Raw genomic sequence first — 46,319 nt, forward strand, 5'->3', positions numbered from 1 at the left:
GGCCCTCGCGACGCTGCGCGCCGAGGTCGTCCCGGAGCTGATCGGCGGCGACGCCCGATGAGCGACCCACCCGCCGTTTCGGCGCTGACCGCGGCGCTGACCGCGGCATTCGCCCGGCACGAGCAGGACGTGCCGGTCGCCGCGGCCCTGCGACCGGCGATCGCCGCCGGTGTCCGCAAGCGCCGGACCCGCCGCCGCTGGATGCTCTCCGGCGTGACCGCGCTCGTCCTGGCCCTGGCCGGCTCGCTGCCGCTGGCACTGCCGGACCGGCCCATGCCGCCGGTGCACACCGAGTCGCTGCTGGGGGTGGGCAGCCCCGACGTCGGCAACTTCCTGCTGCTCGGCACCGACCGGCGGCCGGAGTCGCCGGGTGAGACCGTGCGCGCCGACGCGATCCTGCTGCTGCACGTCGACGCCGACACCCGCACCGTCTTCCAGCTGTCGATCCCCCGTGACCTGCTCCTCGAGGTGCCCAACTTCGGCACCCAGCAGGTCGGGACGGCGTTCGTCTTCGGCGGGTACGAGCTGACCTCCCGCCTCGTGGGCAACCTCCTCGGCGTCCAGATCGACGGTGGCGCGGTCATCGACTTCACCGCCATGCAGCGGATCACGGAGGCCGTCGGCGGCGTCGAGCTGTGCGTCGAGCAGCAGACCATCTCCATCCACCTCGGCTACGACCCGTCCACCGGCCACGTGGTGCCGCTGCGGTCCGGGATGCAGCCCGTCATCTACGAGCCCGGCTGCCGGCACTTCGCCGGCTGGCAGGCCCTGGACTACGTCCGGCAGCGCCAGTCGCTCGCGCAGGGTGGCGACGACCGGGACGCGCACGTGCGGCAGTTGCTCGCCGCCCTCGCCCGGCAGCTCGGCGACCCGGTGAAGCTCGCCAAGGCGATGCCCGTCGCCGGCAGCGCCCTCGACCTGCACCTCGGTGACGTGTCGCTGCCGATGCTGGCCGGCATGCTGGCCGGGTTCGACACGGCCGCGGTGCCCGGCCTGAAACTGCCGATGGGGCAGGACCGCACGGTCCTCCCCGATGGTGACGGCCTGCTGACCGCGCTGCGGAACGGCACCGTGCCCGCCTGGGCCCTGGCGCATCCGCAGTACGTCGGCTGAGGCTCAGCGGTATTCGTCGTCCATCGCGACCTCGCGGTCCTGCTCGACGGCGTCGTACTCGTTCGCGTCCCACGGGTGCGCGCGGTTGATCACCGGCCCGCGGTCCTGTGGATCGGCCGGGAGCGCCTGCTCGGCAGCATCGGCGGGGGACGCTTCCGGATCGCGCACGTCGGGGTCGAGCCGGTCGTCGAATGTCAGCAGATCCTCATCAGGCTGGGTCATGCGTCCTCCGCTTCGCTCCGGTTCTCCAACCGTACGACCGAATCAGCAATAACGCGGCCGAGCCGGGCAATTCACCCCCGCTCCACCCTCCCGCCGTTCATAGGCTCTGAGTGCTGCGGGATACTCCGTGGCAGGACAGCGCGGTCCTCGACGAGCCGCGCAAGCTCGGCTCCCAACACCGCACGATCCAAACAGCCAAGGAGCGCCGTCATGCCCATCGCCTCTCCCGATGTCTACGCCGAGATGCTCGATCGCGCCAAGGCCGGCGCGTTCGCCTACCCGGCGATCAACGTGTCGTCGTCGCAGACGCTGAACGCGGCGCTGCGCGGCTTCGCCGATGCGGAGAGCGACGGCATCATCCAGGTCTCCACCGGCGGCGCCGAGTATCTCTCCGGCCCCACCGTCAAGGACATGGTCACCGGCTCGGTCGCCTTCGCCGCGTTCGCCCGCGAGGTCGCGAAGAAGTACTCGGTCAACGTCGCCCTGCACACCGACCACTGCCCGAAGAACAACCTCGAGAAGTTCGTCCGGCCGCTGCTCGCCATCTCCGCGGAGCGCGTCGCCAAGGGCGAGGAGCCGCTGTTCCAGTCCCACATGTGGGACGGATCGGCCGTGCCGCTGGGTGAGAACCTGCAGATCGCCGAGGAGCTGCTGGCCCTCACCGCCGCGGCCAAGGTCGTGCTGGAGATCGAGGTCGGCGTCGTCGGCGGCGAAGAGGACGGCGTCGTCGGCGCGATCGACGAGAAGCTCTACACCACCGTGGAGGACGGCCTGGCCATGGTCGAGGCGCTCGGCCTCGGCGAGAAGGGCCGCTACATGGCCGCTCTCACCTTCGGCAACGTCCACGGTGTCTACAAGCCGGGCAACGTGAAGCTCCGCCCCGAGATCCTCAAGATGATCCAGGACGCGGTCGGCGCCAAGTACGGCAAGGACAAGCCGCTGTCGCTCGTCTTCCACGGCGGCTCCGGCTCGCTGCTCGAGGAGATCCGCGAGGCCCTCGACTACGGCGTCGTCAAGATGAACATCGACACCGACACGCAGTACGCGTTCACCCGCCCCGTCGCGGCGCACATGTTCACCAACTACGACGGTGTGCTGAAGGTCGACGGCGAGGTCGGCAACAAGAAGGCCTACGACCCGCGCGCCTGGGGCAAGGCCGGCGAGGCCGGCCTGGCGGCCCGCGTCGTCGAGGCCTGCGAGCACCTGCGCTCGACCGGCACCACGCTGTCCAAGTAGCACTTCGTCGAAAGGCCCGGCCCGGGTTTGGGCCGGGCCTTTCGCATGGGCTCAGGCGGTCAGGAGCTCCGCGGCCTCGGCGACGTCGTCCGTGATGTGCAGCAGCTCCCGCAGGTCACCGACCGGCGACGCGGCCAGCAGCGGCTCCAGCAGGCCGCGGATCGGCAGGCGCTCGGTCCAGTGCTGGACGCCGAGGAACACGAACGGGCCGCTCCCGCCGTCGGTGGCGTAGAACGTCTTCGTGGCGGCCTGGAAGACCTCCTGGACCGTGCCGGCCATGCCCGGGGCGAAGACGATGCCGCCGCGGGACAGCCGCAGGATCGTGTCCTCCCGGATGGCGTTGGAGAAGTACTTCGCGATCTTCGCGGCGAACAGGTTGGCCGGCTCGTGCCCGTACAGCCACGTCGGGATCGCCAGGCCACCGCGCCGCGCCCAGGTCACCGGGTCGACCGAGACCTGATCCGCGGGCTCGACGGAGTCGGGCGTGGGCGGCACCGGCTGGGCGAACGCGACCCGCACGTCCAGCGCCGCCCTCGTGAACGGATCGTGGTCGTGGAAGTCGGGCGCCACCGACAGCCGGTCGATCGCGTCAGTGAGGACGTCCAGCGGCCGGTCGGCGAGGAACGCGCCCAGGTTGGCCGCCTCCATCACGCCCGGGCCGCCGCCGGTCACGACCAGCCGGTCGGCGCGGGCCAGCCGCCACGCCAGCTCGGCGGCGGCGCGGAAGTCCGCCGCGCCGCGATGCACGGCGTGGCCGCCCATGATCCCGATCGCGGCGGCCGGGCCGCGGGCGCCGATCCAGCCGGCCGTGACGTTGGCCAGGGCGTTGTCGATTCCGGAGTCGTGCATCCGCTGCGCGATCGCCTCCCGGATCTCCGGCGTGGCCCCGCCGGTGGACCGGAAGTGCTCGTAGACCAGCGTGTCGAACATGCCGGCGAACCCGTCGGAGTCGAACCCGGCGGAGAGGTCGTCCGGCACGTACAGCTGCGACGGGTGCGTCGGATACGGCACGCCGGCGAACTCTGGGACCACCACCGCCCGGCGCAGCAGCAGGTCGACGACCGCGTCCAGGGCCGCGAAGTGACACCCGATGAACAGGGTGTCCTGCACGTCAACGGCGGACAGGTCAATGGTGGACAGGTCGAGACCCTGCACGATCTTGGTCGCCAGCGAGCCGGTGCGCAGGTGGAACAGCAGCTCCTCCGGCGACTCGATCTCGTCCGGCGAGTGATCGTGCAGCGCTACCACGTCTGGCGGGGGCGGTGTGGGCACGAGGTCATCTTGCCAGTCCCCACAAAGGGCGATGGCCCGACCGTGAAGATCGGACCATCGCGTAACCGGGTCCTGGGGAGGCTCCGGACTTCCCTTTCTAGTACCTGCCCGAACCGGGCACACCCCCCGGTCGCGGGACGTACCCTCCACCGTTCAGCCAACCTGGTTGAATGGCTGCATGCAGAACCTGCTGCCACAGCCAACACCGACGCTGCTTCCCGCCGAGCCTGAGGCCGCCGCGAAGCTCGCCGCCGCCGCCGGTTCCGACAAGGACGTCAAGGAGGTCGCCGCGGCCCACCCGACGTTCAGCGCCGCCTGGGCCGAGCTCGCCGAGCTCGCCCTCGCCGACGGCGAGCCGGTGACCGCCTATGCCTACGCCCGCACCGGCTACCACCGCGGCCTCGACCAGCTGCGCCGCAGCGGCTGGCGCGGCGCCGGGCCCGTCCCGTGGTCGCACGAGCCCAACCGGGGCTTCCTGCGCGCGCTCAACGCGCTCGGCCTGGCCGCCGAGGTGATCGGGGAGCAGGAAGAGGCGGAGCGCTGCGCCCAGTTCCTCAACGACAGCGACCCGGCCGCGACCGCCGCGCTGCGGTAGCTACAACCCTTCCGAGATGGCCGCGGCGACCTTCAACCAGGCGTCGCGGCTCGCGGACGTCAACCCCGCGTAGCGGATCGGCTCTCCTGAGTCGATGAAGCGTTCGTACGGCGCCAGCAGCACCGTCCTCGTGCGCGCCGCGAAGTGCCGCGTGATGGCCGGCACGTCGAGATGGCGCCGGCTCGGCGGCATCGACACGACGGTCACCGCCTGCCGGACCAGCCGCTGCCGGCCGTGCTGCTCCAGGTGGTCCAGCATCCTCGACGCGGTCTCGGCCGAGTCGTTGCGGGCCGACATCGTCACCACCAGCTGGTCCGTGGCGTCGATCGCGGCCTGCCAGTTCTCCGCGCGCACGTTGTTGCCGGTGTCCACCACGATCAGCTTGTAGAACCGGCTGACCACGTCCCGGATCTCGCCGAACGAGTGCGCCGTGAGCATCTCGCCGGCCGTGGCCGACTCGTCGCTGGCGAGCACGTCGAACATGCCTTCGCCCTGCGCCCGCACGTACTGCGACAGGTCGCCGACCCGGCCCTGCGCACCCTGGAAATGCTCCAGGTCGCGCAGCAGGTCACGCACCGTGCGGGTGTGGAAGTCCTGCTGCGCCCGCATGCCGAGGGTGCCCTGGGTCTCGTTGTTGTCCCAGGCCAGCACGTATCCGCCGCGCTTCTGCCCGAACGTCATCGCCAGTAGCAGCACCGCGACGGTCTTGCCGGCGCCACCCTTCGGGTTGACCACGGTCACCTGGCGCAGCCCGCCGAAGTTGCGCCGCACGAGGTCGACGTCGTGCCGGAACTCCAGCTCACGCCGCCCCGGCCCGAGCGACAGCATGCCGAGCGTCCCTTTGGACACCACTCCACGCACGCCGCGGGCGGCAACCGGGTCGACGGGCCGGGTCTGCCGGCGCCGGGAGAACTCCTCCGCGGTCGGCGTGCTCCCGTCCGACCAGTTCGTCGCCGGCGGCGCCTCGGTCGGCGGCCGGTGCCGGACCGGTGGCCCGGCGTCGGCGGGCGGCATCGCGGTTGCGGGCGGCGCGGCGTGTACGGCCGGCGCCTCCGACGACATCTGCACCGGCCCGACGTGCGGCCCCGCCGGTGGTGCCGGATATGCGGGCGGCGCGGCGTGCGCAGGCCCCGGCGGGTATGCGGGCGGCGCCACCGGCGATGCCGGGTGCGCGGGCGGCGGTGCCGGGTGTTGGGGCCGGGCGCCGGCGTAGGTGGGCGGCACCGGGTAAGCGGGCGGCGCGCCCGGTGCCGTGGGGTGTGCGGGCGACGTCGGATACGTGGGTGGCGCGGGGTGCGCAGGTGGCGCGGCGTGTGTGGGCGGTGCCGGGTAGGTGGGCGGCGCGGCGTGCGCGGGAGGCACAGGTGGCGCGGGGTGCCCAGGTGGCGCGGCGTGTGCGGGCGGCGCCGGGTATGCGGGTGGCGCTGCGTGTCCGGGTGGTGCTGGCAGCGTGGGCGGCACCGGTTGCGGCGGGTGCATGACCGGCGGACGCGGCACGGGCACACCGTTCGTCGGCAGGGCGCTCGCGCCGGGCATGGAGACCGCGTCACGACTCGCCCCGGGAATCGGGCTCGCGCCGGGCATGGAGACCGCGTCACGACCCGCCCCGGGAATCGGGCTCGCGCCGGGCATGGAGACCGCGTCACGACCCGCACCGGAGCCAGGGATCGGGCCGGCACCCGAGACCGGAACCGGACCTGCCCCGGAGGCCGGACCCGCGCCCGAGACCGGACCTGCACCGGAAACCGGGCCGGCGCCCGAGACGGGGATCGGGCCCGCGCCGGAGACCGGGATCGGACCGGTGCCGGAGACGGGAATGGCACCGCCGGCGACCGGGATGGCGGTGGAGCCGGAGAGCGGCACCGCCGCAGGACCGGACGACAGCGACCGGACCGGAGCACCGGACACCGGCACGTGCGGGACCGGCTGGCCGTGCTGGACCGCCCCGCCGAACTCGTCGTCCTGCGCCGGCGGCGGCACGAGCCACGGCCCGGGCGGCCCGACGTCACCGTCGCCGTGCTGCCCGGACGGCAGCCCGGGCCTGGCGAGACCCACCCGCCCCGGCGGCTGCGACCACGGCGAGCCGACCTGCTCGACCGCCGGCGAGCCGTCCGGCAGACCGCCTCCCGTCGATCGGGCGGCACTGTCCGGCTCGGCGGCGTCGTGCGTGTCGTCGTCGTGCAGTACGTCGTCGGCACCGTCATCGCCGGGCTGCACCGGGCCCGCGGTGACGGGTCGATCGGTGCGCCGGCCCGAGATGATCTCGTCGGGCGGCCAGAGTGCGTCGTTCACAGCTGTTCCCCTCCCGCGCTCTCCCACCGTATGCGAGTCGGCACCGTATGCGAAGGCGCCGACATCAGGGCACGTAGACGGCCCAGGCGGAGCGCTCCATCCACCAGGAGCGTTTCCTGGTGAGGGTGCCTTCGGCGCCGTCGTCGACGAATGGGACGTCGGTGCGGGGGGTGATCGCGACCGCGCGGCCGTGGGCGCGGCGGACCTCGATCTCGACGCGGGGGCGGCGGAAGAGCGACCGGGAGGCCCGGGGCACCGCGACCGCCACGTCGAGGATGCCGTCGCTCATGTCCGGGGACAGGATGAGCGGGAGGCCGTCGACCGTCGCATACCGCGAGGCGTTGGCGACCACCGACATGAGCACCGGCTCGGTGCCGTCGGCGAGGACGGTGTCGTCGACCTCGACCCGGGCCAGGTAGGTGCTGGCCGAGCCGCTCGCGTCGACCCCGCCGACCAGGACGCCGTCGAGGGTGACCGAGCCGGCGTCGTTGCGGAGCAGGTCGAGGCGGCGGACGTTGCCGCCCAGGACGGCCGCGGCGACGTCGGCCGGGGTGCGGGGCAGGCCGAGCCGGGTGACGAGGTCGGTCGAGTCGGGGCCCAGCGGCAGCACGCCGATCGGCGGCAGGTCCGGCAGGGTCCGGTCGTCCGGGATCGCCTCCGCGGAGAGCGCCCGCTTGCTGGGCGCCGGCGCATACATCCTGACCAGGCGGCGCATGACCGCCCGGAGCTGCCCGTCGGCGGCGGTGGCCACGACCAGCCGTACGTCCGGCAGGGCCTTGAGCGCGGCGTCGATCTCCGCGTCCGTGTGTGCGACAACCGTCTCGACCTGGACGCTTGCGGTGCGCAGCGCGTCGCGACAGGCCAGAATAGGGGTACGCGTGCCGCACGCGCCGTTTTCGCAGGCACAGGACGTGCCTTCGCCGAGCGCGAGCACCACCACGTCGACCACCGTTGTCAACCTGCCTTTCACGCGGTTGTTAGCCTGGCACCCCGGGCGACCCGCTGGGGCGCCCGACCCTTTGGAGAGGGCAACAGACGATGCCAGCGATCGTGCTCATCGGCGCTCAGTGGGGCGACGAGGGCAAGGGCAAGGTTACCGACATGATTGGCGGCGACGTCGACTACGTCGTGCGCTATTCCGGCGGCAACAACGCGGGTCACACCGTGGTGACGCCGGACGGACAGAAATTCGCCCTGCACCTGATGCCGTCGGGGGCCTTGTGGCCCAACGCCGCGATCGTCATCGGCAACGGGGTCGTGATCGACCCGAAGATTTTGCTCATCGAGATCGACGGTCTGGCCGAGCGCGGCGTCGACGTGTCCCGCCTGATGATATCGGGTGACGCACACCTCATCATGCCGCACCACCGGGCCCTGGACCGGGTCGTCGAGCGCTACCTCGGCTCGTCGCGGATCGGCACCACCGGTCGCGGCATCGGCCCCGCCTATGGCGACAAGGTCGCCCGCATGGGCATCCGGGTCCAGGACCTGCTCGACCCGGGCATCCTGCGCAAGAAGCTCGAGATCGTGCTGCGCGAGCGCAACCAGGTCCTCTTCAAGGTGTACAACCGCAAGGAGATCGACGTCGACGCGACGGTCGAGGAGTACCTCACCTACGCGGAGCGGCTGCGGCCCTACATCACCGACACCCGGCAGGTGCTGTGGAAGGGCCTGGAGGAGGGCCGCACGGTCCTGCTCGAGGGCGCCCAGGCGACGATGCTCGACATGGACCACGGCACGTATCCGTTCGTGACGTCGTCCAACCCGACCGCGGGCGGCGCCTGCGTCGGCGCGGGCGTGCCGCCGACCGCGATCACGCAGGTGATCGGCGTGACCAAGGCCTACACCACGCGCGTCGGCTCCGGGCCGTTCCCGACCGAGCTGTTCGACGACTTCGGCGTGCACCTGCGCAAGGTCGGCCGGGAATACGGCACAACGACCGGGCGCGAGCGGCGCACCGGCTGGTATGACGCGGTCGTCGCCAAGTACGCGACCCGGCTCAACGGCATCACCGACCTGGTCGTGACCAAGCTCGACGTGCTGTCCGGGCTGGAGACGGTGCCGATCTGCGTGGCGTATGACGTGGACGGCAAGCGCACCGATGAGATGCCGATGACGCAGACCGAGTTCCACCACGCGACCCCGATCTACGAGGAGCTCCCCGGCTGGTGGGAGGACATCTCCAAGGCGCGCGTGTTCTCCGACCTGCCGGCCAACGCGCAGCGTTACGTCGAGCGGATCGAGGAGCTCGCGGGCACTCGCGTGTCGATCGTCGGGGTGGGCCCAGGCCGGGACGAGAACGTGGTGCGGCACAGCCTGATTTAATCTGTCGCGTGCGCGTACTCCTGCTCGGCTCCGGTGGTCGTGAACACGCGATCGCCGCGGCCCTGGCCGCCGACCCCGCCGTGACCGACCTGATCTGTGCCCCGGGCAACCCGGGCACGGCCGCGATCGCGGCGAACGCCGAGGTCGACGTGCTCGACCCGGGCGCGGTGGCGGCGCTCGCCGTGGAGCGCGCCGTCGACCTCGTCGTGGTCGGCCCGGAGGCGCCGCTGGTGGCGGGGGTCGCCGACGCGGTCCGCGCGAAAGGCATCGCCTGCTTCGGCCCGTCGAAGGCGGCGGCGCAGCTGGAGGGCTCGAAGGCGTTCGCGAAGGACGTGATGCGGGCGGCCGGCGTGCCCACCGCCCGCTCGTTCGTCTGCACCTCCGCGGCGGAGGTGGCGGCCGCGCTCGACGCGTTCGGCGCGCCCTACGTGGTGAAGGACGACGGCCTCGCCGCCGGTAAGGGCGTCGTCGTGACCGACAGCCGCGACGAAGCCCTCGCGCACGGTGCCGCCTGCGAGCGGGTCGTCGTCGAGGAGTACCTCGCCGGTCCGGAGGTCTCCCTGTTCGTCGTCACCGACGGCACGGCCGCCGTGCCGCTGCAGCCGGCCCAGGACTTCAAGCGCATCGGCGACGGCGACGCCGGCCCCAACACCGGCGGCATGGGCGCGTATTCGCCGCTCGCCTGGGCGCCGGACGGGCTGGTCGAGGAGGTCATGGCGAGCGTGGTCCAGCCGACCCTCGCCGAGATGCGCCACCGCGGCACCCCGTTCGCCGGAGTGCTGTATGTCGGCCTCGCGCTGACCGCAGAGGGCCCGAAGGTCATCGAGTACAACTGCCGCTTCGGCGACCCGGAGACCCAGGTCGTGCTCGCCCGGCTCGAGACGCCGCTCGCCGGTGTCCTGCACGCCGCGGCCGTCGGCCGGCTCGCCGAGGACCCGCCGCTGGCGTGGCGGCCGGGCTCGGCGGTGTGCGTGGTCATGGCCAGCGCCGGCTATCCGGAGTCGGCCCGCAAGGGCGACGTCATCACCGGCGCCGACGGCGTCCCCGGCGTCATCCACGCCGGCACCGCCCGCCGCGCGGACGGGGCCCTGGTCACCAGCGGCGGCCGGGTGCTGACCTGCACCGCCATCGGCGACACCCTGGCCGAGGCCCGCGCCGCCGCGTACCGCATCGTCGACGGCATCACGTTCGACGGCGCGCAGCACCGCACCGACATCGCCCTCGCCGCGGAAAAGGGCACCGTCACCATCCCGTAGGCAACCCCAGGTGGCCCGGCCTCCGTTCTCCCGGTGAACCCGAACGGGGAGGGAGCACGGATGTCGACCGAGCAGGCCTACCGCGACTACGTCGCGGGCAACCTGGACCGCCTGCGTCGCACCGCCTACCTGCTGTGCGGCGACTGGCACCTGGCCGACGACCTGACGTCGACGGTGCTGGTCAAGCTGCTACGGCACTGGAAGCGCGCGGCGGTGATGGAGCATCGCGATGCGTACGTGCGACGCATGCTCATGTCCGCCTGGCTGGACGAGCGGCGGCGGCCGTGGCGGCGCGAGTCGTCCACCGACCGGCTGCCGGACCGGACCGCCGCCGCTGCCGACGCCGACCGGCGGCTCGACGTGCTCTCCCTCCTCGCCGGGCTGCCCCCGCGCCGCCGGGCCGTGCTGGTCCTGCGGTACTTCTGCGACCTGTCCGTCGAGGAGACCGCGCAGGCGCTCGGCTGCAGCGAGGGCACCGTGAAGAGCCAGTCCGCGCGGGCGTTGGAGACGCTGCGGGCCGGCATCGAGGAGGGAGACCCGCTGTGGATCTGACCCAGGCCATGCTCGCCGCCACCGAGAGCCCACCGCCCACGAGCATCGACGTCGACCGGCTGATCACCGGCGAGCGCCGCCGCACCCGCAGCCTGTATGCGGTCACCGGGGCCGCGGTCGCCGCGGCGCTGGCGGTCGGGGTGGTCGCGCTGCCGCAGTACCTGTCGCAGAAGCCGTCCGGTCAGAGCCCCGGCCTGGCCCCGCCATCGACGGTGGCCACGGCGACCAGGTCACCGGCCGTGTGCATCACGCCGGCGCCGACGGTCACCGTGCCGCCCGGCGGCGGCAAGACACCCGGCAGCGGCAAGACACCCGGCGGGCCGCACCCGCTGGTGCCGGTCACCGAGTCCTGCGGCGCGGCGATCGCCCGGCTCAGCGACGAGATCACCGCGGTGCTGCAGCGCCTCGCACCCGGCGTCACGGTCACCAACGCCCGGGACGGCAGCCCACTGCCCGCGCGGGTGGAGAAGGAGGGAGCTCTGCTGCTCGGATACACCGCCGGGTTCAACCTCCCGGGCGGGGTGATGTCGGTGCGCATCGAGGCCGCCGAGCAGACCTCGGCGCAGTTCCGCGCCTTCGCGGAACAGCAGTGCACAATGCCGGAGGCGAAGTGCCGGCCCGCGACCGTCGACGGCGCCGAGCTGTTGATCCGCAACGACGTCGCGGGTGGCTACGGCATCGACGTCTGGGCGGTGCGGCCCGACGGCACGATGCTGCTGACGCTGACCCGCGCGAAGATCGCCGGTCAGCCGACCCCGCTCACCGAGCAGCAACTCATCGAGCTGGTCATGACCCCGGCGCTCACGGTGTACCCGTAAGCCTCAGTCGGTGAACAGCTGGCGGCGCACGACCTTGCCGGTGGCGTTGCGGGGCAGCGCGGCGACGAAGTACACGTCCCGCGGCACCGAGAACCGGGCCAGCCGGTGCCGGACGTACTCCCGCACCGCGTCCGGGTCGACGTACTCGCCGTCGTGCAGGGCGATCCACGCCGCCAGCCGCTGCCCCCACTCCTCGTCCGGTACCCCGGCCACCGCCACCTCACGGACCTGCGGCAGCTCGGCGATCACGTCCTCGACCGAGGCCGGGTACACGTTCTCGCCGCCGGAGATGACCATGTCGTCCTCGCGGCCGTCGACGAACAGCAGGCCGTCGGCGTTCAGGTGGCCGAGGTCGCCGGTGCCCAGCAGGTCGCCGTGCGACTCGCGGCCGGTGCCGTTGGTGTACCCCTCGAACAGCATGTCGTTGCCGACGAAGATCCGCCCGATGACGCCGGTCGGCAGCTCGGTGCCGCTGTCGGACAGGATCGCGACCCGGGTGCCGTGCGGCGGGCGGCCCGCGGTCCCAGGCGAGGCCCGCAACTCCTCCGGCGTGGCGATCGACGCCCAGGAGGCCTCGGTGGAGCCGTACAGGTTGTACAGGACCGGCCCGTACACCTCCATGAACCGCGACGCGAGCGGACCGGTCAGCGCCGAGCCCGACGTCGCCGCCACCCGCAGCGTCGGTATGGGCGCGGGCGCCTCCAGCAGGCGCTGCAGCATCACCGGCACCGCGAACAGCGACGTGCAGCCGGTGGCCCGCATCGCGTCCACAGTGGACTGCGGGGTGAAGCGGTGGGCGACGACGATCGTGCCCCGCAACGCCAGGCACAGCTGCAGCGCGGCCAGCCCCCACGTGTGGAACAGCGGCGCGGCCACGAACATCCGCTCGCCGGCATAGAGCGGGATGCGCGACACGACCGAGGCGAGCGGGCCGAGCCCCGCCGGGTTGCGCCGGCGGGCACCCTTGGGCGCGCCGGTCGTGCCGGACGTCAGCACGACCACCGACCCGGCGTCGGCCGGCGGCTCGAGGTCCGCCGACGGCGCCCGGTGGATCAGCCCGGCGGTCTTCGACAGGGCCATCCGGGGCAGGTGCGGCGGCACCGCGGCGAGCATGCCGAGCAGGTCGTCGTCGTGCATGAGCAGCGTCAGGGACTGGTCGTGCGCCACCGCCTCGAGCTGCGTGTTGCCCAGGCCGGTGTTGACGAGGACGGCCTGGGCGCCGAGGGCGATCAGGGCGAGCATCGCCTCGACCATGCCGGCGGAGTTGTTGCACAGCAGGCCGACCCGGTCGCCGGCGCGGACTCCGTGCTCGGCCCGCAGGGCGTTGGCGAGCCGGCGGACCCGCAGGTCGAGCTCGGCGTAGGTGATCCGGCGGTCCTCGTCGACGACCGCGATCCGGTCGGGGTCGCGGGCCGCGGTGGAGCGCATCTCGCCGTAGAGGCCGAAGCCCCAGCGCCGCAGCGCGTTGAGCTGGCGGGCGATCCGGGCGGGGCTGCCGGGGTGCAGCAGTTTGCGGCTGGCCATCGTACGCAGGATGAACGGCGTGTCCATGTCTCCCCCTTGAAACGGCGGCGGCCCCTGGCAGAGGGCCGCCGCCGTAAGTCAGCGGATGTAGGTGCCGGATATGGCGCGGGCGACGACCAGGCGCTGGATCTCGCTGGTGCCCTCGAAGATCGTGTAGATCTTGGCGTCGCGATACCAGCGCTCGACGGGATGCTCCCGCAGGAAGCCGGCCCCGCCGAGGATCTGCACGGCCTTCTCGGTCACCGCGACGGCGACCTCGCCGGCCTTGAGCTTGCTCATCGAGCCTTCGCCGGCTTCGAACGGGCGGTTGTTGCGTCCCATCCAGGCGGCCCGCCACACCAGCAGCCGCGCGGCGTCGATCTCCATACGCATGTCCGCGAGTGCGAACGCGATCGCTTGGTTCTCGATGATAGCCCGGCCGAACTGCACCCTGTGCTTTGCGTAGTCCAGCGCGTACTCGTACGCGGCGCGGGCCACGCCGAGCGCCTGCGCCCCGACCGCCGGCCGGGACAGCTCGAACGTGCGCATCGCGGCCTGCCCCTGCGCCTTGCGGCCCTCGCGGGCGCGGGCGAGCCGGGCGTCGAGGGCGTCCTTGCCGCCGAGCAGGCACCGGCCCGGCACCCGCACGTCGTCGAGGAACACGTCGGCGGTGTGGGAGGCGCGCAGGCCGAGCTTCTTGAGCTTCTTGCTGCCGTTCAGCCCGGGTGTACCGGGTGGCACGACGAACGCCGCCTGCCCACGGGATCCCAGCTCGGGCTCGATGCTCGCGGTCACCACGTGCACATTGGCGATGCCGCCGTTCGTGGCGTACGCCTTCTGGCCGCTGATGACCCACTCGTCCGTTGCCTCGTCGTAGCGGGCCCGGGTCTTCATGGACGCGACGTCCGAGCCGGCCTCAGGCTCCGTGCTGCAGAACGCGGCGACCTTCGGCTCGGCGGCGTCACCAAAACACTGCGGGACCCACTCGAGCATCTGGTCGGGCGTACCGGAGGCGTAGATCGCGGCAACGGCCAGGCTGGTGCCGAAGATCGCCATGCCGATGCCGGCGTCGCCCCAGAAGAGCTCCTCGTTGGACAGGCACAGCGACAGCCCGGTCGGGTCGGCCCAGGTGTTGGCGAGAAACTCGAAGCCGTAGAGGCCGATCTTCGCCGCCTCCTGGATCACCGGCCAGGGGGTCTCCTCGCGGGCGTCCCACTCCGCGGCGGCCGGGCGCACGACGTCGGCGGCGAAGCCGTGCACCCAGTCGCGGAGGTCCCGCTGCTCCTCGTTCAGATCGAGCGAGAACTCGGGCATGGTCCTTTACGCCTTCGGGATGTCGAACAGGTTCGCGATGTTGGCGGCCAGGCCCAGGTCGCCCTTGGCCTTGAGCTTGCCGGTCATGAACATCATCATGGGGTTGCCGGCACCCGAGACGACCTTGAGGAAGTCGACCGGGCCGACGGTGATGGCGAGCTTCGGCTCCTGGTCGGGGCTCGGCGAGAGCGTGCAGGCGCCGTCGGCGATGACCAGCTCATAGGTGTCGGCGCCGCCGTCGGGCGCGCCGGTGATCGTCCAGTGGATGATCGCGTTCGTCGAGCCGGCGCGGTCGGCGCGGAACAGCTCGGGGAAGCGGGAGAAGATCGTGTCGAGGATCGCCTTGCGCTGCGGCCCCGCCATGAGCTCGGCGAGCTGTGCGTCGGACGCGCCCTTCACGAGCTGCGCGAACTGCTTCGGGTCGACGTTGTTGAAGTCGCCCAGGGCGTCGAGGTCGGCCATGTCGGTGTGCCCTTCGTGTACACGGAAACAAGCTACTGACGCGTAACCTTACGCACGAGTAGGTAAGGTGACAAGGTGCTGAAACGACTTCCGCGGGTGGTACGCGAGCAGCAGATGCTGGACGCCGCGGTGCGCGTCTTCTCCCATCGTGGCTTCCACGCCGCGTCAATGGACGAGATCGCGGAGGTCGCCGGCATCTCCAAGCCGATGGTCTACGCCTACCTCGGCACCAAGGACGAGCTGTTCGTCGCGTGCCTGCACCGGGAGGCCACCCGGCTGATGGAGGCGGTGGCGGCCGGCGTGCTGCCCACCGCCAGGCCCGACGAGCAGCTGTGGCACGGGCTGCGGGCGTTCTTCACCTTCGTCGGCGACCATCGCGACGGCTGGCGGGTGCTCTACCGGCAGGCCCGCAGCGAGCCGCACTTCGCCGGCGAGCTGGCCGGCATGCGGGCCAGGATCGTCGAGGTGGTGGCCGGGCTGCTGGAGTCCGCCGCCACCGCCGCCGAGGTGCCGGGGCGCCCCGGCGACTTCACCGCCATGGCGTACGCCTACGTCGGCGCGGCCGAGTCCCTCGCCGACTGGCTCGCCGACCACGAGGAGGAGGACCCCGACCACACCGCGACGCGGATGATGAACTTCGTCTGGGTCGGCGCCGAGGCCCTGCTGCAGGGCCGCGTCTGGCGCGCTTAGTTCTCCTGCACGACCTGTTTGTCGCTGTTGACGATGCTCCCGACGGGAAGTTCCGTCAGGCTGGCGGTGTGCACCACGGTGCCGACGGCGAGCACCACCACGACCGCGACCAGGGCCGCGGCCTGCACCAGGGTGCGGCGGGACCGGGGCGCGTAGGCCAGGGCGGCAGCGGCGATGGCGCCGAAGAGCAGGCCGCCCAGGTGCCCGGTGATCGAGATGCCCGGCACGCTGAACGTGATGACCAGGTTGAGGACCAGGACCGGCACGATGCCGGCGACGCTGCGGCGCATCTTGCGCAGCACGATGATCAACGCGGCGAACAGCCCGAAGATCGCCCCCGACGCGCCCGCCGTCAGCGCCCACTCGGAGCCGACCAGGTAGGTCACCACGCTCCCGCCGAGCCCGGCCACCAGGTACAGGGCGAGGAAACGGGACCGGCCCAGCATCGCCTCGAGCGGGCGGCCGAGCACCCACAGCGCCCACATGTTCATCAGCAGGTGGAACAGGCCGTAGTGCAGGAACATCGACGTGAAGAGCCGGTAATACTGCCCGTCGACCAGCCCGCCGTCGAGAATCCGGTAGAACGGGTTGTGGTCGGCGTCTTCGAGCGGGATGTTGCGGTAGGTCGTCAGGCCGCCCCACTCGTGCAGCGGCGTGCTCCCGCCGAACAGCCCGCCGATCCCGCCGCCGGCCAGCGAGTCCGCCGTGCCGGAGCTGATCACCGATGCGATGAACACCAGGACGTTGATGACGATCAGCGTGATCGTCACCACACCCAGGGCGCCTTCTTGGCCGCCGCCGAACGCGGTCCGGACCGGGCGCTGCGTCCTGGCACCCTCGCGGACGCACTCCGGACACTGGAAGCCGACCGATGCCTCGTTCATGCAGTTCGGGCAAATCGGCCGGTCGCAGCGGGTGCACCGGACATACGTCTCACGGTCAGGGTGCCGGTAGCAGACGGGGACCACGTTCGCCGGCGGCTGAGTCATGCTGACAAGATTAGCCAGCTCTTCATGAGACCCGTTCGATGTCCACCCGCTCGATCACGATGTCCTGGCGGGGACGGTCCATCTGGCCCGTCTGCGTGCCGCCGATCTGCTGCACGACCTTCCGCGAGTCGTCGTCGGCAACCTCACCGAAGATGGTGTGCTTGCCGTTGAGGTGCGGCGTCGGGCCGAGCGTGATGAAGAACTGCGAGCCGTTGGTGCCCTGGCCGAAGCGGATGCCCGCGTTGGCCATGGCCAGCAGGAACGGCCGGTTGAACTGCAGCTCGGGGTGGATCTCGTCGTTGAAGTTGAAGCCCGGACCGCCGGTGCCGGTGCCCGTCGGGTCACCACCCTGGATCATGAAGCCGTCGATCACGCGGTGGAAGATGACGCCGTTGTAGTACGGGCCCTTGCCCGGCTCGCCCGTGCGCGGGTCGGTGTATTCCTTGCTGCCCTCGGCGAGCTCCACGAAGTTGCGAACCGTCTTCGGGGCGTGGTTGGGGAACAGCTCCAGCCGGATGGCGCCGACGTTGGTGTGCAGCGTCGCGAACAGTTGCTCGGCCACCAGTTCTCCCTTTCTTTGGTGACATTCCGTCATCACCGTATCGGACGCGGATTCTGGCGGATCCGGGTGTGCGGGCCGCCGGTTCGCGGCAGGATGACGAACAGCGGACCGGTTCGGAAAGTTTTCCCTGGGTAACCCGGGGAGGACGAGGTTTCGCGGCCATGGAGGTGGAGCAAGTGTTTGGACGTCGTGAGGTGAAGACGCACCGCCGGCTCATGCAGGAGGAGCTCGGCGAAAGCCTGGGCCACCTGCGGATGGCCGCGGCGCACGCCGCCGATGGCGCTTCGGGGGCATTGGCGCCGCGCGTCGAGAACGCCCGGAATGCGGTCAAGCCTGGCCTTGCGAAGGCCGGTGGTGCTGCGGGGACGGTCCTCATCATCGCCCGCGACCGTTCGCGCCAGGCGAGCAAGCAGGCCGAGATGATGGGGCGCAAGGGGAAAGCGAAGATGATGAAGAACGAGAGCCGGAACAGTCGCCGTTGGCCGATGGCAATCGGCGGACTGCTGATGGCGGGCGCTGCGGTCGGCGCGGCCACCGCCCTCATGCGGCGCCGCCGGGCCAACCAGACCTGGGATGAGTACGGCTCGACCCGCACCACCAGCGACACCGGCTCGATGCTCGACTCGGCGAAGTCCACGATGGACGCCGGGGTCGACAAGGCCAAGACGATGGGTGAGGCGGCCAAGGACCGCGCCTCGGACCTGATCGGCAGCAAGAACACCAACACCGGCCCCTCGGGCAGCGGTGAATACGACAAGCACCCGATGCCGCAGGCGACGTCGAAGAACAGCCGCTCCTGACGCACGAGCGCGCGGACGGGCCCTCCCCAGCCACGGGGGACGGCCCGTCCGCGTTTTGTCCTTCAGCCCGTTGTCTTACAGCCAGCCGGATTTTCTGAACGCCCGGTACAGCAGCGCCGAGGCCACCACCATGAGCGTCATCACACCCGGATAGCCGAAGACCCACTTCGTCTCCGGCATGAAGTCGAAGTTCATCCCGTAGACGCCGGCGACCGACGTCCACACGGCCGCGATGCCGGCCCAGGCCGCGATCTTGCGCATGTCGTTGTTCTGGTCGACGCTCACCTGCGCCAGCCGCGCCTGCAGCACCGAGTTGATCACGTCGTCGAGGTAGAGCACCTGCTCGACCGTGCGGACCAGGTGGTCGTTCACGTCCCGGAAGTAGCGGCGGATCTCCTCGGGCACCTCCGCGAGCTGACCGCTGACCAGACCGGCCAGGGGCCGCTGCAACGGCAGGACCGCGCGCTTGAACTCCATCAGCTCGCGCTTGAGCTGATACACCCGCTGGATCCGATCGGTGCCCTTGCCCTTGCTGCGCTTCACCGGGCTGAACACCTGGTCCTCGATGATCGCGACGTCCTCCTCGATGGCCGCGACCACCTCCACCATGACGTCGACGACGGTGTCGGCGACGGCATAGGCGACCGCCCACGGCCCCCTCGCGAGGACCTCCCGGCGCCGCTCCAGGTCCGTGCGCACCGGCGTCAACCGGCACGCGTCACCGTGGCGGACCGTGATGATGAAGTGCTCGCCGATGAACATCAGCACGTCGCCGGTCTCCACGACCTCGCTGCTCTCGGTGAGCTCGTCGTGCTCGACATACCGCGCGGTCCGCATCGTCATGAAGGTCATGTCGCCGTAGCGCTCGACCTTCGGCCGCTGCGAGGAGTTGACGGCGTCCTCCACGGCCAGCTCGTGCAGCTGGAACGTCTCCGCGATCGCGGCCATCTCCCGCGCGCCCGGCTCCTTCAGCCCGACCCAGACGAATGCGTGCCGATGCTTGCGGGCCGCGGTGAGCGCCTCCGCGTAGTGCCAGCCGCCGGGTTGGCGCACCCCGTCGACATACAGCGCACAGTCGACGATCGAACTGGCCGTCGACGGCGGCTCCGCCGTCGCCGCGGCCGTCACGGTCGGACTCAGCATGCGCGACATCGCCCGCACCGGACGGGCCAACGCCCTGGAGAACGAGCCTGCCAGCTGCTCGTCGGTCATCGCGACCTCCGCCGTGTTCGTTGGGCAAAAAAGTAGGCACCGGATGGGTCGACCGCAGGTGGGGGGTGGGGGCGCGGTCGACCCACCCGGTGCCGTTGGGGGGCGGGGGGTGATGTCTGCGGCGCGATTCAGCAAACCACGCCGGGCTGGATTTTCAGCCATCCAGAGCCGACAGCGGAACCCACCCGCCATCACGGTTTGGTGTCGCTTTTCCGCCAGGCGCTTCCTATCCCTTGCGGACCGCCTCGATCGCCGCTGCCAGCCGGGACACACCCTCGTCGACCTGGTCCGTCAGCACCGCCGAGAACGCCAGCCGCACCGAGTGCCTGCCGCCCTCCAGCAGGAAGTCGCTGCCCTTGACCACGGCGACCCCGAAGTCCCGCGCGGCCACGGTCTCCAGCTCCGTCGTGTCGATGTCCTCCGGCAGCTCGACCCACAGGAAGTAGCCACCGTCGGGCTCCACGAACGTCGCGTCGGGCACGTGCTTGCGCAGTCCGTCGGCGAGGAGCCGGGCCCGCTCGCCCAACGTCGCCGACACCTTCTCGATCGACCGCTCGATGTCGCCGGTCACGCAGAACTGGTGCGTGATCGCCTCGGCGACCATGCTCGGCGAGATGTAGAGGTTGGTCGCCCGCTTGGCGATCGCGGCGATCGTCGCCTTCGGCCCGACCAGGTAACCGACCCGCAGCCCGGGCGCGATCGTCTTGGTGAACGAGCTCGCGTGCACGACCACGCCGGTGGTGTCCTGCGACAGCATCGTCGGCAGCTTCTCGCCCCGCCAGCGGATGTCCGCGTACGGGTCGTCCTCGAAGATCGTGAACCCGAACTCCTCGGCGAGCGCGACGAGCTTCTCCCGGCGCTCTTTCGACAGCGTGACGCCGGCGGGGTTCTGGAAGTTCGGGATGATGTGCGCCAGCGTCGGGCGCACCCCGGATTCCAGCAGCTGCCGCAGCTCATCGGTGTCGATGCCGTCGGCGTCGACCGTCACCTGGTGCACCACGGCACCCAGGTTGCGCAGGTTGAGCAGGGTGCGGTCATAGGTGGGCTTCTCCACCACCACCGCGTCACCCGGCTTCACCAGGTGCTCGAAGAGCAGCGCGTCGGCCTGCAGTGAGCCGTTGGTCACAATGACCTGGTCCGCGTCGACGCCGTGCTTTGCCGCGATCCACGACCGCAGCGGAAGGTAGCCGACCGACGTGCCATAGGCGGTGATGCCAGCCGGGTCGGCCTCGAATGCCCGCACCGCAGCGGCCTTCAGCCCGTCGACGTCGATGATGTCGAGACTGGGTGCGCCACGGGCGAAAGAGATGAGCTGCATGGCGCCAGCCTACGAGAGCGGGGTGGGCCGGCTCAGCCGAGTTCCGCCCGCTCCACCAGGTGGAAAAGAAATTGTCGTACCCCGGTGGGAGCATGTGGGGTATGACGATGTCGGCCTACACACCGCAGCGGATTCCCCAGTGGTCGACCAGCGAAGCGCTGGTCACCGGCCTCGCCCCGGCCGTCTCGCACCGCCGGGCGAGCCACCGCCTCGAGACGGTGCTGCGCAAGGCCTGCCCGCCGCAGTTCGCCGTGCTGGCCGTCGGCCTCGGCGTGGACTGTGGCGATGGTCGCACCTACGTGCCCGACCTGATGGTGACGCGGACCGAGGCCATCGACGGCGAGGGTGACGTCGTCCCCGCCGCCGACGTCCTGGTCGTCATCGAGGTCATGTCCCTGAGCAACCCGCTGCCCGGCCTGGTGCTGCGCCGCCACGACTATGGCGCGGCGGGCATCCCGCAGTATTGGATCCTCGATTCGAGGAGCCACACCCTCACCGTGCACACGGATCCGATGGCCGGCCCGCACGCCGACGGCTACCTGACCGCGACCACGGTGGAAGCCGGGATCGAGTTCACCACCGACGACCCGTTCACGGTCACCATCGACCCGGGCCTGATCCGCTAGGCCCGATCCGTTAGGCCTGATGCGCCGCACGGGCGTGGCTCGCATTGCGGAGACGTTGGTCAATGCCCAGGTTCGTGGCTTTGCGGCATCGACGGTGTGCGATCTACCCGCAAGATGATCTTCGGATCGCGGGTAAATCGCACACCATCTATGTTGCGGGCATGACGATCACGCACGCCGACCCCGGCCAGCGCATCGGCGAAAACCGCGACGATCAGGCGGCGATGGGCGAACTCTGGTGGACCCACACCCGGAGCACGTCACGAACGGAGATCACGCCGAGGACGTCGTCCCCGTCGAGGACGACCAGGTGGCGGAAACCGCCGCGGACCATCGCGGAGGCGGCCTCCTCGATCGTCCAGGAAGGGCTCGCGTAGACGACCTCCCAGGTGATGTGCTCGGCGGTGCGCTCGACGTCAGGGTTGAGGTCGGCGCCGATCGCCTTGAGGATGTCGCGTTCGGTGATGATGCCGACGCCAGAGCCGTCGGGATCGACGACGATCGCCGATCCGACCTGCCGGCGGGACATCAACTGGGCGGCTTGGCGGAGGGTATGGTCCGGGCCGAGCTGGACGACGGCAGTGGACATCGCTTCGTGGACCTGCATCAGGCATCACTCCTCGCAAGGCACGTTACGGAAATCCTCCCTGCTCAGGGGCCGACTCTCAAGAGTCACCCACCCTTGCGTGCGGACCAGAAGTGGCAACGGAAGCGAGAAGCAGCGCGGGAACGCCCGATACCGCGCCGGAACGCGCGTTAGAGTTCGAAGACGTGCGCTTCCTCAACGATCAGCATCCCGGCTATGACCTGACCTATGACGACGTGTTCATGGTGCCGAGCCGCAGCGCCGTCGAGTCACGCATGGCCGTCGATTTGAACACCACGGACGGCAGCGGCACGACGATCCCGATCGTGGTGGCAAACATGACCGCTGTCGCCGGTCGGCGGATGGCGGAGACGGTCGCCCGCCGGGGCGGTCTGGCGATCATCCCGCAGGACATCCCGATCGACGTGGTCGCCGAGGCGGTCTCGTGGGTGAAGCAGCGGCACCTGGTGCATGACACCCCGATCACCCTCGGGCCGACGGAGACGGTGTCGCTGGCGCTGGATCTGCTGCCGAAGCGGGCACACGGCGCGGTGATCGTCGTGCAGGACGGCAGGCCGGTGGGTGTCGTGACCGAGAGCGACTGCACCGACGTCGACCGGTTCAGCCAGCTGCAGAGCGTGATGTCGCGCAACCTGCAGACCCTGCCGGAGGACATCAGCCCGGAGGCCGCGTTCGAGGAGCTCACCGCCGGGCACCACAAGCTTGCCCCGGTCATCGACAAGGCCGGCCGGCTGGTCGGCATCCTGACCAGGAACGCGGCGCTGAGGGCCACGCTCTACCAGCCGGCGGTCGACGCCGGTGGGAAGCTGCGCATCGGCGCCGCGATCGGCATCACCGGCGACGCGCCCGGCCGGGCCGACAAGCTGCTCGCCGCGGGGGTCGACGTGCTCGTGGTCGACACCGCACACGGGCACCAGGAGCGGATGCTCTCCACGCTGCGAGCCGTCCGGGCCCTGGATCCGAAGGTACCGGTGGCCGCCGGCAACGTGGTGACCCGCGACGGGGTCGCCGACCTCATCGACGCGGGCGCCGACATCGTCAAGGTGGGTGTCGGGCCGGGTGCGATGTGCACGACCAGGATGATGACGGGGGTCGGACGGCCCCAGTTCTCCGCGGTGCTGGAGTGTGCCGCCGAGGCAAAGCGGCACGGCCGGCACGTGTGGGCCGACGGCGGCGTGCGGCACCCGCGGGACGTGGCGCTCGCGCTCGCCGCCGGCGCGTCCAACGTGATGATCGGGTCGTGGCTCGCCGGCACGCACGAGTCGCCGGGTGACCCGCGCCGCGACCCGAGCGGCCGGCTCTACAAGGAGAACTTCGGCATGGCGTCGGCGCGTGCGGTGAGCCGGCGGACCGCGGACGACAGCGTGTACGAGCGGGCTCGCAAGGCGCTGTTCGAAGAGGGCATCTCATCGTCGCGGATGTATCTTGACCCGCGCCGACCCGGCGTGGAGGACATCCTCGACGCGATCGTCGCGGGGGTGCGCAGCGCCTGCACGTATGCGGGTGCGAGCAACCTGGACGAGTTCGCGGAGCGTTCCACTGTCGGAATTCAGAGTGCGGCAGGGTACGCGGAGGGAAAACCGCTGGATGTCAGTTGGTGAACGGCCCGACGGGATAGTCTCGTCACCCGCAGGTCACGTATGGTGCGTGTCGTGAAGCTCGTTCGCGACCATGGCCGTCGAGGGTGACCGACCAGCCGCCATCACGCCGCCGCCGCTTGCAGGCGTTTCGTGTCGCGTCCCGTTTCGTCGGTGCCGGCCTGCTCGACCAGGTTGTCATCGCGACCGCCAACGCGGCGAACACGCTGCTCGGCGGCATCCTGCTGCCCAAGGATCAGTTCGGCGCGCTGGCGCTCGCGTTGAGCGTCGGCTACTTCTCGATGTACCTCAACCGGGCGTTCGTCGGTGACGTGCTGCTCGCGCTCGCCTCGCGGTTCGAGGGTGAGCACCGGGGGCGGCTCGTCCGCAACGGGCTGACGACGGCGTTCTGCTCCGGGGTCACCACGATGGTCGCCTTCATCGTGCTGTGGCTGGCGTGGCCGCACAACGGCAAGATCGACCTGGACGAGCTGATCTGGCTGGTGCCGTTCATGGTGCCGCTGATGCTGCACGACACGGCCCGCTGCGACTATCTCGCGGACCGCCGCCCCGAGAAGGCGCTCGGCATCGACCTCGTGTGGGCCGGCACGCAGGGCGTCGTGATCATTGCCATGATCCTCACCGGTAATGAAAGCGCGGGCGGCCTGCTCGCCGCGTGGGGCATCGGCGCCACCGCCGGCGCCACCGTATACCTGCTGCGCGAGCGCCGGCTGCCGTGGCGCGGCAACCCGAAGGCGTGGCTCGCCGAGACCCGGCACCTGTCCGGCTGGTTCACCGCCACGGCGATCGTGGCCCAGGTGCAGGTCCTGTCGATCAGCTTCCTGGTCGCCGGCAAGCTGTCGAAGATCGAGCTCGGCAACCTGCGCTTCGTGCAGACGGTGCAGCTGCAGCCGGTGCAGAACCTCGTCGCGGCGATCCAGGGCCTGCTCGTGCCGCGGGCGTCCCGGGCGGCCGCCGACGCCGTGAAGCCCGGCGCCGAGGGAGCCGAGGCCGCCGCGACCCTGCGCCGTCAGACGCGGCAGCTCGCGGTCGCCTTCGCGGTGCTGGGCGCGGTCATGGTCGGCGTCGTGTGGCCGTTGGTGTCCTGGGTGCTGACCGCCACCGACAAGTTCGAGGAGGCCGCCCCCCTCGCGCTGCCGATCGCGCTGCAAGGCGCGGTCTACCTGCTCCAGGTGCCGTTCACCGCGGCGATGCGCGGCATGCACCGGGCCAGGATGCTGTTCGTGCAATACGTGGTGTTCGCGACCGTGTCGCTGACCGGGCTGTCGATCGGCGCGAGCCAGGGCCTGCAGGGCGCGGCCTGGGGGCTGCTCACCGGCTCCGCCACCGGCCTGGTCTGCATGGTCATCCTGTACGGCTACGCGCTGAAGACCGTCGGCCCGCCGGCCACGGCGCCGGCGACGCGGCTGGACGCGACCCAGAGCGCCTGAGCAACCTTTTCGCCCGGCCGGACGTGCAAGGGCCGTGGAAGACACCGACGCCAGCTATGTGGCCTTCGTAGAGGTCGCCTGGCAGCGACATCTGCGGCTGGCCATCCTGTTGACCGGCGACCGGCACCGCGGCGAGGACCTGCTCCAGGACTGCCTGGTCAGGATCTACGAGCGGTGGCGGCGGCTGGCCCGCGCCGACGACCCGCACGCGTACCTGCGCCGCATGCTCGCCAACGGCAACGTGTCGCTGTGGCGGCGGCTGCGCCGGGAGCGGCTCGTCGCGGACCCGCCGGACCTCGCCGCCGACCGCACCGCCGACCGGCACCCCGACGCCGAGCTGCTCCGGCACGCCCTGCTGCGGCTGCCGCCCAGGCAGCGCGCGGTGGTCGTGCTGCGCCACTACGAGGACCTGCCCGAGGCGGAGATCGCGGGCATCCTCGGCTGCTCCGTCGGCACGGTCAAGAGCCAGAACGCGCGGGCGCTCGCCAAACTGCGGGCCGCCCTGCGTGAACCCATCTTCGAACGGAACGGGTGACCCGCCATGTCCATCGACCAGCATCTTTCGGATCAGTTGCACGCACTCGTGGACCGCGAGCCGGGCTCCGCCCCGCCGACCCGGGTCCTGCTGGAGCGTGGCCGGCGGGCCCGGCGGCGCCGGACCGCGACCCGCGCCGGGGTGACCGTCGCCGCGACGGTCGCGGTCGCGACCGGGTTCGTGGCGCTCCAGCCGGCTGGGCCGGCCGGGCCGGGTGGCACGGCGGGCCCCGCCACGACGACGACCATGGCCACGCAGGAGAGCACGCCCCAGCTCCGGCTGGCCGCCGCGGTCGCCGCGAGCGGGTCGACCAGCTACGCGTTCACGATCAGCATGGTGCCGAAGCCCGTGGACGGGGCGACGCTCACCGCCGAGGAGGAGCGGCTGCTGGTCAGGTCGCGGACCGCGCAGGGTGAGTTCGACCCGGCGAGCACCACCGGTGTCCTGCGCTACGACGACGGCGGGGAGCAGCGGCTCGTCAACGGGGAGCGGTTCATCGGCGACGGGAAGGGCCACTGGAAGTTCCAGAACGACGGGCGGCACGACACGCTCACGTTCAGCGGCCTGGGCGACGACCCGATCGCGATGTCCAGCGACGCCCCCCAGCTGCTCAAGACGCTCGAGGACGCCGGGTCGGTGAAGGAGGTGTCGCCAGGCGTCTACCGCTTCCACACCCAAGGGCCGGCCGGGCAGGCGTCACCCGGCGCCACCTACGACCAGCCGGGCTTCATCACCACCGGCGAGGTCACCGTGCGCGACGGCAAGGTCGCGAAGGTGAGCTACCTGTCGCCGCTCTTCCAAGGCGGCCCGGCACCAAAGGTGCGCGCCGCGGTCGTCGTCGAGTTCTCCGACTACGGCAAGCAGGTCATCGTGCAGAAGCCGGCGCACTGGGTGGACTGAGCAGCAGGGCGGCCTCGCCGGCCAGCAGGAGCAGCCACAGCGTGCCGCCGGTGCCGCCGATCAGCCACTCGTTGGTGATCATCGTCACCAGCGCGCCGGGGAGCAGCACGACGAGCCACGGCGGGGCGTCCCGGCGGCGCCGCCACACGTTCCACAGCAGCAGGCCGAGGCCGGCGAGGAAGGCGCCGACGCCGACCACGCCGGCCTTGCGCAGCGCGGCGATCGGCGCGTTGTCGACGGTCAGCTTGATGTCGGCGCCGCTGCTGGCCCGGTACACGGTGGCCCGGGCGTCGCGGGTGTTGCCGAGCAGCTTCTCGGTGAGGCTGTCGTGCCGCCAGTCGGCGCCGACCTGCCGCCAGGTCTCGACCCGGCCGCTGCTGACCCCGGCGTCGTCGCCGTAGCGCTCCTTGATCAGGAACGACGGGCCGTTGGCCAGGAGCACGATCGCGAGGGCGGCGGCGGGAACGAGGGCCTGGCGCCGGCCGTACCAGATGAACACCAGCGTCGCAGTGAGCAGGAGCAGGAAGCCGGTGCGGGAGTCACTGGTGCAGAGGATCAGCGCCGCCGTCGCGACCGATCCGATGCGCTGCCAGGCGGCCAGGCCCGCGTCGGCGCCGATCCGGATCGCGGCGAGGGCGGCGATGCAGGCCATCGCGTTGGGGTGGTCCAGCAGCCAGGACGCGCCCCAGAACCGGTACTCGAAGCCGCGCCCCCAGGGGGTGTCCGGCACGACGTGGGGCGACGTGAACAGGTTGCCGGAGCCGGCCAGCAGCAGCGCCGCGACCGTGCCGAGGAACGCGACCGCGATCCCGAGCGTGAGCCGCGCGAACGACCCGCGGAACGCGAACAGCGCAAGCACCACGAGTCCGAAATATCCGGCATAGGCCACCCGCTGGGCCGCGATCTCCGGCTTCATCACCAGCACCGCGCCGATCGCGCCGATGACGAGATAGGAGACGCCCAGCCACGCGGCGCCGGATCGCAGCGCGACAGGCGAGAACGGCCGGCACCACGCCAGGAACAGCACGCCCGACAGCAGCAGCAAGGTCCACACGACGCCGCCGGTGTTGGTGTACGTCCAGCTCAACACCCCCTGCACCGCGAACACGCCGCCGAGAACGAGTCCCCGGGGGTCGGAGGACGGCACCAGCGTCGCGGTGAGCACCCCGACCGCACCCGCGATCAGGCCGGCGACCAGCGCCAGGGCGGCGTCACGGTAGCTGTCGTCGACGACCAGTTCGACCGCGCCGGCGAGCAGGCCGACGGCCACGATCCCGGCGACCGCCCAGCCGGCCCGGGCCGTCATCGCAGGACGCTGCGGTAGACGTCGATCAGCCGCTGGGTGAGCACGTCGGGGGAGAAGTGCTCCTCGTAGCGCCGCCGCGCGACCGTCGCGAGCCCCGCGGCGCCCACGTGCGCCTTCGCCAGCCCCTCGGCGAGGGCCTCCGGGGTGGCCTCGGTGACCCAGCCCGCGTCACCGGTGAGGAACGGCAGCCCGCCCCGGTCGGTGACCAGCGCCGGCCGCCCGGCGCACAACGACTCCAGCACCACGGTCGGCAGCACGTCGTGCCAGGTGGAAGCGACGATCGTGCAGGCCGAGGCACCGAGCTGGGAGCGCACCTCGGTGTTCGGGACAACGCCCAGATACGAAATATCCGACCTGTCGCGTGCGGCCGCCTCCGCGAGGGGGCGCAGTGGCCCGTCGCCGATGATCCGCAGCGGGCCAAGCGCGCCGTCCGGGTGCCGGCGCCACGCGTCCAGCACCAGCTCCAGGCCCTTCTCCGGGCTCAGCCGCGCCACGTAGACGAATCCCTCACCGGTGCCCGTCGCGGCGCCCGTGTCCGGGATGCCGTTGGGCTTGACGGTGATCCGCTCGTCCGGGATGCCGAAGTCGCGCAGGTGCTCGGCGATCCGGTCGGTGAGCGCGATGAACCGGTCGACGCCGCGCCACGTGCCGCGGTGCACGGCCAGGGTCGTCGCCATGACCGCCGACTGGGCCTTCGACCCCCTATAGCAGGCGTGCCGGATCGCCGGCAGCGCGAACGCCTTGCCGCGGCACTCCGTGCAGATGTGTCCGTCGCGGAAGTACAGCCCGGGCGCGCAGACCTGCCGGTAGTTGTGCACGGTGTGCACGACCGGCACGTTGTGCGCGTGCGCGGTCCGCACCACCCACGGCGACAGCAGCGGGTAGGCGTTGTGCAGGTGTAACACATCCGGCTTTTCCGCTTTTATCAGCTTTTCCAGGGCGCGCTGCGACTCGCCGTTGCGGATCGGTGACAGCGGCAGCAGCACCTTCTGCGCGGTGGAGAACGTGCCGATCTCGTCGGAGCTGCGCAGGAACGGCAGCACCGACACCCCGGCCGTGGACAGTTGCGCGATCTCGGCATCGACGATGACGTTCTCACCGGACGGTGCGCCGGACGCGTAGCGATTGTGCGCGACAACGACCTTCATGACGGCAAAAGCGTACTTGAGGCAGACTGTACAAGTGCCCGAGCTTCCCGAGGTCGAAGCGCTCGCCGCGTTCCTCCGCGACCGCGCCGTCGGCCACACCATCGACCGCATCGAGGTCCCGTCGCTCAGCGCGTTGAAGACCTTCGACCCGCCGGTGACCGCCGCCGCCGGCCTGCCGCTGACCGGGGCGTCCCGGCACGGCAAGTTCCTCGACATCCACGTCGGCGACGACCTGCACCTCGTCACGCACCTCGCCCGCGCCGGCTGGCTGCACTACCGGGAGACGTTCAACGCCAAGACCCCGCTGAAGCCGGGCTCCGGCCCGATCGCGGTGCGGCTCCGGCTGGACGACGAGTCGGGCTTCGACCTCACCGAGGCCGGCACGAAGAAGAGCCTCGCCGCCTACTTCGTCACCGACCCGCGGCTCGTCCCCGGCATCGCCCGGCTCGGCCCCGACGTCCTCGCCGTCACCACCGACGAGTTCGCCGCCGCGATCCGCAGCCGCAAAGGCCAGATCAAGGGCGTGCTCACCGACCAGACCGTGATCGCGGGCGTCGGCAACGCGTATTCGGACGAGATCCTGCACGCCGCGAAGATGTCGCCGTTCGCGCTCACCAACCGCATCACCGACGCGACGATGGCCGCGCTGCATGCCGCGACCCGCGCCGTGCTGACCAACGCGGTGGAGCGGTCCGTCGGGCAGAAGGCGGCCACGCTGAAGTCCGAGAAACGCTCCGGGCTCGCCGTGCACGCCCGCACCGGCCTGCCCTGCCCGGTCTGCGGCGACACGGTCCGGGAGGTCTCGTTCGCCGACACGTCGTTGCAGTACTGCCCGACCTGCCAGACCGGCGGCAAACCCTTGGCCGACCGGCGGTTGTCGAAGCTCGTACGCTGACCGGGTGCGCCGTGCCTTCCTGATCGCTTTCGTCGGTTTCTTCCTGCTCGGCGCGGCGTGGGCGATCGCGCTGCCGGCCAACGGCACCTACGACGAGAAACAGCACCTCGTGCGGGCCTGGGCGGTGTGGACCGGCCAGTGGCTGCCGCACGACCGCGCCCTGGACGCCGGCGGCATCGAGACCAACGCGTTCACCGGTCCCCGCAGCCTCCTGCCCGCCAACGCCGACTGCACGTGGATCGACAAGCCTGCCTATGCACCGGCCTCCTGCCTCGAGTTCACCGCGGACCGCTCTTCGGTGCTCGTCCCCAGCGCCGCCGCCCGGTACAGCCCGGTCTACTACGCGCTGGTCGGGCTGCCGCTGCGGATCTCACCCGACAACGCCGGCCTGATCTGGGCACGGCTGCTGTCCGCGGCGCTGTCGGCGCTGCTGCTCGCCGGCGCGTTCGCCCTGGCCGGCCCGGGCCTGCTGCGGGCCGCGGTGGTGCTCGCCGCGACCCCGATGGCCATGAACCTCGACGGCGCCATCAACCCCAACGGCATGGAGATCAGCGCCGCGGTGCTGCTCTACGTCGCGCTGCTGCGCAGACACTGGCCGGCGGCCGGGGTGGCCGCGGCGCTGCTGCTCACGGTCCGGGACCTCGGGCCGTTCTTCGCCGCGGGTGTGCTGGTCGTGTCGCTGTTCGTGACCCGGACCTGGGTCCGGTCCCGGGCGTTCTGGCTGCCGGTCGCCGGCGGGGTCGCCTTCGCGGTCTTCTGGGCCCTGGTCGCGTCCCGGGGCGACGCCGTCGACCCCGGCCGGCCCATCGCGGCCACCTCCAGCGGCGCCATCCTGCGTGACATCGCCGACGACCGTGCCGAGTTCTGGGTGCGACAGATCATCGGTCAGTTCGGCTACGGCGAAACCACGGTCTCCCTCGGCATGATCGGGCTCTGGTACCTCATGGTCGCCGCCCTCGTCGTGCCGGCGCTGTGGTTCGGCACCACGCGGCTGCGCATCGGCATCGTCGCCGTCGCCGTCGCCTCCGTGGCCCTGCTGTTCGCTCTGGAACTCTACTTCGCACCCAAGGTCGGCCACTTCGCCCACGGCCGCTACGTCATGCCGCTCGGCGTCGGTGTCGTGCTCCTTGCGGGGCTAGCGGACCGTTACGCAGCGTGGCTGTCGGACCGTGGCTGGCTCGACCGGCTGGCCGTCGGCCTCATCGCCGTGACGGTCCCCCTCGATCTGTATGCCCTGGCCCGGGTCATGACCCGCTTCCAGCGCGGAATCAACGAAGGGCTGAACCCGATCGGGGGAACGTGGCAGCCGCCGCTCGGCAGCGTCTTGCCCCTTCTGACGTGTTTGGTGGGCGGTGCGCTACTCGGGGTGATTGTCACGCGGAGTTCTGTCCGGCCCACGCCAGTGCACTCGACAGCCAACACGTTGAGCAACTAGTCTCGGCCGGTCGTCGTCGGTTGCCCTGGCCAACATGGGACACTTCTCGCGTGCGATCGGGTGTCCTCGTAGCCAGCAACCACATCCCACCCGGTCGAGCAGTTGAGCGCCCTGATCCCCGGATCGTGGTGCGAGAGGACACACTCAGGTGACCGCTAGTCTCCAACGTCCGGCCACCCCGCCGAGCCGGAGATCGACCTTGGGTGAGCTTGACAGCTTCGAGATCCTTCCCGAGCACGCGCTCACCCCGCTCGGCCCCAACGGCGTGCCCCGTTCCGGCTGGCAGCGCGCCCGGCGGGCGTCCCGCTGGCACCGGCCCTATGCGGCGATCCTGCTGCTGCTGGACACCACTGCCTGCGTCCTGGCCAGCCTCATCGCCCGGACCTTCCTCGACGACAAGACCAACCAGATCTTCGAGAAGAACCCCAACCTGTGGACCCTGATGACGTTCGGGTTGCTGCCGGCCGTGTGGCTGCTCGTCCTGTGGGGTCACGGCGCCTATGACCGCCGGTATCTCGGCACCGGCACCGACGAGTTCAAGCGGGTCGTCCGCGCCTCGTGGACGGTCGTGGCCATCGTCGCGTTCGCCGCGTTCTCCACCAAGACCCAGGTGTCCCGCACCTCCGTCGGCGCGGCCCTGGTCGGCGGCCTGCTGTTCGTGCTGATCCTGCGATATCTCGCCCGGCGGGCGCTGCAGTTCGTCCGGACCCGGTTCAACCTCGCGGTCCACCGGATGCTGCTCGTCGGCACCCTGCAGGAGGCGCTCGAGGTCCACCAGGCCATCGCCCGCGACCCGGCGGCCGGGCTCGTCCCCGTCGGCATCCATCTCATCGAGGGCTACGCGCCACATCCGAGCGCCGTCACCCCCGTGCCGGTGCACGCCGGCCGCGACATCCTCTCCCTCGTCCGCGAGCTCAACGCCGACACGATCGCGGTCTGCGGCTCCGCCAGCGCCGAGCCGCTCGAGCTGCGCCGCCTCGCGTGGCAGCTGGAAGGCACCGGCATCGACCTCGCCGTCGCGCCCCAGCTCACCGACATCGCCGGCCCGCGCGTGCACATCCGCCCGATCGAGGGCATCCCGCTGCTCTACGTCGAGGAGCCCAAGCTCTCCGGCCTCGGCTGGCTGTTCAAGAACGTGATCGACCGGACCCTCGCGCTGATCGCCCTGCTGATCGTGCTGCCGTTCTTCCCGATCGTGGCGCTGGCCATCAAGCTGTCCGACCCGGGGCCGATCTTCTTCCGCCAGCCCCGCATCGGCCGCGAGGGCAAGGTCTTCAAGGTCTGGAAGCTGCGGACCATGTATATCGACGCCGAGGAGCGCCAGGCCACTCTCGACGAGCAGAACGAGAGCGACGGCCTGCTCTTCAAGATGAAGAACGACCCGCGGGTCTTCAAGGTCGGCAAGTGGCTGCGCGCCACCTCGATCGACGAGCTGCCGCAGATCCTCAACGTCCTCGCCGGCGAGATGTCCCTGGTCGGCCCGCGCCCGCTGCCCGCCGACGACGGCGACTTCCTCGGCGACGTCCGCCGCCGCCTGCTGGTCCGCCCCGGCATCACCGGCCTGTGGCAGGTCAGCGGCCGCAGCGACCTGTCCTGGGACGACGCGGTCCGCCTCGACCTCTACTACGTCGACAACTGGTCCCTGGTGCTGGACCTGCACACCATGTGGCGCACCATCGGCGTCGTCGTCTTCCGCAAGGGCGCCTACTGACGCTGAGGCGTTCACTGACGCTGAGGCGTTCACTGACGCTGGGGCATGGCTCCGGCCGCCCGGGTGGTCCAGGATGAGCGCGTGGGTGGAAACCTCGCCGCTGGGATCGCGGTCGTGGGGCTGGCGGCGGCGCTGGCCGTCGCCGTATGGGCGGTCATCCGGCTGCGGTCACGGCGGGCGATCGCAACCGCCGCGCAGCGGGCCACCTACGACGTCCTGCACATCGCGGCCCTCGCCGCCGAGCCGCTGCGCAACGGGCTCACCGACACCGCCGCCGGCAAGGCCGTCCGGCACCTACGGACCCTGACCGGCGCCGCCGGGATCGCGGTCACCGATGCGACGAAGGTCCTGGCGTTCGACGGCGCGGGGGAGCACCACCGGGAGCAGGTCGCCACCGCCGCCGCGAAGGCCGTCATCGCCGGGCGCTCCACCGTGCTCGGTGGCGACGAGCTGCCGTGCGACCTCGTCGACTGCCCGGTCCGCGGCGCCGTCGTCGTGCCGCTCGCCCAGCGCGAAGGCGCGCTCGTCGCGCTGTCCGACGGGCCGCCCGCGCCGGGTCTCGTGCAGGCCACCGCGGAGACCGCGCGGTGGGTCGGCACGCAGCTGGCCCTCGCCGAGCTCGACACGTCCCGGGCCCGCCTGGCCCGCGCCGAGGTCCGGGCGCTGCGGGCGCAGATCAGCCCGCACTTCATCTACAACGCGCTGACCGCGATCGCGAGCTTCGTGCGGACCGACCCCGAGCTGGCCCGCGAGCTGATCCTGGAGTTCGCCGAGTTCACCCGGTACTCGTTCCGCGCGCACGGCGAGTTCACCACGCTCGCCGAGGAGCTGCGGTCCATCGACCGGTACCTGACCATCGAACGCGCCCGGTTCGGCGAGCGGCTACAGGTACGGCTCCAGATCGCCCCCGAGGTGCTGCCGGTGACGCTGCCGTTCCTGTGCCTGCAGCCGCTGGTCGAGAACGCGGTCCGGCACGGATTGTCCCGCAAGCCCGGCATGGGCACGATCAGCATCGTGGCCAGGGACGCCGGCGCCGAATGTCACATCACCGTCGAGGACGACGGGGTGGGGATGGATCCCGCCGTGCTGCTGAGTGCCGACGACACCGTCGACGCCGGGCAGCACGTCGGCTTGCGCAACGTCGACGAGCGGCTACGGTCGGTTTTTGGCGACGGGTTCGGCGTCGTGGTCGAGACGGCTCCCGACGCGGGCACGAAGGTGAGCATGCGGGTCCCCAAGTTCCACCCAGGCGTGCGAAGCAGCCAATGAACCGGCGTGCGGAGCAGCCAATGAACCGGAGTGCGGAGCAGCCGATGAGCATGAACACGGGCGCGAACCGGAGCGTCAGCGGGCAGGTCGTTCAGGAGCACGCGCAGCAGACCGGGTTCCTGCGCGTCCTCGCCGTCGACGACGAGGTCCCGGCACTGGACGAGCTCGCGTATCTGCTGCGCGCCGACCCCCGCGTCGGGCGGCTGCACACCGCCGGCGACGCGACCGAGGCGCTGCGGGTCCTGCGCGACATCGACGTCGACGCCGTCTTCCTCGACATCCGCATGCCCGGCCTCGACGGGATGGAGCTGGCCAGGGTCCTCGGCCGGTTCGCGAAGCCGCCCGCCGTGGTGTTCGTGACCGCGTACGACGACCGCGCCGCCGAGGCGTTCGACCTCGGCGTCGCCGACTACGTGCGCAAACCGGTCCGCGCCGACCGGATCGCCGAGTCGCTGCGCCGGGTGCTGGCCACCCGGCTCGTCCCGACGCACCCCGCGGTCGCCGGCCGCCGCGACCGGCAGGACGACCCGACGATCCCGGTGGAGCTGGCCGGCACCACCCGGATGCTGCCCCGCTCGTCGGTGCGCTGGGTCGAGGCGCAGGGCGACTACGCCCGGCTGCACACCGCCGACGCCTCCCACCTCGTGCGGGTGTCGCTGGCGACGCTCGCCGAGCGCTGGGCCGACGCCGGGTTCGTGCGGGTGCACCGCTCGTTCCTGGTCCAACTGAAACTCATCACCGAGCTGCGGATGACCAACACCGGTTACGTGGTGGTGATCGACGATCACGAGCTGCCGGTGAGCCGCCGGCACACCCGGGAGCTCAAGGACCGGCTGGTGCGCGCCGCCAAAAGCTGGTCGTAGGTCTTCACGACTTCCACACATCACGCACCGTTGCCCCTCGCATCTACCCAATACGCTGCTGGCATGACCGGAGCGGGCACGGGGGAACGGCGCAGGATCCTCGTCGTCGACGACGAGCGGATGATCGCCGAGTCGATCGCGGCCCGGCTGCGCGCCGAGGGGTTCGCCGTCGACCAGGCACACGACGGTCCGTCCGCGGTCGCCGCGGCCAAGCTGCTCCGCCCGGACCTGGTGGTGCTCGACGTGATGCTGCCCGGGTTCGACGGGCTCGAGGTCTGCCGGCGCATCCAGGCGGAGCGACCCGTTGCCGTCCTCATGCTCACCGCGCGTGACGACGAGACCGACATGCTCGTCGGGTTGGCTGTCGGTGCCGACGACTACATCACCAAACCGTTCTCGATGCGGGAGCTCGCCGCCCGCGTCCACGTGCTGCTGCGGCGCCTCGAGCGGCTGGCGCAGGCCCAGCCGGAGCCGGACGCCGCACCGATCGTCCTCGGCGACCTGGAGATCAACCGGGCGCAGCGGCGGGTCAGCCGCGGCGGGGTCGAGGCGCACCTGACGCCGACCGAGTTCGACCTGCTGGTCAACCTCGCCACCCGCCCGCGGACGGTGCTGCCACGGGAGCGGCTCCTCGCCGAGGTGTGGGGCTGGGCCGACGCGTCCGGGACCCGCACCGTCGACAGCCACATCAAGGCGTTGCGCCGCAAGCTCGGTTCCGACCTGATCAGGACCGTCCACGGGGTCGGGTACGCGCTGGAGACCACATGAAGAACTTCCTGGACCTGCTGCCCCGCCCGCTCGACCCGCTGCGCTCGATCAAGCTCAAGCTCGCCGTCCTGCTCGTCGCCTCCGCCGGCGCCGGTCTGGGCGTCTTCTGGATCGGCATCGGCTGGATCCCGCCGACGACGACCGAGATCGCGCTGACCGTCGGCCTGCTCACCTCCCAGGTCCTTGCCCGCGGCGTGACGTCGCCGCTGCGGGACATGACCGCCGCCGCGCAGGCGATGTCCCGCGGCGACTACTCCGCCCGGGTCCGGGCCACGTCGAAGGACGAGGTCGGGCAGCTTGCCGTCGCGTTCAACCAGATGGCCGCCGAGCTCGCCGCCGCCGACCAGCAGCGCCGCGAGCTGATCGCCAACGTCTCCCACGAGCTGCGCACCCCGATCTCCGCCGTGCAGGCGGTCCTGGAGAACGTCGTCGACGGCGTCGTCCAGCCCGACCAGGCGACGCTGCGCACCGCCCTCGCCCAGACCGAACGCCTCGGCCGGCTGGTCACCGAACTGCTCGACCTGTCCCGCCTCGACGCCGGCGTCATCCCCCTGGACCGGGAGGACTTCCGCGTCGAGGACCTCCTCATCGAGGTCGTCGCCGAGGCCGAGGTCAAGGCGTCCGCGGCCGGTTACAAGGTCGAATACCTGTCCTGCGCCTTTCCGGAGAACGCCCTGGTCAGTGCCGACCGGGCGCGGCTGCACCACGTCCTGACCAACCTGGTCGACAACGCCACCCGGCACAGCCCCGACGGCGGGACCGTCACCATCATCGGCCGCCGCGACGGCGACCGGGTGATGATCGAGGTCGTCGACGAGGGGCCCGGCATCCCGCACGCGGAACGCGAGCGGGTGTTCGAGCGGTTCACCCGCGGGGCCCGCGCCTCCGGCGGCGGCACCGGTCTCGGGCTGGCGATCGCGCAGTGGTTCATCCAGCTGCACGACGGCACGATCGCGGTCATCGAGCAGCCGGATGGCACGACAGGATGTCGCATCCGGGTCACCCTGCCCGTCTGATCCAAGCGTCTTCAGTACGTGTCCGGCGCACCGCCGGACGCGCGGTTCCTCATACCCCGGAGTCCGATATGTCGACCCCAGCACCGTCCGACGGGCCGCAGCAGCCGGCCACCGCCGCGCCGCCGGCATCGCCGCCACCACCGCAGGGTGAGCCCGAGAGACCAGCTGCCGCGGCACCTGTCGAGCCCACCCAATCTGCGGCACCGGCACAGGCCGCGGCACCCGCGGTACCGCAGCCGAACGGGGGCACCTCGCCGAACCTTTGGAAGCCACCGCAGCAGCAGCCACCACAGCAGCCACCGCCGCCGCGACCGCCGCAGCCGGGGCATCCGGGTCAGCCGGGACAGCAGGCCAGGCCGCAGGGGACGCTCGCCACCATGCCCCCGCCGCCGACCCACCCACAGCCGATGGGTCCCAACGCGGCGCTGCTCAGCCCGATCCGGCTCGGCCCGCCGGACCCGACGGTGTTCCAGCGGCACTGGCCGCAGCGCAGCTCCGCCGCCGACCCGGACGTGCTCATCGGTGGCCTGGTCGCCGCCGTTGTCGCGGCCGCGGCCCTGCCGCTGGACCGGCCCGGGATCGGCTGGCCGATCGCCGGCCTCGGGCTCGTCGTCGCCCTGCTCGTCGTCATCCTCCGGATGGATCCGGAGCGGCGCGGCACCAGCGCGATCGAGGCGACGTGCTGGAGCGTCGCGGCCGTCGCGCTGCTGTCGGTCGGCGTGTTCCGGGCCGCCGGCTGGCTGTTCGCGCTGTGCGTCCTGGCCGCGTTCGCCAGCGTCGCGCTCGCCGTCGGCGCGGGCCGGCGGGTCCCGGCGGTCTTCATGGCGGTGCTGACCCTGCCGCTGGCCGGGTTCCGGTCGCTGCCGTGGGTCCGCTGGGGCATCGCCCGGGCGCGGGCCAAGGAGGGCGCGTCCGGCGCGTCGCGGGTGCTCGCCTCGGTCGGGCTCGGTCTGCTGCTGCTCGTCGTGTTCGGGGCCCTGTTCGCCAGCGCCGACGCCGCCTTCGACCAGATCGTGCAGGCGATCCTGCCCGACCTGTCGCCGGCCACGCCGTTCCGCTGGCTGTTCGTCGGCGCGATCTTCGCGTTCCTGACGTTCGGCGGCGCGTACCTGCTGCACAGCCCGTCCACGGTCGGCGACGGCAAGCCGCGCCCGACCCGCACGGTGCGCTGGTACGAGTGGGTCGTCCCGGTCGGCGCCGTGCTCGCCGTCTTCGGGATCTTCGTCGGCGTGCAGGTCGCGGTCCTGTTCGGCGACCGGGACTACGTCATGCGCACCGCCGGGCTCACGTTCGCCGACTACGCCCGCAAGGGCTTCTGGCAACTGCTCGTCGTCACCCTGCTCACGCTGGTCGTGATCGCGGTGACGGTCCGCAAGGCGGCGCGTGAGACGCCCCGCGAGCGGCTGCTGCTGCGCGTGCTGCTCGGGCTGCTGTCCGCCGGCGCGCTCGTCGTCGTGATCTCCGCACTGTGGCGGATGGATGTGTACGAGCAGGCGTACGGCTTCACCCGCCTGCGGGTCCTGGTCAGCGCGTTCGAGCTGTGGCTCGGTGGCCTCATCGTCCTGATCATGGTGGCCGGGGTCGTGCCGGTGACCCGGTGGCTGCCGCGGACCGCGGTCGCCCTGTGGGTGATCACCCTGCTGGGTCTCGCGATCCTCAACCCGGACCGGTTCATCGCCGAGCAGAACGTCGCCCGGTACGCCAACCACAACAACACCGACATCTGGTACCTGTCGACGCTGTCCGCCGACGCCGCCCCGGCGCTCGACAAGCTGCCGGCGGACGCCCGCGAGTGCGCCCTGTCGGAGATCTCCCGCGACGTCCACGACGCCGACGACTGGCGCGGCTGGAACCTCGGCCGGTCCGAGGCCCGCAAGATCGTCCCCGAGCGGCTGACGGCGGGGCGTTTCCCCTGCTACCGGAGCTACCGGTAACCAACTCCGCGAGGGGCCGACGTTCAAACGGGGGACGTCGGCCCCTTGCGGATGTTTCGCGGTGATTGCAAGACTGCCGTCCATGGAGCCACCTGCCCCGCGGGTCCGCGTGGTGCTCGGTGACGTCGCCCGCGCCCGCATCGATCCCGCTCGCACCCGCGCCGAGCTCGAAGAGCAGAGCCCGGTCGGCGCGGCGCTCGCCCGCGGCCTGGTCCGGGCGCAGCTGGCGGTGGCGATCCGGCTCGCGGCGGTCGTCGCGGTCGGGCTCGGCGGGCTGCCGCTGCTGTTCGCCGCCGCTCCCGCCGTCGGCCGGGCGCACCTGCTCGGGGTGTCGGTGCCGTGGCTGCTGCTCGGGGTGGCCGCCTACCCGTTCCTGTTCGTCGTCGGCTACGCCTACGTGCGGCTCGCCGAGCGCAACGAGCAGGAGTTCGTCGCGCTGGTCGAGGACAGGTCCCAGCAGCACTCATGAGCGGTCCGGAGCGTAGCGGAGGGGCCGCTCATCATGGGCGCAGGTTGAGTTCAGGCCGGCGCCGGAGCGCAGCGCAGGCGACGGCATGAACCATTACGCCCTGCCGGCGGTCATCGCGGTCACCCTTGTCACCGTCGCCATCGGCCTCTACGGGCTGCGGTTCGCGCGGACCACCTCGGACTTCCTCGTCGCGTCCCGGATGGTCAGCCCCACCTGGAACGCGGCCGCGATCAGCGGCGAATACCTGTCCGCGGCCAGTTTCCTCGGCGTCGCCGGGCTGGTGCTCAAGCACGGCGTCGACGTGCTCTGGTATCCGGTCGGGTTCGCCGCCGGTTACCTGGCGCTGCTGCTGTTCGTGGCCGCCCCGCTGCGCCGCTCCGGCGCGTTCACCCTCCCGGACTTCTGCGAGGTCAGGCTCCGCTCGAAGCGGCTGCGGAAGCTCGCGACCGCGTTCGTCATGTTCATCGGCTGGCTCTACCTCGTGCCGCAGCTGCAGGGCGCCGGGCTGACGCTGCAGACGGTGACCGGTGCCCCGTATGCGCTCGGCGCCCTGCTCGTCGGCGTCGTCGTCACCCTCAACGTCGCGCTCGGCGGGATGCGCTCCATCACGTTCGTGCAGGCATTCCAGTACTGGCTGAAACTCACCGCCCTGGCGGTGCCGTTCGTCTTCCTGCTCATGCAGTGGCAGTCCGACGGCCGCCCGGCGCTGACCGCCCCCGCCGGCCCGACGTTCCCCGTCGCCACGACCGTCACCGTCGACCACACCACGCGACTGAGCGTCACCACGCAGACGCGGGTCGTCGCGCACGGGCGGCTGGACGGGTCGGCCGTCGACGGTGCCGTGCTGCTCACGGTCGGCGAGCACGTCGCGGACGCCGACACCGCCATCGAGTTCCAGGCTGCCGCGCCGGTACCGACGGTCGCCGCCGTGTCCGATGAGTCCCCGACGGACTGGCTGTTGCCCGGCGACCGCTCGCAGGGGCTGTTCGCCACCTATTCGCTGATCCTTGCCACGTTCCTCGGCACGATGGGGCTGCCGCACGTCCTGGTCCGCTTCTACACGAACGCCGACGGGGCCGCCGCGCGGCGCACCACGCTCGTCGTCCTGGGTCTCGTCGGCGTCTTCTACCTGACCCCGACCCTGTACGGGGTGCTCGGCCGCGTGTACACACCGCAACTGCTCATGACCGGCAACACCGACGCCGTCGTGCTCCTGCTGCCGTCGGCGGCGCTCGGCGGGGGGCTCACCGGCCAGCTGCTGAGCGCGCTGGTCGCCGCGGGTGCGTTCGCCGCGTTCCTGTCCGCGTCGTCGGGGCTGCTCACCAGCGTCGCCGGGGTCCTGTCCACCGACGTGCTCGGGCACGGCTCGGTCCGCGACTTCCGCCGCTCCGCGCTGGTCGCCGGGGTCGTGCCGCTGCTGCTCGCGCTGTTCGTGGCGAGCCTCGACGTGTCGCAGGTCGTCGGGCTGGCGTTCGCCGTCGCCGCGTCCAGCTTCTGCCCGCTGCTGGTCCTCGGCATCTGGTGGCGCGGCCTGACCGCGATCGGCGCGGCCGCCGGCATCGTGGTCGGCGGCGGCACGGCCGCCTCCGCGGTCCTGCTCACCGTCCTCGGCGGGCCGCTGCCCGGCTGGGCGGGTGTGCTCACCACCCAGCCGGCGGCGTGGAGCGTGCCGCTGGCCTTCCTCGTCATGATCTCCGTGTCGTTGCTGACCAGGCACCGCTTGCCGAAGGACCTCGGAGCGATCATGCTTCGCCTGCACGCGCCGGACGCGCTGCGGATGTGAGTGCTTTTGTCGGGGGATGCGGTGGATGCGAGCGTGACCTACGGTGCAATTGTGACGGACAGCGGGCATGGCTCCGCTCTCGCACTGCGGGGGCTCACGAAACGCTTCGACGAGAAGGTGGCGGTGGCCGGCGTCGATCTCGACGTGCCGACCGGGTCGTTCTTTGGACTGCTCGGCCCCAACGGCGCCGGCAAGACGACGTCGCTGTCCATGGCGGTCGGGCTGCTGCGCCCGGACGCCGGCCACGCGTATGTCCTGGGCCACGACGTCTGGTCCGACCCCGTGGAGGCGAAACGCCGCCTCGGCGCGCTGACCGACTCGGCCCGCATGTTCGACCGGCTCACCGGCAGTGAGCTGCTCGCCTACACGGGCCTGCTGCGCGGCCTGCCGCAGGACGTCATCGACGCCCGCGCCGCGGAGCTGCTCGACGTGCTCGGCCTCGCCGACGCCGGCCGGACCCTGGTCGTGGACTACTCCGCCGGCATGAAGAAGAAGATCGGCCTGGCCTGCGCGCTGCTGCACGCGCCGCGGCTGCTGGTCCTCGACGAGCCGTTCGAGGCCGTCGACCCGGTGTCCGGCGCCCTGATCCGCGACATCCTCGTCCGGTATGTCCGAAACGGCGGCACGGTCATCTTCTCCAGCCACGTGATGGAGGTCGTGGAGCGGCTCTGCACCCACATCGCGATCCTCGCCGACGGCCAGATCAAGGTCGTCGGCACGACCGACGAGGTGAAGGGCGGACGGGAGCTCGAGGACGTCTTCGTCGACGTCGTCGGGGGGCGGGTCGCGACCGGCGCGGAGCTGTCGTGGCTGTGACCCCGCAGCCGCCGGTCCCTGGCGATCCGTCGCACATCCCCGCGCAGCGCCCGGCCGACGTGCCGGTCACGGTGCCGGCCGCCGATGTCCCCGCGCAGGTGGCGGCGCCCGACGGCGGCGCCGGGATCTTCGCGCCGCGGCCCGAGCCGATCCGCGGCGGCGAGCCGAAGGTCGGCTACTTCGTCCGGTTGAAGCTGCGGATCCTGCGCAACACCATGCGGGGCAAGAAGTCCCGCGTCGCCCTGTTCATCCTCGGCGTCTTCTTCGGCCTGTGCGCCGCGTTCGTCGGGCTGGGCACCTTCGCCGGCACCAGCGTCGCCGATGGCAGCCTGCGGCCCACCCTGGCCGCGTTCGCCGGCGCCGCCGTCGTCCTGGCCTGGATCCTGGTGCCGCTGCTGTTCTTCGGGGTCGACGAGACCCTCGACCCGGCCAGGTTCTCGCTGCTGCCGGTGCCGCGCCGCACGCTGGTGCTCGGCATGCTCGCCGCCGCCTTCGTCGGCATCCCGCCCGGCGTCACGCTCCTCGCCGCGCTCGGCTCCACCGTCGGCGCGGTCATCGACGGCGGCATCGCGGCCGGCGTGGTCGCGGTCCTCGGCGCCGCCGTCGGCCTGGCCGTGTGCGTCGCCGCGAGCCGCGCCGTCACCAGCGCGTTCGCCCGGATGCTGCGCTCGCGCAAGGTCCGCGACCTGGCGGCGCTGCTGATCGCCCTGGCCGGCATCTCCTGCAACCCGGTCTTCCAGCTGGTGTTCGCCCTCGTCGAGAACGGTGAGTCGAAGCAGGCCACGACGATCGCCGGGGTCCTGTCCTGGACGCCGTTCGCCGCGCCGTTCGTCGCCTACGTCGACGCGATCGACGGCAACTGGCACCTCGTCGCGGCCCGCCTCGCGATCGGGGTCGCCGGCGTCGCCCTGCTGCTGTGGTGGTGGCTGCAGACGATCGAGGCGGCGATGCTCGGCACCGCGTCGACCGGCGCGGCGAAGAAGGCCAAGGCCGTCGACGGCAAGCCGGTGCGGGCGTTCCTGCCCGGCATCCTGCGGTCCCTGCCGGCCGGGCGGTTCACCGGGCTCGTCGGCCGCGAGGTCCGGTACTGGTTCCGCGACCCGCGCCGCCGCGCCAGCCTCATCTCGCTGCTCGCCGCGTCCGTGGTCATCCCGTTCGCGTTCACGTTCGGCTTCGGCACCGGCGCCAGCTCCGAGGAGCAGGAGGCGGCCCGGCAGAGCGCCGGCATGAGCGACGGCGCCCTGGTGTTCTCGCTGCTGATCGCCGGCGCGTTCGTCGGTCTGGTCCTGGTCAACCAGTTCGGCAACGACGGCACCGCGTATGCGCTGCACATGCTCACCAACGTGCCCGGCCAGGTCGAGCTCGCGGCCCGCGCCATCGGCGTCGGCATCCTCACCTTCCCGCTGCTGGCCGCCGGCACCGTCGCCGTGTCGGTGCTCAGCGGCCACACCGACCAGCTGCCCGCCGCGCTCGGCGTCGGCCTGTGCGCGTTCGGCATCTCGGTCGGCGCCGCCGGCGTCACGTCGGTGCTCGCGCCGTACCCGATGCCCGACAGCGCCAACCCGTTCGCGATGAACACCGGTCAGGGCAGCGCGAAGAGCATGCTGTCCTTCGTCACCATGTTCGCCACCTGGGCGCTCGCGTCGCCGCTGTTTATCGCGTTCATCTTCCTGCCGGACGGGTTGATCTGGCTGCTGCTGCCGGTCGGCATCGGCTGGGGGTTCGCCGTTGCCTGGGTCGGCACGCGAATCGCCGGCAACCTCCTGGAGCGGCGCGCGCCGGAAGTCCTGGCCGCCGTCACCCCGAAACTGGGCTAGGCCCGACAATAAGCGGGTGAGCATTCACGCGTCGGATCCGTTCGCCACACCGGATGACCTGCGTTCCCCGCTGCGGCGGTTCCGCGGGCGCCTCCCGGCGGCGGTGTCGCTGTGGACGGCCGGCGGCGGATCCACCGCGGCCGGGCTCACCGTGTCGTCGATGCTGGTCGCCGACGGCGACCCCGGCCGGGTCGCCGGGCTCGTCGACGACGAGAGCGAGCTGTGGACGGCGATCGAGGCGACCGGCCGGTTCGCCGTCACGCCGCTCGCCGAGGGGGACAACCAGCTCGCCGAGCGGTTCGCGGGGCTGATGCCGGCACCCGGCGGGCTGTTCGCGACCGGTGACTGGGACGACACCGAGTTCGGGCCCGTCCCGCGCGGCTACCCGTGGGCCGGCTGCGACCTTGACGGCGCCCGGGAGTTCGGCTGGTCGCTGCTCGTCGAGGCGACCATCCAGCGGGTCGAGCTGGCGCAGGCCGCGGCGAAGCCGCTGCTCCACCACCGGGGTCGGTACACCTCGATATAAACGCCGGTAAACGGTGTGACCCCTGTCACTGGGCGCACCGAACCTGCCGTTCAGCGCAGGGGTTCGCCGCGCCCGTCCCGGGATCTTCACGCCCACCCGGCGGGTTCCTACCGTGCGCCGTACCCACACCCCAAACGGCAGGTGGTGATCCCCCATGAGCACCGATACACCGGTGCCGACCGGCACGGACGACAACCGCTACGTCTCCGCTGCCAACACCCCGGAGTTCGCCGCGTTGCGCCGCGCCCTGCGACGCTTCGTGTTCCCGGTCTCCGCCGCGTTCCTCATCTGGTACGCGCTGTACGTGCTGCTCTCCGCATACGCCCGCGACTTCATGAGCACGAAGGTCGTCGGCCACATCAATATCGCGTTGATCTTCGGGCTGCTCCAGTTCGTGTCGACGTTCCTGATCGCCTGGCTGTACACCCGCTACGCCGACAAGCAGGTCGACCCGCTCGCGGACGCGCTGCGCGCCAAGATCGAAGGGAGCCCCGAATGAACGACGTCACCCTCGCGGTGGGGGCGACCACGACCCGGACGCTGACGCTGACGCTGTTCGTCGTCCTGGTCGCGGTCACCCTCGGCATCACGATCTGGGCCAGCCGGCAGACCAAGAACGCCGCGGACTTCTACGCCGGCGGCCGCTCGTTCACCGGCTTCCAGAACGGCATGGCCATCGGCGGCGACTACATGTCGGCGGCGAGCTTCCTCGGCATCGCCGGCATCATCGCCCTCAACGGCTACGACGGCTTCCTGTACTCCATCGGCTTCCTCGTCGCGTGGCTCGTCGCGTTGCTGCTCGTCGCCGAGCTGATGCGCAACTCGGGCCGCTACACGATGGCCGACGTCCTGGCGTTCCGGATGCGGCAGGCGCCGGTCCGCACCGCCGGCTCGATCTCCACGATCATCGTGTCGATCTTCTACCTGCTGGCGCAGATGGTCGGCGCCGGCGCCCTCGTCGCGCTGCTGCTCGGCATCAAGGCCGGCGACACGTTCATGGGCATGACCGCGGAAACCGCGAAGATCGTCACCATCGCCCTCATCGGCGTGCTGATGATCGTCTACGTGACCGTCGGCGGCATGAAGGGCACCACCTACGTCCAGATCGTCAAGGCGTTCATGCTCATGCTCGGCGCCCTGCTGCTGACGCTGATGGTGTTCGCCGCGTTCAAGTTCAACCTGTCGTCGCTGCTCGGTGAGGCCGCCGCCAAGTCGGGCCGGAACCCGGCCGAATCGTTCCTGCAGCCCGGCCTGCGCTACGGCCGCGACATCGCCGGCAACGCGACCGCGACCCTGGTCAGCAAGCTCGACCTGATCTCGCTCGGCCTGGCCCTGGTGCTCGGCACCGCCGGCCTGCCGCACATCCTGATCCGCTTCTACACCGTCCCCAACGCCAAGGCCGCCCGCAAGAGCGTCGTCTGGGCGATCGGCATCATCGGCGTCTTCTACCTGATGACCCTGGCCCTCGGCTTCGGTGCCGCGGCCCTGGTCGGACGGCAGGCGATCCTCGCTCAGGACCCCGGCGGCAACACGGCGGCACCACAGCTCGCCGAGGCCCTCGGCAAGCGCTACCTCGGCGGTGACTTCGGCGGCTCACTGCTGCTGGCCGTCATCGCGGCCGTCGCGTTCGCCACCATCCTCGCCGTCGTCGCCGGACTCACCCTGGCGTCGTCGTCGTCGCTGGCGCACGACCTGTACGCCAACGTCATCAAGCGCGGCCAGACGACCGAACGGCAGGAGGTCGTCGTCGCCCGGTACTCCGCGTTCGTCATCGGCGCCGTCGCCATCGTGCTCGGCATCTTCGCCCGCAACCTCAACGTCGCCTTCCTGGTGGCGCTCGCATTCGCGATCGCGGCGTCGGCGAACCTGCCGGCGATCCTCTTCTCGCTCTTCTGGAAGCGGTTCAACACCCGCGGCGCGACCTGGGGCATCTACGCCGGCCTGCTCTCCGCCGTCGGCATCGTCCTGCTCAGCCCGATCGCCTGGGGCGGCGTCAGCGACGCCCGCACCCCGGCGACCCTCACCGCGGCGCAGGCCAAGACCTGTGGCGTGGAGCAGACGTCGAAGGCGGTCTCTAACGCGACGGCGCTGTTCAGCTGCACGACCGCAGCGCCGATCCCGCTGGAGAACCCGGGCCTGATCTCGATCCCGATCGGGTTCATCTTCGCCGCGATCGGCGCGATCACCAGCAAGGAACGCGACCCGGACAAGTTCGCGGAGCTCGAGGCCCGTTCCCTCACCGGGGCCGGAGCCGTCTGATGTAGTGCGCCGGGGTCGGGGCACCGCCGGATCCCCGACCCCGCGGCCCTGCGCGAAGGGGGTGCGCAGGGGGGGTG

44 protein-coding genes (1 of these 44 running past the window's edge) are annotated in these 46,319 nt (G+C 71.4%); 30 read left to right on the forward strand and 14 right to left on the reverse strand.

Annotated elements, in window-relative coordinates:
* Both AB0K00_RS02820 and AB0K00_RS02825 read left to right on the forward strand, forming a co-directional pair.
* A protein-coding gene (locus tag AB0K00_RS02820) for a SigE family RNA polymerase sigma factor (RefSeq protein ID WP_363514179.1) crosses the window boundary here: on the forward strand, positions 1 to 61 show its 3' end. It extends 458 nt beyond the left edge of the window; 61 of the gene's 519 nt are visible here — the last part of the coding sequence; its start codon lies beyond the left edge, outside the window; its stop codon occupies positions 59 to 61.
* Positions 58 to 1,113, forward strand: coding sequence for an LCP family protein (locus AB0K00_RS02825; RefSeq protein WP_363514182.1), 1,056 nt, complete (start codon positions 58 to 60; stop codon positions 1,111 to 1,113). The genes AB0K00_RS02820 and AB0K00_RS02825 overlap by 4 nt, the downstream gene beginning before the upstream one ends.
* Before the next feature lie 3 nt (positions 1,114 to 1,116).
* On the opposite strand, the gene AB0K00_RS02830 is transcribed toward AB0K00_RS02825, so the two are convergent.
* On the reverse strand, positions 1,117 to 1,335 hold the full coding sequence (locus AB0K00_RS02830) for a hypothetical protein (protein WP_363514185.1): 219 nt from the start codon (positions 1,333 to 1,335) through the stop codon (positions 1,117 to 1,119).
* Positions 1,336 to 1,545: 210 nt separating this feature from the next.
* Between AB0K00_RS02830 and fbaA the strand changes: the two genes are divergently transcribed.
* On the forward strand, positions 1,546 to 2,571 hold the full coding sequence (gene fbaA, locus AB0K00_RS02835) for a class II fructose-bisphosphate aldolase (protein WP_363514188.1): 1,026 nt from the start codon (positions 1,546 to 1,548) through the stop codon (positions 2,569 to 2,571).
* 51 nt (positions 2,572 to 2,622) lie between these two features.
* On the opposite strand, the gene AB0K00_RS02840 is transcribed toward fbaA, so the two are convergent.
* Positions 2,623 to 3,843: a hypothetical protein gene (locus AB0K00_RS02840; protein WP_363514191.1), complete on the reverse strand. Its 1,221-nt coding sequence runs from the start codon at positions 3,841 to 3,843 to the stop codon at positions 2,623 to 2,625.
* A gap of 178 nt (positions 3,844 to 4,021) precedes the next feature.
* Between AB0K00_RS02840 and AB0K00_RS02845 the strand changes: the two genes are divergently transcribed.
* Positions 4,022 to 4,438, forward strand: a complete 417-nt coding sequence (locus AB0K00_RS02845) for a DUF3151 domain-containing protein (protein ID WP_363514194.1) — start codon at positions 4,022 to 4,024, stop codon at positions 4,436 to 4,438.
* On the opposite strand, the gene AB0K00_RS02850 is transcribed toward AB0K00_RS02845, so the two are convergent.
* Together AB0K00_RS02850 and AB0K00_RS02855 are read right to left on the reverse strand one after the other, a co-directional pair.
* The gene (locus AB0K00_RS02850) at positions 4,439 to 6,730 is read right to left on the reverse strand and encodes a chromosome partitioning protein (RefSeq protein ID WP_363514197.1); all 2,292 of its coding nucleotides are present in this window, start codon (positions 6,728 to 6,730) and stop codon (positions 4,439 to 4,441) included.
* 64 nt (positions 6,731 to 6,794) lie between these two features.
* The gene (locus tag AB0K00_RS02855) at positions 6,795 to 7,679 is read right to left on the reverse strand and encodes a diacylglycerol kinase family protein (protein ID WP_363514200.1); all 885 of its coding nucleotides are present in this window, start codon (positions 7,677 to 7,679) and stop codon (positions 6,795 to 6,797) included.
* An 89-nt stretch (positions 7,680 to 7,768) separates the two neighbouring features.
* Here AB0K00_RS02855 and AB0K00_RS02860 point away from each other — a divergent pair, with 89 nt between their 5' ends.
* The 4 genes from AB0K00_RS02860 to AB0K00_RS02875 are packed head-to-tail and all read left to right on the forward strand — an operon-like array spanning position 7,769 to position 11,681.
* Positions 7,769 to 9,055 (forward strand): adenylosuccinate synthase, encoded by a 1,287-nt coding sequence (locus AB0K00_RS02860; protein WP_363514203.1) that lies wholly within the window; start codon positions 7,769 to 7,771, stop codon positions 9,053 to 9,055.
* Between the two features lie 8 nt (positions 9,056 to 9,063).
* On the forward strand, positions 9,064 to 10,311 hold the full coding sequence (gene purD / locus AB0K00_RS02865; protein WP_363514206.1) for a phosphoribosylamine--glycine ligase: 1,248 nt from the start codon (positions 9,064 to 9,066) through the stop codon (positions 10,309 to 10,311).
* A 60-nt stretch (positions 10,312 to 10,371) separates the two neighbouring features.
* Entirely contained in the window at positions 10,372 to 10,863 is a 492-nt protein-coding gene (locus AB0K00_RS02870; protein WP_363514208.1) for a SigE family RNA polymerase sigma factor, read from the forward strand.
* A complete protein-coding gene (locus tag AB0K00_RS02875) occupies positions 10,854 to 11,681 on the forward strand; it encodes a hypothetical protein (protein WP_363514211.1) in 828 nt (275 codons plus the stop codon). Before AB0K00_RS02870 ends, AB0K00_RS02875 begins: the two co-directional genes overlap by 10 nt.
* 3 nt (positions 11,682 to 11,684) lie before the next feature.
* On the opposite strand, the gene AB0K00_RS02880 is transcribed toward AB0K00_RS02875, so the two are convergent.
* The 3 genes from AB0K00_RS02880 to AB0K00_RS02890 are packed head-to-tail and all read right to left on the reverse strand — an operon-like array spanning position 11,685 to position 14,960.
* A complete protein-coding gene (locus tag AB0K00_RS02880) occupies positions 11,685 to 13,232 on the reverse strand; it encodes an AMP-binding protein (protein ID WP_363514213.1) in 1,548 nt (515 codons plus the stop codon).
* A 51-nt stretch (positions 13,233 to 13,283) separates the two neighbouring features.
* A complete protein-coding gene (locus AB0K00_RS02885; protein ID WP_363514216.1) occupies positions 13,284 to 14,498 on the reverse strand; it encodes an acyl-CoA dehydrogenase family protein in 1,215 nt (404 codons plus the stop codon).
* 6 nt (positions 14,499 to 14,504) lie between these two features.
* On the reverse strand, positions 14,505 to 14,960 hold the full coding sequence (locus AB0K00_RS02890) for an SCP2 sterol-binding domain-containing protein (RefSeq protein ID WP_363514219.1): 456 nt from the start codon (positions 14,958 to 14,960) through the stop codon (positions 14,505 to 14,507).
* Positions 14,961 to 15,074: 114 nt separating this feature from the next.
* Here AB0K00_RS02890 and AB0K00_RS02895 point away from each other — a divergent pair, with 114 nt between their 5' ends.
* Positions 15,075 to 15,650: a TetR/AcrR family transcriptional regulator gene (locus AB0K00_RS02895; RefSeq protein ID WP_363515040.1), complete on the forward strand. Its 576-nt coding sequence runs from the start codon at positions 15,075 to 15,077 to the stop codon at positions 15,648 to 15,650.
* Here AB0K00_RS02895 and AB0K00_RS02900 read toward each other — a convergent pair.
* Both AB0K00_RS02900 and AB0K00_RS02905 read right to left on the reverse strand, forming a co-directional pair.
* Positions 15,647 to 16,639: a rhomboid family intramembrane serine protease gene (locus AB0K00_RS02900; RefSeq protein WP_363514222.1), complete on the reverse strand. Its 993-nt coding sequence runs from the start codon at positions 16,637 to 16,639 to the stop codon at positions 15,647 to 15,649. The two genes, AB0K00_RS02895 and AB0K00_RS02900, sit on opposite strands and share 4 nt — an antisense overlap.
* Before the next feature lie 22 nt (positions 16,640 to 16,661).
* Positions 16,662 to 17,201 carry a peptidylprolyl isomerase gene (locus tag AB0K00_RS02905; RefSeq protein ID WP_363514225.1) on the reverse strand — a complete coding sequence of 180 codons (540 nt, stop codon included), beginning with the start codon at positions 17,199 to 17,201 and terminating at the stop codon, positions 16,662 to 16,664.
* A gap of 161 nt (positions 17,202 to 17,362) precedes the next feature.
* Here AB0K00_RS02905 and AB0K00_RS02910 point away from each other — a divergent pair, with 161 nt between their 5' ends.
* Complete coding sequence (locus tag AB0K00_RS02910; RefSeq protein ID WP_363514228.1) at positions 17,363 to 18,001, forward strand: hypothetical protein; 639 nt, start codon at positions 17,363 to 17,365, stop codon at positions 17,999 to 18,001.
* Positions 18,002 to 18,076: 75 nt separating this feature from the next.
* Here the strand turns inward: AB0K00_RS02910 and AB0K00_RS02915 are convergent, their stop codons facing one another.
* On the reverse strand, positions 18,077 to 19,213 hold the full coding sequence (locus AB0K00_RS02915; protein WP_363514231.1) for a magnesium and cobalt transport protein CorA: 1,137 nt from the start codon (positions 19,211 to 19,213) through the stop codon (positions 18,077 to 18,079).
* A gap of 226 nt (positions 19,214 to 19,439) precedes the next feature.
* Positions 19,440 to 20,531 (reverse strand): PLP-dependent aminotransferase family protein, encoded by a 1,092-nt coding sequence (locus AB0K00_RS02920; protein WP_363514234.1) that lies wholly within the window; start codon positions 20,529 to 20,531, stop codon positions 19,440 to 19,442.
* Between the two features lie 101 nt (positions 20,532 to 20,632).
* Between AB0K00_RS02920 and AB0K00_RS02925 the strand changes: the two genes are divergently transcribed.
* Positions 20,633 to 21,157 (forward strand): Uma2 family endonuclease, encoded by a 525-nt coding sequence (locus AB0K00_RS02925; RefSeq protein ID WP_363514237.1) that lies wholly within the window; start codon positions 20,633 to 20,635, stop codon positions 21,155 to 21,157.
* A gap of 214 nt (positions 21,158 to 21,371) precedes the next feature.
* Here AB0K00_RS02925 and AB0K00_RS02930 read toward each other — a convergent pair whose 3' ends face one another.
* Positions 21,372 to 21,764 (reverse strand): CBS domain-containing protein, encoded by a 393-nt coding sequence (locus tag AB0K00_RS02930; protein WP_363514240.1) that lies wholly within the window; start codon positions 21,762 to 21,764, stop codon positions 21,372 to 21,374.
* Between the two features lie 164 nt (positions 21,765 to 21,928).
* Here AB0K00_RS02930 and AB0K00_RS02935 point away from each other — a divergent pair, with 164 nt between their 5' ends.
* From AB0K00_RS02935 to AB0K00_RS02950, 4 genes are all read left to right on the forward strand, one after another.
* Positions 21,929 to 23,365 carry a GuaB1 family IMP dehydrogenase-related protein gene (locus tag AB0K00_RS02935; RefSeq protein WP_363514243.1) on the forward strand — a complete coding sequence of 479 codons (1,437 nt, stop codon included), beginning with the start codon at positions 21,929 to 21,931 and terminating at the stop codon, positions 23,363 to 23,365.
* A 116-nt stretch (positions 23,366 to 23,481) separates the two neighbouring features.
* Positions 23,482 to 24,792 (forward strand): hypothetical protein, encoded by a 1,311-nt coding sequence (locus AB0K00_RS02940; RefSeq protein WP_363514246.1) that lies wholly within the window; start codon positions 23,482 to 23,484, stop codon positions 24,790 to 24,792.
* A gap of 34 nt (positions 24,793 to 24,826) precedes the next feature.
* Entirely contained in the window at positions 24,827 to 25,327 is a 501-nt protein-coding gene (locus AB0K00_RS02945; RefSeq protein WP_363514249.1) for a SigE family RNA polymerase sigma factor, read from the forward strand.
* Between the two features lie 6 nt (positions 25,328 to 25,333).
* Positions 25,334 to 26,227, forward strand: coding sequence for a hypothetical protein (locus tag AB0K00_RS02950; RefSeq protein ID WP_363514252.1), 894 nt, complete (start codon positions 25,334 to 25,336; stop codon positions 26,225 to 26,227).
* On the opposite strand, the gene AB0K00_RS02955 is transcribed toward AB0K00_RS02950, so the two are convergent.
* On the reverse strand, positions 26,193 to 27,533 hold the full coding sequence (locus AB0K00_RS02955) for a hypothetical protein (protein ID WP_363514254.1): 1,341 nt from the start codon (positions 27,531 to 27,533) through the stop codon (positions 26,193 to 26,195). The two genes, AB0K00_RS02950 and AB0K00_RS02955, sit on opposite strands and share 35 nt — an antisense overlap.
* Entirely contained in the window at positions 27,530 to 28,681 is a 1,152-nt protein-coding gene (locus AB0K00_RS02960; RefSeq protein ID WP_363514257.1) for a glycosyltransferase family 4 protein, read from the reverse strand. The genes AB0K00_RS02955 and AB0K00_RS02960 overlap by 4 nt, the downstream gene beginning before the upstream one ends.
* Positions 28,682 to 28,715: 34 nt before the next feature.
* Between AB0K00_RS02960 and AB0K00_RS02965 the strand changes: the two genes are divergently transcribed.
* From AB0K00_RS02965 to AB0K00_RS03035, 15 genes are all read left to right on the forward strand, one after another.
* Positions 28,716 to 29,576: a DNA-formamidopyrimidine glycosylase family protein gene (locus AB0K00_RS02965; protein WP_363514260.1), complete on the forward strand. Its 861-nt coding sequence runs from the start codon at positions 28,716 to 28,718 to the stop codon at positions 29,574 to 29,576.
* Between the two features lie 4 nt (positions 29,577 to 29,580).
* Positions 29,581 to 31,011 carry a DUF2142 domain-containing protein gene (locus AB0K00_RS02970; protein WP_363514263.1) on the forward strand — a complete coding sequence of 477 codons (1,431 nt, stop codon included), beginning with the start codon at positions 29,581 to 29,583 and terminating at the stop codon, positions 31,009 to 31,011.
* Positions 31,012 to 31,210: 199 nt separating this feature from the next.
* Entirely contained in the window at positions 31,211 to 32,722 is a 1,512-nt protein-coding gene (locus AB0K00_RS02975; RefSeq protein WP_363514266.1) for a sugar transferase, read from the forward strand.
* An 81-nt stretch (positions 32,723 to 32,803) separates the two neighbouring features.
* Positions 32,804 to 33,991, forward strand: a complete 1,188-nt coding sequence (locus AB0K00_RS02980) for a histidine kinase (protein WP_363514269.1) — start codon at positions 32,804 to 32,806, stop codon at positions 33,989 to 33,991.
* 50 nt (positions 33,992 to 34,041) lie between these two features.
* Positions 34,042 to 34,854, forward strand: a complete 813-nt coding sequence (locus AB0K00_RS02985) for a LytTR family DNA-binding domain-containing protein (RefSeq protein WP_363515043.1) — start codon at positions 34,042 to 34,044, stop codon at positions 34,852 to 34,854.
* A gap of 63 nt (positions 34,855 to 34,917) precedes the next feature.
* Positions 34,918 to 35,622, forward strand: a complete 705-nt coding sequence (locus AB0K00_RS02990) for a response regulator transcription factor (protein ID WP_363514272.1) — start codon at positions 34,918 to 34,920, stop codon at positions 35,620 to 35,622.
* Positions 35,619 to 36,638 (forward strand): HAMP domain-containing sensor histidine kinase, encoded by a 1,020-nt coding sequence (locus AB0K00_RS02995; protein ID WP_363514275.1) that lies wholly within the window; start codon positions 35,619 to 35,621, stop codon positions 36,636 to 36,638. Before AB0K00_RS02990 ends, AB0K00_RS02995 begins: the two co-directional genes overlap by 4 nt.
* Before the next feature lie 407 nt (positions 36,639 to 37,045).
* Positions 37,046 to 38,572 (forward strand): DUF4173 domain-containing protein, encoded by a 1,527-nt coding sequence (locus AB0K00_RS03000; protein ID WP_363514278.1) that lies wholly within the window; start codon positions 37,046 to 37,048, stop codon positions 38,570 to 38,572.
* An 82-nt stretch (positions 38,573 to 38,654) separates the two neighbouring features.
* The gene (locus AB0K00_RS03005) at positions 38,655 to 39,041 is read left to right on the forward strand and encodes a hypothetical protein (protein WP_363514281.1); all 387 of its coding nucleotides are present in this window, start codon (positions 38,655 to 38,657) and stop codon (positions 39,039 to 39,041) included.
* 85 nt (positions 39,042 to 39,126) lie between these two features.
* Positions 39,127 to 40,824: a cation acetate symporter gene (locus AB0K00_RS03010; protein WP_363514284.1), complete on the forward strand. Its 1,698-nt coding sequence runs from the start codon at positions 39,127 to 39,129 to the stop codon at positions 40,822 to 40,824.
* A gap of 51 nt (positions 40,825 to 40,875) precedes the next feature.
* Positions 40,876 to 41,640, forward strand: a complete 765-nt coding sequence (locus AB0K00_RS03015; protein ID WP_363514287.1) for an ABC transporter ATP-binding protein — start codon at positions 40,876 to 40,878, stop codon at positions 41,638 to 41,640.
* Positions 41,631 to 43,457 (forward strand): ABC transporter permease, encoded by a 1,827-nt coding sequence (locus tag AB0K00_RS03020; protein WP_363514290.1) that lies wholly within the window; start codon positions 41,631 to 41,633, stop codon positions 43,455 to 43,457. Before AB0K00_RS03015 ends, AB0K00_RS03020 begins: the two co-directional genes overlap by 10 nt.
* A 16-nt stretch (positions 43,458 to 43,473) precedes the next feature.
* Positions 43,474 to 43,983, forward strand: coding sequence for a flavin reductase family protein (locus AB0K00_RS03025; RefSeq protein WP_363514293.1), 510 nt, complete (start codon positions 43,474 to 43,476; stop codon positions 43,981 to 43,983).
* A gap of 154 nt (positions 43,984 to 44,137) precedes the next feature.
* A complete protein-coding gene (locus AB0K00_RS03030; RefSeq protein ID WP_363514296.1) occupies positions 44,138 to 44,482 on the forward strand; it encodes a DUF485 domain-containing protein in 345 nt (114 codons plus the stop codon).
* Positions 44,479 to 46,242 carry a cation acetate symporter gene (locus AB0K00_RS03035; protein WP_363514299.1) on the forward strand — a complete coding sequence of 588 codons (1,764 nt, stop codon included), beginning with the start codon at positions 44,479 to 44,481 and terminating at the stop codon, positions 46,240 to 46,242. Before AB0K00_RS03030 ends, AB0K00_RS03035 begins: the two co-directional genes overlap by 4 nt.
* Positions 46,243 to 46,319 lie beyond the last annotated feature (77 nt).

Origin of the sequence: Dactylosporangium sp. NPDC049525, assembly GCF_040676755.1 — a bacterium.
In the GTDB taxonomy this organism is placed as follows: Bacteria; Actinomycetota; Actinomycetes; order Mycobacteriales; family Micromonosporaceae; genus Dactylosporangium.

Excerpts from the sequence above, each read along its gene's own strand:
- AB0K00_RS02830 (WP_363514185.1), bottom strand. The coding sequence starts at position 1,335 with ATGACCCAGCCTGATGAGGATCTGCTGACATTCGACGACCGGCTCGAC.
- AB0K00_RS02920 (WP_363514234.1), bottom strand. The coding sequence starts at position 20,531 with ATGCAGCTCATCTCTTTCGCCCGTGGCGCACCCAGTCTCGACATCATC.
- AB0K00_RS03030 (WP_363514296.1), top strand. The coding sequence starts at position 44,138 with ATGAGCACCGATACACCGGTGCCGACCGGCACGGACGACAACCGCTAC.
- AB0K00_RS02925 (WP_363514237.1), top strand. The coding sequence starts at position 20,633 with ATGACGATGTCGGCCTACACACCGCAGCGGATTCCCCAGTGGTCGACC.
- AB0K00_RS02915 (WP_363514231.1), bottom strand. The coding sequence starts at position 19,213 with ATGACCGACGAGCAGCTGGCAGGCTCGTTCTCCAGGGCGTTGGCCCGT.
- AB0K00_RS02910 (WP_363514228.1), top strand. The coding sequence starts at position 17,363 with ATGGAGGTGGAGCAAGTGTTTGGACGTCGTGAGGTGAAGACGCACCGC.
- AB0K00_RS02890 (WP_363514219.1), bottom strand. The coding sequence starts at position 14,960 with ATGGCCGACCTCGACGCCCTGGGCGACTTCAACAACGTCGACCCGAAG.
- AB0K00_RS03035 (WP_363514299.1), top strand. The coding sequence starts at position 44,479 with ATGAACGACGTCACCCTCGCGGTGGGGGCGACCACGACCCGGACGCTG.
- AB0K00_RS02950 (WP_363514252.1), top strand. The coding sequence starts at position 25,334 with ATGTCCATCGACCAGCATCTTTCGGATCAGTTGCACGCACTCGTGGAC.
- AB0K00_RS02870 (WP_363514208.1), top strand. The coding sequence starts at position 10,372 with ATGTCGACCGAGCAGGCCTACCGCGACTACGTCGCGGGCAACCTGGAC.
- AB0K00_RS02985 (WP_363515043.1), top strand. The coding sequence starts at position 34,042 with ATGAACACGGGCGCGAACCGGAGCGTCAGCGGGCAGGTCGTTCAGGAG.
- AB0K00_RS02960 (WP_363514257.1), bottom strand. The coding sequence starts at position 28,681 with ATGAAGGTCGTTGTCGCGCACAATCGCTACGCGTCCGGCGCACCGTCC.
- AB0K00_RS02955 (WP_363514254.1), bottom strand. The coding sequence starts at position 27,533 with ATGACGGCCCGGGCCGGCTGGGCGGTCGCCGGGATCGTGGCCGTCGGC.
- AB0K00_RS02895 (WP_363515040.1), top strand. The coding sequence starts at position 15,075 with ATGCTGGACGCCGCGGTGCGCGTCTTCTCCCATCGTGGCTTCCACGCC.
- AB0K00_RS02845 (WP_363514194.1), top strand. The coding sequence starts at position 4,022 with ATGCAGAACCTGCTGCCACAGCCAACACCGACGCTGCTTCCCGCCGAG.
- AB0K00_RS02930 (WP_363514240.1), bottom strand. The coding sequence starts at position 21,764 with ATGCAGGTCCACGAAGCGATGTCCACTGCCGTCGTCCAGCTCGGCCCG.
- AB0K00_RS03010 (WP_363514284.1), top strand. The coding sequence starts at position 39,127 with ATGAACCATTACGCCCTGCCGGCGGTCATCGCGGTCACCCTTGTCACC.
- AB0K00_RS02880 (WP_363514213.1), bottom strand. The coding sequence starts at position 13,232 with ATGGACACGCCGTTCATCCTGCGTACGATGGCCAGCCGCAAACTGCTG.
- AB0K00_RS02900 (WP_363514222.1), bottom strand. The coding sequence starts at position 16,639 with ATGACTCAGCCGCCGGCGAACGTGGTCCCCGTCTGCTACCGGCACCCT.
- AB0K00_RS03005 (WP_363514281.1), top strand. The coding sequence starts at position 38,655 with ATGGAGCCACCTGCCCCGCGGGTCCGCGTGGTGCTCGGTGACGTCGCC.
- AB0K00_RS02990 (WP_363514272.1), top strand. The coding sequence starts at position 34,918 with ATGACCGGAGCGGGCACGGGGGAACGGCGCAGGATCCTCGTCGTCGAC.
- AB0K00_RS02885 (WP_363514216.1), bottom strand. The coding sequence starts at position 14,498 with ATGCCCGAGTTCTCGCTCGATCTGAACGAGGAGCAGCGGGACCTCCGC.
- fbaA (WP_363514188.1), top strand. The coding sequence starts at position 1,546 with ATGCCCATCGCCTCTCCCGATGTCTACGCCGAGATGCTCGATCGCGCC.
- AB0K00_RS02860 (WP_363514203.1), top strand. The coding sequence starts at position 7,769 with ATGCCAGCGATCGTGCTCATCGGCGCTCAGTGGGGCGACGAGGGCAAG.
- AB0K00_RS02995 (WP_363514275.1), top strand. The coding sequence starts at position 35,619 with ATGAAGAACTTCCTGGACCTGCTGCCCCGCCCGCTCGACCCGCTGCGC.
- AB0K00_RS03000 (WP_363514278.1), top strand. The coding sequence starts at position 37,046 with ATGGGTCCCAACGCGGCGCTGCTCAGCCCGATCCGGCTCGGCCCGCCG.
- AB0K00_RS02825 (WP_363514182.1), top strand. The coding sequence starts at position 58 with ATGAGCGACCCACCCGCCGTTTCGGCGCTGACCGCGGCGCTGACCGCG.